The organism is Neolewinella persica DSM 23188, assembly GCF_000373105.1.
Classification (GTDB): Bacteria; Bacteroidota; Bacteroidia; order Chitinophagales; family Saprospiraceae; genus Neolewinella; species Neolewinella persica.
The window spans coordinates 1-57,671 of record NZ_KB890448.1 but is presented as its reverse complement, the minus strand read 5'-3'; the positions used below and the strand labels follow the sequence as shown (position 1 = coordinate 57,671).

The 57,671-nt window shown below is 50.6% G+C and carries 37 protein-coding genes and 1 tRNA gene (1 of these 38 running past the window's edge); 22 read left to right on the top strand and 16 right to left on the bottom strand.

Going from position 1 to position 57,671, the window contains the following annotated elements; translation table 11 throughout:
- Positions 1–192, bottom strand: partial view of a pseudouridine synthase gene (locus B036_RS0120370; protein WP_157472271.1) — the beginning only. It extends 402 nt beyond the left edge of the window; 192 of the gene's 594 nt are visible here — the first part of the coding sequence; it begins with the start codon at positions 190–192; its stop codon lies off the left edge, out of view.
- 213 nt (positions 193–405) lie between these two features.
- Here B036_RS0120370 and B036_RS0120365 point away from each other — a divergent pair, with 213 nt between their 5' ends.
- The 5 genes from B036_RS0120365 to B036_RS0120345 all read left to right on the top strand — a co-directional run bounded on the left by B036_RS0120365 (position 406) and on the right by B036_RS0120345 (position 4,317).
- A complete protein-coding gene (locus B036_RS0120365; protein WP_020570585.1) occupies positions 406–1,386 on the top strand; it encodes a mechanosensitive ion channel family protein in 981 nt (326 codons plus the stop codon).
- Between the two features lie 72 nt (positions 1,387–1,458).
- Positions 1,459–1,923, top strand: coding sequence for a hypothetical protein (locus tag B036_RS0120360; RefSeq protein ID WP_020570584.1), 465 nt, complete (start codon positions 1,459–1,461; stop codon positions 1,921–1,923).
- Positions 1,924–2,037: 114 nt separating this feature from the next.
- Positions 2,038–2,253, top strand: coding sequence for a hypervirulence associated TUDOR domain-containing protein (locus B036_RS0120355; protein ID WP_020570583.1), 216 nt, complete (start codon positions 2,038–2,040; stop codon positions 2,251–2,253).
- Positions 2,254–2,283: 30 nt separating this feature from the next.
- Entirely contained in the window at positions 2,284–2,982 is a 699-nt protein-coding gene (locus tag B036_RS0120350; protein ID WP_020570582.1) for a hypothetical protein, read from the top strand.
- 117 nt (positions 2,983–3,099) lie between these two features.
- The gene (locus tag B036_RS0120345) at positions 3,100–4,317 is read left to right on the top strand and encodes an AI-2E family transporter (RefSeq protein WP_020570581.1); all 1,218 of its coding nucleotides are present in this window, start codon (positions 3,100–3,102) and stop codon (positions 4,315–4,317) included.
- On the opposite strand, the gene B036_RS0120340 is transcribed toward B036_RS0120345, so the two are convergent.
- Both B036_RS0120340 and B036_RS30295 read right to left on the bottom strand, forming a co-directional pair.
- On the bottom strand, positions 4,240–5,370 hold the full coding sequence (locus B036_RS0120340) for a DUF819 family protein (RefSeq protein ID WP_020570580.1): 1,131 nt from the start codon (positions 5,368–5,370) through the stop codon (positions 4,240–4,242). The two genes, B036_RS0120345 and B036_RS0120340, sit on opposite strands and share 78 nt — an antisense overlap.
- Positions 5,370–5,903 carry a phosphoglycerate mutase family protein gene (locus B036_RS30295; protein ID WP_020570579.1) on the bottom strand — a complete coding sequence of 178 codons (534 nt, stop codon included), beginning with the start codon at positions 5,901–5,903 and terminating at the stop codon, positions 5,370–5,372. Before B036_RS30295 ends, B036_RS0120340 begins: the two co-directional genes overlap by 1 nt.
- A gap of 246 nt (positions 5,904–6,149) precedes the next feature.
- On the opposite strand from B036_RS30295, the gene B036_RS0120330 reads away from it, so the two are divergent.
- Both B036_RS0120330 and B036_RS0120325 read left to right on the top strand, forming a co-directional pair.
- The gene (locus B036_RS0120330; protein WP_020570578.1) at positions 6,150–6,857 is read left to right on the top strand and encodes an HAD family hydrolase; all 708 of its coding nucleotides are present in this window, start codon (positions 6,150–6,152) and stop codon (positions 6,855–6,857) included.
- A 341-nt stretch (positions 6,858–7,198) separates the two neighbouring features.
- Positions 7,199–8,683 (top strand): tyrosinase family protein, encoded by a 1,485-nt coding sequence (locus B036_RS0120325; RefSeq protein ID WP_020570577.1) that lies wholly within the window; start codon positions 7,199–7,201, stop codon positions 8,681–8,683.
- Between the two features lie 505 nt (positions 8,684–9,188).
- Here B036_RS0120325 and B036_RS34470 read toward each other — a convergent pair.
- Complete coding sequence (locus B036_RS34470) at positions 9,189–9,317, bottom strand: hypothetical protein (RefSeq protein ID WP_264758375.1); 129 nt, start codon at positions 9,315–9,317, stop codon at positions 9,189–9,191.
- Positions 9,318–9,378: 61 nt separating this feature from the next.
- Between B036_RS34470 and B036_RS0120315 the strand changes: the two genes are divergently transcribed.
- Positions 9,379–11,823, top strand: coding sequence for a helix-turn-helix domain-containing protein (locus tag B036_RS0120315; protein ID WP_020570574.1), 2,445 nt, complete (start codon positions 9,379–9,381; stop codon positions 11,821–11,823).
- 638 nt (positions 11,824–12,461) lie between these two features.
- Here the strand turns inward: B036_RS0120315 and B036_RS0120300 are convergent.
- The 7 genes from B036_RS0120300 to B036_RS0120270 all read right to left on the bottom strand — a co-directional run bounded on the left by B036_RS0120300 (position 12,462) and on the right by B036_RS0120270 (position 28,022).
- A complete protein-coding gene (locus B036_RS0120300) occupies positions 12,462–13,073 on the bottom strand; it encodes a hypothetical protein (RefSeq protein ID WP_157472269.1) in 612 nt (203 codons plus the stop codon).
- 518 nt (positions 13,074–13,591) lie between these two features.
- Positions 13,592–13,667, bottom strand: a tRNA-His gene (locus B036_RS0120295).
- Between the two features lie 84 nt (positions 13,668–13,751).
- On the bottom strand, positions 13,752–14,561 hold the full coding sequence (pyrF, locus tag B036_RS0120290; protein ID WP_020570571.1) for an orotidine-5'-phosphate decarboxylase: 810 nt from the start codon (positions 14,559–14,561) through the stop codon (positions 13,752–13,754).
- Complete coding sequence (locus tag B036_RS0120285; protein ID WP_020570570.1) at positions 14,558–15,175, bottom strand: hypothetical protein; 618 nt, start codon at positions 15,173–15,175, stop codon at positions 14,558–14,560. Before B036_RS0120285 ends, pyrF begins: the two co-directional genes overlap by 4 nt.
- A gap of 169 nt (positions 15,176–15,344) precedes the next feature.
- Positions 15,345–21,830 carry a choice-of-anchor L domain-containing protein gene (locus B036_RS0120280; protein WP_169435082.1) on the bottom strand — a complete coding sequence of 2,162 codons (6,486 nt, stop codon included), beginning with the start codon at positions 21,828–21,830 and terminating at the stop codon, positions 15,345–15,347.
- A 321-nt stretch (positions 21,831–22,151) separates the two neighbouring features.
- Positions 22,152–23,246: a PorP/SprF family type IX secretion system membrane protein gene (locus B036_RS0120275; RefSeq protein ID WP_044103323.1), complete on the bottom strand. Its 1,095-nt coding sequence runs from the start codon at positions 23,244–23,246 to the stop codon at positions 22,152–22,154.
- A 24-nt stretch (positions 23,247–23,270) separates the two neighbouring features.
- Complete coding sequence (locus tag B036_RS0120270) at positions 23,271–28,022, bottom strand: T9SS C-terminal target domain-containing protein (protein WP_044103320.1); 4,752 nt, start codon at positions 28,020–28,022, stop codon at positions 23,271–23,273.
- 418 nt (positions 28,023–28,440) lie between these two features.
- Here B036_RS0120270 and folD point away from each other — a divergent pair, with 418 nt between their 5' ends.
- The 8 genes from folD to B036_RS33715 all read left to right on the top strand — a co-directional run bounded on the left by folD (position 28,441) and on the right by B036_RS33715 (position 37,985).
- A complete protein-coding gene (folD, locus tag B036_RS0120265) occupies positions 28,441–29,322 on the top strand; it encodes a bifunctional methylenetetrahydrofolate dehydrogenase/methenyltetrahydrofolate cyclohydrolase FolD (RefSeq protein WP_020570566.1) in 882 nt (293 codons plus the stop codon).
- A 326-nt stretch (positions 29,323–29,648) separates the two neighbouring features.
- Positions 29,649–31,283, top strand: coding sequence for an ABC transporter permease (locus tag B036_RS0120260; RefSeq protein ID WP_020570565.1), 1,635 nt, complete (start codon positions 29,649–29,651; stop codon positions 31,281–31,283).
- Positions 31,284–31,792: 509 nt separating this feature from the next.
- Positions 31,793–33,304, top strand: coding sequence for a F0F1 ATP synthase subunit beta (atpD, locus tag B036_RS0120250; protein ID WP_020570563.1), 1,512 nt, complete (start codon positions 31,793–31,795; stop codon positions 33,302–33,304).
- Between the two features lie 82 nt (positions 33,305–33,386).
- Positions 33,387–33,695, top strand: coding sequence for a F0F1 ATP synthase subunit epsilon (locus B036_RS0120245; RefSeq protein ID WP_020570562.1), 309 nt, complete (start codon positions 33,387–33,389; stop codon positions 33,693–33,695).
- A gap of 315 nt (positions 33,696–34,010) precedes the next feature.
- Positions 34,011–34,481 (top strand): hypothetical protein, encoded by a 471-nt coding sequence (locus tag B036_RS0120240; protein WP_020570561.1) that lies wholly within the window; start codon positions 34,011–34,013, stop codon positions 34,479–34,481.
- Positions 34,482–34,558: 77 nt separating this feature from the next.
- Complete coding sequence (locus B036_RS0120235) at positions 34,559–36,877, top strand: TonB-dependent receptor (protein WP_020570560.1); 2,319 nt, start codon at positions 34,559–34,561, stop codon at positions 36,875–36,877.
- 209 nt (positions 36,878–37,086) lie between these two features.
- On the top strand, positions 37,087–37,458 hold the full coding sequence (locus tag B036_RS30290) for a heavy-metal-associated domain-containing protein (RefSeq protein WP_020570559.1): 372 nt from the start codon (positions 37,087–37,089) through the stop codon (positions 37,456–37,458).
- A gap of 230 nt (positions 37,459–37,688) precedes the next feature.
- Positions 37,689–37,985, top strand: coding sequence for a hypothetical protein (locus B036_RS33715; protein ID WP_020570558.1), 297 nt, complete (start codon positions 37,689–37,691; stop codon positions 37,983–37,985).
- Positions 37,986–38,420: 435 nt separating this feature from the next.
- Here B036_RS33715 and B036_RS0120220 read toward each other — a convergent pair whose 3' ends face one another.
- The gene (locus tag B036_RS0120220) at positions 38,421–40,625 is read right to left on the bottom strand and encodes a clostripain-related cysteine peptidase (RefSeq protein ID WP_020570557.1); all 2,205 of its coding nucleotides are present in this window, start codon (positions 40,623–40,625) and stop codon (positions 38,421–38,423) included.
- A gap of 301 nt (positions 40,626–40,926) precedes the next feature.
- On the opposite strand from B036_RS0120220, the gene B036_RS0120215 reads away from it, so the two are divergent.
- Together B036_RS0120215 and B036_RS0120210 are read left to right on the top strand one after the other, a co-directional pair.
- Positions 40,927–41,220, top strand: a complete 294-nt coding sequence (locus tag B036_RS0120215; protein WP_020570556.1) for a hypothetical protein — start codon at positions 40,927–40,929, stop codon at positions 41,218–41,220.
- Positions 41,217–42,215 (top strand): sugar phosphate nucleotidyltransferase, encoded by a 999-nt coding sequence (locus tag B036_RS0120210; protein ID WP_020570555.1) that lies wholly within the window; start codon positions 41,217–41,219, stop codon positions 42,213–42,215. Before B036_RS0120215 ends, B036_RS0120210 begins: the two co-directional genes overlap by 4 nt.
- A 31-nt stretch (positions 42,216–42,246) precedes the next feature.
- Here B036_RS0120210 and B036_RS0120205 read toward each other — a convergent pair whose 3' ends face one another.
- Positions 42,247–42,963: an SDR family oxidoreductase gene (locus tag B036_RS0120205; RefSeq protein WP_020570554.1), complete on the bottom strand. Its 717-nt coding sequence runs from the start codon at positions 42,961–42,963 to the stop codon at positions 42,247–42,249.
- Positions 42,964–43,337: 374 nt separating this feature from the next.
- On the opposite strand from B036_RS0120205, the gene B036_RS0120200 reads away from it, so the two are divergent.
- On the top strand, positions 43,338–48,950 hold the full coding sequence (locus B036_RS0120200; protein WP_026232163.1) for a T9SS type B sorting domain-containing protein: 5,613 nt from the start codon (positions 43,338–43,340) through the stop codon (positions 48,948–48,950).
- A 57-nt stretch (positions 48,951–49,007) separates the two neighbouring features.
- Here the strand turns inward: B036_RS0120200 and B036_RS0120195 are convergent, their stop codons facing one another.
- On the bottom strand, positions 49,008–50,333 hold the full coding sequence (locus B036_RS0120195; protein ID WP_020570552.1) for a DNA recombination protein RmuC: 1,326 nt from the start codon (positions 50,331–50,333) through the stop codon (positions 49,008–49,010).
- A gap of 564 nt (positions 50,334–50,897) precedes the next feature.
- Between B036_RS0120195 and B036_RS0120185 the strand changes: the two genes are divergently transcribed.
- Positions 50,898–52,859 carry a serine hydrolase domain-containing protein gene (locus B036_RS0120185; protein WP_020570550.1) on the top strand — a complete coding sequence of 654 codons (1,962 nt, stop codon included), beginning with the start codon at positions 50,898–50,900 and terminating at the stop codon, positions 52,857–52,859.
- 120 nt (positions 52,860–52,979) lie between these two features.
- Complete coding sequence (locus B036_RS0120180; protein ID WP_083926267.1) at positions 52,980–54,953, top strand: sensor histidine kinase; 1,974 nt, start codon at positions 52,980–52,982, stop codon at positions 54,951–54,953.
- Here B036_RS0120180 and B036_RS0120175 read toward each other — a convergent pair.
- The gene (locus B036_RS0120175) at positions 54,934–56,241 is read right to left on the bottom strand and encodes a DEAD/DEAH box helicase (RefSeq protein WP_020570548.1); all 1,308 of its coding nucleotides are present in this window, start codon (positions 56,239–56,241) and stop codon (positions 54,934–54,936) included. The genes B036_RS0120180 and B036_RS0120175 overlap by 20 nt on opposite strands.
- Before the next feature lie 223 nt (positions 56,242–56,464).
- Positions 56,465–56,644 (bottom strand): hypothetical protein, encoded by a 180-nt coding sequence (locus B036_RS0120170; protein WP_020570547.1) that lies wholly within the window; start codon positions 56,642–56,644, stop codon positions 56,465–56,467.
- 127 nt (positions 56,645–56,771) lie between these two features.
- On the opposite strand from B036_RS0120170, the gene B036_RS0120165 reads away from it, so the two are divergent.
- On the top strand, positions 56,772–57,440 hold the full coding sequence (locus tag B036_RS0120165; RefSeq protein WP_044103314.1) for a YggS family pyridoxal phosphate-dependent enzyme: 669 nt from the start codon (positions 56,772–56,774) through the stop codon (positions 57,438–57,440).
- Positions 57,441–57,671: the final 231 nt, after the last annotated feature.

Sequence of the window (57,671 nt, the reverse complement as noted above, 5' to 3'; positions counted from 1 at the left end):
CAAAAGTGCTTCGTTTAACCTTTTGTCATTTGTAAGAATAAGGAGACCCTCGCTGTCCCGATCAAGGCGACCAACGGGGTAAACGTCAGCTGGGAATTCATGCAAATCACCCAATACCCGATGTTCAGGTACCTCCCGGGTAAACTGACTGAGCATGTCGAAGGGCTTGTTGATCAGGAAGTAGCGTGTCAAATTTTTGGTGGTTGGGGCAGGCAAAGGTAAGAAGTCTCGCGACGGATAAGCACGTTTTGGCCTGGATCAGCAGGGCGATTTTTTTAGCATGAGCTAGCGGCTGGTCTTATCGAAAGCACTAATTAATAAGTAACTGTCATGCAGTTGCCCAACTTTCACCGAACACTATGATGGTTGTTCCGTTTTAATTGTACCAACAATTAAATCTTTTACATGCTATTATATTCGCTTTTCGGCCTGGAATTTGACCTGGACCCACTTTTCAAAGAACTCCAGGGCTGGTGGGTCGGCTTTTTGTCGATGCTTCCAAATTTACTGTTAGCTACCGTGGTGGCCTTAATTGGTTGGATGGTAACGCGCTTCCTGAAGAAGTACTTCAATAAGCTGAGCCATAAACTGGTCGGTGAACCGAAGTTGGCTGGCTTATTGAGCAGCACACTAACCATATTGGTGGTGGTGCTTTTCGGTTTGCTGGTACTTTCTGTGCTACAATTTGAGGGCGCCGTCGATAAAATTATGGCCGCCGGTGGCGTTATTGGTCTGGCGCTTGGTCTGGCTTTTCAAGATCCGATCCTCAACTTCTTCAGTGGTGTTTTACTGACCATCCGAAACCTGTTTCAGGTGGGGGATCTGATCGAGGTCGATGGCTACCTTGGGAAGGTGCGGCAAATTACTCTCCGGCATACGGCCATTGAGACGCTTCAAGGGCAGGACGTGATGATTCCTAACAAAATTGTTGCCCAGACACCACTAACCAATTACGATAAGCTGAAGCAGAGACGGGTAGACGTTGCTTGCGGCGTCAGTTACGGTGATGACCTGGCCAAAGTGAAAAACGTTACCATCAAGGCGATTAAAGAAAACGTAGCGCACGACGAGAAGAAGGGAATTCAACTTTTCTTCAATGAATTCGGAGGGAGTTCCGTCAACTATACCTTACGCTTCTGGCTGGCCGATAGAAGGACGGGGCAGGGGGATTTTTTATCCGCTCAAAGTGACGCCATCATGGCCATTATGAATGCCTACAACGCTAACGACATTATGATTCCGTTCCCCATCAGAACGTTGGACTTCGGCATCAAGGGTGGAGAAAAGCTTTCGGCAATGCTGGACGCCAAAAAGATGCAAAATAATTCTTCCGCAAGTGATTCAGAAAACGAACATGCGGTGAATGGAAACGGTTTTAGTGGTTGAAAGAAGCGTTGCACACGCATTAATTAACCAACAACTCCCTTGTGAAAGAGGGAGAATTCTTAAACTTTTATTATGAAATCCCGCATTCTGATATTATCACTGTTTCTTGCTATTTCTGGTGCTTTCTACAGCTGTGCCGAAGGCTCAGATGCTGACCGCGCAACTGACGAAATGGTAGCCGAAACCGAAAACGCGCTGTCCAATCTGGGAGCAGAAGTTACTGAAGAGAGTAACGAATTCGAGGCCGAATTTAAAGAAGCTAAGACAAACATCGGCAAGCGCATGAAAGCGCTTGAAGCTGAGATGGAGACTGCTTCTGATGAGGTCAAATTAGATCTCAAAGAAGAATGGAACGAACTTGAAGCCTGGAGTCGTGACATTGATAGCCGCATGGATCGTGTTGGTAGCAACATGGAAAGTGGTTGGAAGAACTTCAAAGGAGACGTAAAGATGGGCTGGAAAGATTTTTCTAGAGAGTCCAGCAAACTGCTCAAAGACATCGAGCGTAACCTGGATACTGAAGGTGATCTTGACTAAAAAGCCGATTCTGAGGTAGTCAACCTATAAGGTTTTACCGTCTGAAAAAGCCCAAACATAACCTGGCCCGATGATTGTCTTAGGCGGTCATCGGGCTATTTTAATTACAAAAAAATGATCAGAAAAGGAAGCAAAGTCTCCTGGAAATGGGGAAATGGAAAAGCAGAAGGCACCGTAACGGCGACCTACGCTAGAGAGATAACCAAGACCATCAAAGGAAATGAGGTAACCCGAAATGGTACTTCAGACAACAAGGCCCTTCTTATTGAACAGAAAGATGGTGATGAGGTGTTGAAATTAGCGTCTGAGGTTCAACACATTAAAAAATAATCATACCAAATTCTATTAAAACTATTTAACATGAAATACTTACTACTTCTAGCTTTTACTATTAGCAGCTTAGCAGGCTTTGCTCAGGTGACTTCTGCTTCAACCCAGTACAAAAAATTAAACTTCGAATCGCTGCGAATGACCGTAGACGCCGATTACGAAATTGTAGCGGAACAATGGGAGGAATTCTGGAAAGAACGCTACGATGTTGATTTTGACAATCTGGACAAGGAGAAGGCCTCAATTGCATTTTTGGCAGATCAGGCAGCTGTGCCGATCATCAGTGTGAAAAATGCCAACTTATATTCTAAGGTTGGAGGGACAGACATCTCTTCAACTGTAAGCCTCGCAGTAACCTATACCGAAAATGATGTGGTGACCCGAAACACCTACCCCCAGTCTTACGTGGCCGCTGAGGCAATAATGCTGGAATTCAGGACCTACTTCTACACAAAGTATTTTGATGAACAACTCGCTGAGGTGCGTGAGGCGCTCGATGACATACGTGACGACAGCTCTGACGCAAGCGATGATGCTGACAAAGCCCGGAAGAAGATCGAGAAATATGAAGCTAAAATCCGAAAGTTCCAGGACAAAATTGACAAAGAACGTGAGGACTTAGGGGATGAGCTGGAAACCGCTGAAGAAAAGGCAAACCGTGCTAAAGAATTGGAAAGAAAACTAAGAGAGCTCGAAAGAGATCGTGCCCGCTATCTCAAACGATCCTGATCAAAGATGATCCGCAGCAGTTTCACTACCTTCAATATGCTGTTTTTTGTGATGATCACTGGTTTTGTGATATTGCAGGCCCCTAAAGGCAAGGGTTCACCAGTAGACTAACCTAAAATGAGCGCAAATACCCTCAGCATTCATAAGCTGACTTCCGCCTTGATCTGTTTATGTATTGCCATTTCGATGCTGTACATAGGCAGTTCCTTCTTTATTCCACTCACTTATGGCATCTTCTTTGCCTTTATGCTCAAACCAATTTGTGATCGGTTTGAGCGTGTGGTAAAAAACCGGGTACTCGCGATTATTTTAACCCTGTTATCAGTAGGTCTGCTAATTGGCATGATCATCTACTTTTTCTTCTTCCAAATTTCCCAGGTGCTGGGAGAGGCCGGTAACATAGTTGCGAAGTTGGAGGAAGCCAGTAATGCGGTGATGGCCTACTTTGGAGAGTTACTGGGATATACCACCAGGGAAACCTCGGCAATAATTGAAGAAGAGGTAACCAGTGCCATCAACAAACCTTTTGGCATGCTTACCGTCGGCCTTTCCACCTCCGGTATTCTCTTGGCCAACTTTGCACTGGTGGTTATTTATATCTTCTTTTTTCTCCTTTACAGCACTGCCGTAAGACGGTTTGTTCAGGGACAGTTCAGCGACTCCGCCAAGAAAGAAGGAGAGGAGACCTTACGGGAAATACAACACGTTGCGGCTAATTACCTCGGGGGAATGCTGACCGTTATGTTGGTGCTTGGCGTGCTAAATAGCCTTGGTCTGTACCTGATCGGTATCAAATATGCACTGGTATGGGGTTTTCTGGGGGCTTTATTGGCCGTTGTTCCCTACGTTGGTACTACTGTTGGTGGACTGCTTCCCTTTATGTACGCCATTGCAACCACCGACACCGTTTGGCAACCAACGGCTGTGGTCATCCTCTATGTCACAGTACAGTTTGTGGAAGGTAACCTGATCACGCCAAAAGTCGTAGGAAACAGCGTCAAGATCAATGCCCTGGCGGCCGTGGTTTCCATCATTCTTGGTGCTTTGATCTGGGGTATCCCAGGAGTTATTCTTTCCATTCCACTGCTGGCAATGTTCAGAATTATTTTAGATCACATTCCTTCTTTTAAGCCGGTAGCGCTGTTGCTTAGCGACGAGTTGTATGCCGAATCCAACAGGTACCTCAACGAATACAACCATCCGCAATACCGCCTGAGTAGTTTGTTTCAGAAAAGGAAACAAAGGCAAATTGTTACATCAAAAAACGCCGCTCCACCATCGGATGAAGTAACCAAGGCCGATGCCAAGGTAATTTCCGATCCCAAAACCAAGTAAAGAAACGGCAATCCCTGCAGCTAATAACCGCTTATTTTTAAGCGCTGCTGCTACTTGCACTACAAAAATGGGGCCGTAAAAACCAGCTACGTAACTTAAAATAACCGTGTCCCGATCAATTTTAAACAGTTTGCATAGCAGTAGGTGTAACAAGGTCGTTGAGTACAATGCCAGCGCCGAAAAGTAAAGTAAGTCCATGCCGTCAGCGGCAAGGGCGCGGAAATCGGCCATCAGGCCAAGGGCGACACAAAAAATAAGGATGAAGTATTCTCCCAGGGGATAACTATTGCCGATTCGAGTCGGAATCCTGGTAACGGAAACCAGTAATGAAAAGGTGGTGAGCGTTAATATTAACGCCGTCAGGTTGCTGAGTCCACCGGTGAAAAGGTAAACGACGCCCACACTTGCCGCGGTAACCAGCAGGCCCACAACAAGTTGAGGCAGTTGCTGGCTAAACGGTACCTGATCAGTCAGTGATGACTTAATTTCCACGTCGTCTTTATCTGAGGCAGGGAAAAAGTACCCGTAAATGGCTGGTAGAAAAGTCACTAGTCCAAGCAAATAGCTTCCCCCAAGTAAAACGTCTGCGGCTTGTACCAGGACCAGGTACTCTGACGGAGCTTCCAGCGCCAGGCCGATGGCCTGAACATTGGGCGTCCCTCCCGTATACAAGCCGACCAACATACCGCCCACCTTCCAGGAATCGGGTATGGTCCCACTCATGTAGTATCCTACGATGGCTGTGCAGAAAAGTCCGGCAACACAGCACAAGGCGAAGGATAACAGCATCCGGCCGGCATACTGCAGGCTTTCCTTTATTCGTACGGCAAATAGTAACAACGGTAGCCCAATGAGCATACTTGCGCCGGCAACAGCCTCCATGGCGCCATTATCAACGTCCCACAAACGGAGATTACTTACCAGTATCCCGATCAGGTAACAGGCGATGATGGAACTGAGCCATGACGGGAAAAGGCCCGATCGCTCTCCATAACGGGCAAAAAACGGAAAGCCGATGCAGAGGGCAATACTAAGAATCAGCGCAGCCGACATTAAAACCTGAGCTTTAGCACTCTGGCTTTACCAACTGTGGGAATAGTAACCACGTAAAGATTTGTATAATCCAACTCGCTGAACCTCGGGTTTTTATCGGTATCAGCCAGGTAATTCGCCATGGCCGGTGTAGTGTTGCTGTGGCCAACGATAAGCACGGTTTTTCCCCGGAACTTACGTTTTAGTTCTTTGGCAAATAGCTGCAACTCAGCCGGACTATAGGAAATAACCTCAAGGTCAAGTTCCTTAGCCGTAGGTGCCGCAGTCAGTTGAGTACGTCTCGTATCAGTACTGTAAATAGCATCAAGTGAAGTGTTTTTGAGCATTTCCTTCAATCGCTCGGCCCGTTCAGTGCCTTTTTCAGTAAGAATTGGATCCCGGTCAAAATCCTTCTCTGCATGGCGAACAAGAATAAAGGTGGACACTTCGTCCTGACCGTATTTCTCTTCCAGGGTCTTTTTCCCGGTGGTGCAGGAAGTAAGGAAAAGTCCGGTAAACAGGAGCAGTAGGGTAAGCTTTTTAAGTAGTCTCATAGTTTCGCAAAACTAAGATAATTTAGAATGGGTGGCGTGCTTTCGTTTCTATAGGCTATCGAAAGTAGAGAATAGAATAGTTTTGACCAGCTCAAATATTGACGGGGAATCACCTGAAGATCGATTGCTAAGCCCGTTGAAGCAAGTTTACGATTACGCCGGTGCGACTATTGCTCAAGCTAATCCTGCCTGGAGCCCTTCTACCTCCAAGCTCGGAAATTATCAGATAGTGCTAGCTTTGCCCAAATGATCGACCTGAGTAATCTGACCCACATTGCCTTTGATGCCGATGACACCCTCTGGGCGCATGAAAATGTCTTCGTAGATGCCAAAGCGCGTTGCGTAGAATTGTTGCGCCCCTACCTGCAGCCCAAACACAACCTGGAGGAAGAACTCTACCGTTTTGAGCGTAAAAACCTGAAATTATTTGGCTACGGGGTGAAGGGCTTTACGTTATCCATGATTGAAACGGCCATTGAATTATCAAACGGAAAAATCACTGGCGCTGAGATTCAGCGCATCATCGACCTGGCCAAGGAAATGCTGGACCATCCGATCCATTTGTTGGATTACGTACCAGAAGCCATCGCTGCTTTAAAACCACATTTTACCCTGCTGGTGATCACTAAGGGGGACCTTTTTGCTCAGGAGAATAAGATCGCCCGGAGTGGATTGGCGAAAGAGTTTGACATCATCGAGATTGTCTCCGAAAAGGACGAGGCGACCTATCGCAGCCTTCTTCAACGGTATAGCATTGACCCCGCGCATTTTTTGATGCTGGGAAACAGCCTTCGAAGCGATGTGCTGCCGATCATCAATATCGGCGGGCGGGCCCTTCATTTACCTTTTGAGTTCACCTGGCACCACGAAGCAGTGATGGAAACGGCCGAAGAGTATTGGCAGCCAGATAGTCTATGGGTCGGGGTGGAGGCTATTTTGGCGGCTCGAGGGTAGTTTTTTGGGCGTGGCCGCAGGTGCAAGGGAAGCGGGGCAAGAGCAAGGTAGGGTAGGGCCCATGGCACCATTACCCCTCCACTGCACCTGCGGCCCCGCCTACTCATTATTATATACCCAAACCACTTCGTGAAGAGTATAGCGCTCTACTCCTTAAAGATGACCGTTTTGGCTGAGTACGTAGTAACCCCTACTCCGGTTAAAACGTAATTATACGCTTGTTAAAGCTACTGAGACTCGTCTACCTTGTATCAAAATCAAGTACTGTCCTTCAGGCCTGCTTTGAAGATGTTCAATCGAGCCGTGTGTACGGTTAATCCACCCAGTTCAAATCCATAACCATGCGTAACACCCATAATTTTATTCACCGATTCTATGGCCTTTTTCTACTGTTGGGGCTTTCCTTATTGGTGCTGACCATCGAATCCTGTGAAGATGACGACGATATCTGCCCAGCCATTGAATGTAATACGGGCACGCAAAATCCGGACACCTGTGATTGTGACTGCCCGACGGGCTTTTCCGGCGTCAACTGCCAAATTGAAGACTGCCCTACCATAAACTGCAATACCGGAACTCAGAACGCAGATACCTGCGATTGCGATTGCCCCAGTGGATTCATTGGGGTCAATTGCGAATGCCCAGTTATCGAGTGCAATACGGGCGTGCAAAACCCCGCAACCTGTTCTTGTGACTGCCCGGACGGATTCGCTGGTGTTAACTGTGAAATAGATGAGTCTACCCTTAAAGTCAGGAAGAACGCCAAGGACATGACGCCCCAGGAAATCATTGATTTCGTAAATGCGGTACTTATCCTGAAGGCTACGCCTTCTCCATACAGCGATACGCTATCTTACTACGACAGTTTTGTCCGCTTTCACCAAATGGCCGTGGAGAAATCCAAGTGTGACGGCTTCGGAGTCGCGCACACCAACCCCGCATTTCCCCCATGGCACCGCAAGCTGTTGATCCTGTTCGAAGATGCCCTGAGTGAGGTAAGTGGAAATGACATCGCCCTGCCTTACTGGGATTGGAGCGACCAGGCAAGTACCGATGCTTTGTTCTCTTCGGCGTTCCTGGGAGGAAACGGAGACCCGAACGATGAATACGCCCTGAACGACGGGCCGTTCCGTAAGGACAACTGGCAGATCAACCTGTTTACCATTCTCCCAAATTACGTTGGGCTGAACCCCCACCCGTGGATTGTCAGAAACTTCGGGGCAACCATTGCCGGATCCAATAACTACCCAGGCTATGCCGTCAGCCTTCCGACTATTTCCGAAATTGATAATTGTCTGAGTATTACTACCTACGATATGGCACCATGGGATTGCTCCAACGGCGCTATGCCAAATACCTCCTTCCGGTTTTGTCTGGAAGGGTTCCTCGATGGAGACTGCGCTGGCGCGCAGGCAATGCACAATATCGGGCATGATTGGATCGCCGGGTTCTTCGAAGTACCAGTATCAACCATCGAAATGTTACCTGTTTCGACATCAAATTCCTTTTGTGGTAACATCGCCCGGGATACCGTACCGAACAACGTACGGGTAGGTTCCATGGAACCGCTGGATGTATCCCCCAACGATCCGGCTTTCTTCATTCACCACGCTAACGTCGACCGCATCTGGGCGCAGTGGCAGGACATGCCGGGAAATGCTGAAAACTACGTACCGGTTTCCGGCCAGGCCGGTGGTTACAACCTGAACGACAATATGTACCCCTATGATATCCCGTCTTTCCAGATGGTGCCAGCCATGATGGTCCACGGGGATACGCCGGCCAGTATGCTCGATTACCGGGCTTTGGGGTATAAATATGAGTAATGGCGTAAACAGCATATTCATCGGGTCCGGATCTGTTGCCTGATTTTGTCGTTATGCTTTTCAGGCCCCCCGATAGCTGTCGGGGCAGGTGCAAAGTCGGGAACGGTAAGGATACTCCAGTGCCCGCTTTTTCGCAATTGACGGTCAATCGGGGCAGGTGCAAAGTCGGGAACGGTAAGGGCACTCCAGTGCCCGCTTTTTCGCAATTGACGGTCAATCGGGGCAGGTACAAAGTCGGGAACGGTAAGGATGCTCCAGTACCCGCTTTTTCGCAAGGGGCGGGCACTGGAGTGGCCTTACCAATGTAAGCCTACCTAATTACCAGGGCATTTCACGTTCGCTTAATACTCCGATACCCCGACAACGTGACAACCGGACTTCTTCTTATCAGGCGCGGCCGCAGGTGCAGAGAAAGGGTTTAAAGGAGCAAAGGAAGAAGGGGCAAACATTCCTTTTTCCTTGCTTCTTTTCCCTTTACCCCCTTACTCCATTGCCCCCTTGTCCTTTAACCTGGTACCTGCGCGCCGCCGCCCAGATCCAAGCGAAAAACACTTACCTTGCGGTCCCGGATGTCAAGCTGAAATTGCCTGATATACGCCACCAATGCTACACCCGTAGCCGTTTGTAAACGCATAAAAACGTTTATAAACGCATAAAAAACGACTAGCCGCAATCGGATACCGGTACTTGCGGCCATGACGAAAATGACCACGGACCTAATGGCCACCAACCCCGAACTGGAACTTGCCTATCGCTACATCAGCCAAACCAACCGCCACCTCTTCCTCACGGGAAAGGCCGGCACTGGTAAAACCACCTTCCTGCACCGGGTAAAGGCGGAGATTCCTAAGCGGATGGCCGTAGTTGCCCCAACCGGTGTGGCTGCGATCAATGCCAAGGGAGTCACCATTCATAGCCTTTTTCAGTTGCCCTTCGGCACCCTCATGCCCGAGCGGATGAAGCAGGAGTTGCACACCCGTCGGTTTAGTGACAAGAAAAAGAAGTTGATCCGTAGCCTGGATCTGCTGATCATCGATGAGATCAGTATGGTTCGCGCTGATATGCTGGACGCAATCGACGCGGTGTTGCGTCACGTACGGCGTAAAGAAGAGCCCTTCGGCGGCGTGCAATTACTGATGATCGGCGACCTCCACCAGCTACCGCCGGTAGTCAAGGACAGCGACTGGCGGGAGATGCGCGAACTGTACAAAACGAGTTATTTCTTTGCCAGCCAGGCCTTGCGGGAAGCCAGGTCTCAGGTCATCCAGCTGAAGCACATTTACCGGCAAAGCGACGAGGTGTTCATCGGTTTGCTCAATAAGGTTCGTAATAATCAAATGGACCAGGAGGTTTTCGATACCCTGAATTCACGGTACCGCAAGGACTTTCGTCCGGCAGACGATGAGGGCTACATTACCCTGTCTTCCCATAATCACACCTCGCGGAAGATCAACAAGGAAAAGCTGGATCAACTGGCTGGCAAAGCCTATAAATTTAAGGCGATGGTCACCGGGACTTTCCCCGAGTCCATGTACCCCAATGAGGAAGAACTGACCTTTAAAATCGGTGCACAAGTGATGTTCAATAAGAACGATTCCGGCGAAGTACGGGAGTATTTCAATGGCAAAATTGGTCGTATTACCGCGATTAGCGGGCCGGAAATTACGGTCAGTTGCCCGGATGGTGCCAGAATTACGGTAACGCCGGTAGAATGGGAAAACCGCCGGTACAGCCTTGGGAAAAACAAAGAAGTCGAAGAAGACATCATCGGTACCTACGAGCAACATCCGCTGAAACTTGCCTGGTCAATTACCATCCATAAAAGCCAGGGCCTCACCTTCGATAAGGTCGTGATCGATGCCGGATCCGCCTTCGCCCACGGGCAGGTTTATGTGGCCCTAAGCCGGTGTAGAACCTTTGAAGGCATCGTGCTACGTACGAAAATCGGCACGGACAGCGTGAAAACAGATACGGTGGTCCGGAGTTATTCCGAGCATGCGGAGGAGAACCAGCCGACGGAGGAGAGTCTGCGAAATGACCAACGGGCCTACGAAATCAAGTGCCTGAACGAGCTATTTACCTTCAAAGAGGTAGAATATGCGGCCAAACAGCTACAACGTGTCCTCTTCGAGCACGAGCGCGCCATCCAGGGAGATGCTCACGGAGAGTACCATAAAATGCACGAAACGCTGAAGGCTAAAGCGATCAAAATCGGCCACGGATTCCTTGGCCATATTGTCAACTACGGCAAGGCCGAAGCACTGCCGTCCGAAAACGAAGAACTCGGCGAACGCCTGACCAAAGCGGGCCAGTACTTTGCCAGATACCTGGGAGATGAGATCTTGCCGGAACTGGCCATGTTTGGCGTAATGACTGATAACCAAGCGGTAAAGACCGCGGTTGATGAGAGGTTGGAGACCCTGGTCCGTCTGTTGTTCGGCAAGCTGGTTGGCTTCAAAACGCTCGAAAATGGCTACGATCCAGCAGCCTACATTACTGCCCGGACCAACGCAGAACTTGATTTTAAGAAAAAGCAAGGCTCTCCGGCAACCCAAAAGCCCAAAACCATTTTACCAAAGGATCTGGCGCACCCCGAACTCTACCTCAAACTCACCGAATGGCGCGCTGCGCTCGCCCTGGAAACCAACAAGCCGGCTTACACCATTGCTCACAACTCGGCCCTGCTGGAAGTCGCCGCGCTGTTGCCGACCACCAAGCCCGGCATGCTTCGAATAAAGGGATTTGGTCCGAAATCCTTCGAAAAGCATGGCGCGGCGATCGTCGCGATCGTCGAAGACTACCTGAGCGACAAACAGGTTGAGAAGACCGACTTATGGTCTGCGGTCAAAGCTGATACTAAGCAAGTTTCCCTGGACCTCCACCGGGAAGGTAAATCCTTGGACGAAATCGCCGAGTTGCGTGAACTGAAACCTTCTACCATAGAAACACATCTGACGCACTGGGTTAAGGAAGGGGAGCTTAAGGTGGAGGAGGTTATCCCGCAGGAGACGATTGACGTGATCCTGCCTTACTTTCAGGAAAGCCCTGAAGCTGAGTTGAAGGATGCGGTCAACCATTTCGGGGGGAAGTACTCTTATGGGGTGGTTCGGTTGGTTAGGGAGATGGTTGGAGAGGGGTGAGTCCATTACGCAAATGAGTCATGGTAATTGTTAAGTGCCATTTATCTTGAACGAAATCTGACAGTCAAGTCAATACGCTATATGTTTTACTTCAATATATCCATACAAGTTCTCAGTGACTTGATTAGGTCAGGGACTTTCCCATTAGCTACAACAGCTTCCCCTCTATTTAAGAAATTATCAGCATCTAATATAACCCTCCAGCCATTGTTGGTGGAGTACACCGTAAGGTCAACTTTATTACCCAGAGATCCGATTACATCATCGTATTGGGTTAATACTGGCGGATTACCGGAGTTGATGATGACCAAAAACTTGTTTAGGCGTTCTTGTAAATAGTCAATATCTTCGTAATTAAGAACAGCGCTGTAAAGTTGGGCTCCGGCACTTCCATAATTTATTGTATTAAATAGGCACCGCTTAATGGTCTTTCCCGTCTTTTCTTCTGTAAATCTTACAAGTTGGATTTTTACGCCTCCAACCTATCCGATATCCTGAAATTCCTTTTTAATAGGATACTCAATATTGTAAAGGCTATCTATGTGAACGGTCCGTGATTGAGCAAAAATAAAGAAAGGAAGCAGTGTAGCAATGAGTGCAAAAAAAATATTTTTCATAGAAAGGAAGATTTAAGAGATTCAATTGCAAAGGCTTCTATCTACATATTGCTTTTTACCGCTGGCCGTAAGGTAGTAGCACCCTCCCCGTGGCCCCCGAATATATCTCCTCGAACTTGTACTTGTCCTAGGTGTGGTAGTAGTCCTTTTCTGTTTGGGTGAGGTTGTATATGCCGATGATCTACTTGAAGGCGAATAGCTGCTGCCGGGCTTTTTGTTCATAGATTTCCAGCAGCCCCATTCTTGGAATGTGTAATTTTCAGTTCGTTCTATCTTCAATGAATAATAATCTTCGGAGTATTTGCCATCCCCGTATTGGTCAATCTGACACCATAAGGTTACCAAACCATCCTTATACTCAACCTCTTTGGGCAACACTTCTATATATAATTTCGAAGCGTCACCATCAGACCCAGTAAGCTTAACCAGAGCTCTACCAGAAACGACCCACTTCTTATTCAGGAACTGTGTCCATCCAGAATATTTCTCGATTTCTTCTTTTTCAACTAAGCTTTTTTTATTCATGCTGAGATAAATGTCTTCACTTGTGTCATCATGAACACAGCTATAATACATCTGTGCCTTTACTGACATAGACAATACCAGAGTCATTAGAAGAAGGAATAATTTCACGGATTAATATTTAGGTTTAGAATCCATTCCAACAGGAAAGTACATTTGGTTTGTATATAGGTGATTGCAAATTACAATAAAAATGATGCGTTTTCTTTTTTTGCTTAAAAAGCAAACGAGGAGAAAAATGACTTCCATAGAAACTATCGCGATTATCGTCCTAAGGTCATGTCGACTTAAAGATAGACCTAGTACAGTATAAACTAAATTTTTAGAAATTTAGAGGGGCCCAAATTTCGCGTAGCGAATACACAATAGTTACCCTGGACGAAGTCCGGGGTAACGGACTTACCGCTAGCGGTACGACGCTAAGCGTCGTCAAATAAAAAGGGCACTTTCGTTACCTGGGACCGCGTCGTTCCTCCTTGTCCCAGGCAACTCAAGTGCAGTCGCTACGCGACAAGTAAAAAAACAGTGAAAATTTAGTTTACACTGGACTAGTCGAAATGAGAAGCTACCCCCAAAACAAAGAACCCCGGCAAGCCAAGGCTTACCGGGGTTAACAACTGAGTCAGTTAGGGTGAAAGACCGGTCTCGAACCGGCGACCTCCGGAATCACAATCCGGCGCTCTAACCAACTGAGCTACAATCACCATTTATCTGGGCTGGACTCAGTTGTATTCATACTTAGTATTAAAGCGCCGCAAAGATAAAAAGTTCCCCGCAACGATAAAACTTTTATGGCAGGTATTTTTTCAGGGCAGCCGCCATTTTTTGCTGCAGGGCCAGGGCGGAGGCGCGGGCAGCATCCATAAAGTCTTCACCTTCACCTGCGTAGAGGATTCCCCGACTGCTGTTCACCAGCAGACCACAATGATCATTCATGCCGTGCTTACAAACGCCTTCCAGGTCGCCTCCCTGCGCCCCGATGCCCGGAACGAGGAAAAAATGGTCGGGCGTAAGCGCCCGAAGCTCGGCAAATTTCTCCGCCTGAGTTGCGCCGCAGACGAACATAAGTTGGTCGGCGCTGCCCCATTCAGTGGCACGCTTCATCACTTTGGCGTACAATGGCTGACCACCATCCTGGCTGGCATGCTGGAAATCCTGGCTCCCTTTATTACTGGTAAGGGCCAGCAGAATGGCCCATTTACCGTCGTATTCCAGGAAGGGTTCTACTGAGTCCGCCCCCATATAGGGGGCGACGGTTACCGAATCGGCCCCCAGGGTATGAAAGGCAAAGCTGGCGTAGTACCGACTGGTGTTACCGATGTCTCCGCGTTTGGCATCCGCAATAACGAAGTGTTCCTCACCGATGTAATCAATGGTTTCTTTCAGGATGCGCATGCCGTCCAGTCCCAAGGCTTCGTAGAACGCCGTATTGGGCTTGTAGGCTACGCACAGATCCCTGGTAGCATCGATGATGGCGCGGTTGAAGGCCAAAACATCACCATTCAGGTGAGCGGGTATTTTTTTTGGGTCGGCGTCCAGTCCGACGCAAAGGAAGCTCTCTTTGCGCTTTATCTGTTCAAATAGTTGGGCACGGGTCATTGGGCAGGTATTATGTAGGGGTAGATGATCCGGGTTTCGAAATCGTTGGGATCCTCCGCCTGAAGTGGGCCAACGGTATATTCTTCGATGCTGGGTAAGGCATGTTCCAGGCCACGACGCTTCAGTTCCTGGTCAAGGCTCACGTGCATCGCACTCAGCGCCTCGTAGGTGCCTTTGAAGTCTAATGCAATGGCTTTGGTTGCGGGCAGCGTGATGGTGACGTACGGTGGTAGTTTAGTGCCGGCAGCTACCGGGAGCGCGACGGCTGCATCTCCCCAGCCACGATCGGTGTCCCAGACGTAAATCAGGGCGGTCATCGGGCCGGTGGCAACAATGCCTCCCTTGGTGGCGGCAACGGAAAGTGCTTCGCTTTCCATACCCAGGAAACCATTCATGTCCAGGAACGAAAGTTCCTGGCGAAAGACTAGGTAGTGACGTTCGGGAAGATCCAGGTCGATGTAATCCAGCTTCATTACCTGAACGGAGGTATCTCCACCCTCGAGGGTAGTAGAAAGGATCTCCTCTTCTTCAGCCGGAACCTTTGTGGCATCGCCACAGCTGTAAAAGCTGATCAGGCAAAAAAGGAGGACGGTAAACCGTAGTGCTTGGAACATGCTATTCAAATTTGGCGCAAAGGTATACTACGCCAGGTAGTTTGTCAATGTTGGACATTGGTATTGGACCTTAAGGTCCGGTAGTTGCAAACCGGACCAGGAGGTTCGGAACCCTGCTCCTAAAACCCCTCCCTTGCACCTGCGACCTCGCCTGAATCGCATCATGCCACTAGCGGACAAGTGTGAAAGAACCACTGCGAACCTCTGTTTCTCCGTCCCATCGTTCATAGGAGACGACGTACGAATACACGGCTGAGGGAGCATATTGTCCACCGGGGGAGACCCCGGCCCACCCCTCGTTTGGGTCATTTACCGGGAAGTCTATGTTGCCAAATACCTGGTTGCCCCAGCGATCAAAAATGCGGAGGAAGTTGATGTTAGACACAAATTCGGCGTTGCCGAATACAGTGTACACGTCGTTTATTCCATCCGCGTTGGCCGGGCTGAAAGCAGTAGGCATATAAATCAGGTCCTCTTCGTCAACAATTACGTTTTGCCGCATGGTGAGGACGCATCCGTTGGTGTCCGTTACCGTGACCGTGGCAATGAAGGTTTCTAAGGGGGAGGCGACTACGGGGTCAGGACAGGTCAGACACGTAAGCGTATCGCTGATGTTTCCCCAGGTCCAATTGGCTAATTCACCATCCGTACGGTTTGTGTTTATTCCTAATACAGCATCGTCACCTAGCCGGATAACGACGTCTTCAGCCGTTCCGGTAAATTCACCACCTTCAAATATCTGAAACGTGTCTCGTAGCTCACAACCGAACTGATCGGTAACGACCAGAACGTTTGTCCCGACCCGAAGACCACGCAGGCCAAAACCGAAGGGTTCGGTTTCTCCCGTTGGGCTGCTGTAGGTGAACGGACCATTCAGTCCAACTACATCCGTCACAAACAGGCGACCGCCTACTTCAGGGCAGGGTGGTTGCTGCAGCGAATAGCTGACGGAAGTCGCCGCTTCTGAGAATACCTGTACCGTATCAAAACTGCTGCAGCCTGACACCGGGTGGATCACTTCAAGAATATGTTGACCTTCTTCGAAGGTAAAGGTCTGAAGTCCCTCTCCGATTACATCGCCCGCTGGTCCGTACCAGCGTACCTCCGTTCCATTTAACCGGGGGGAGGCACTACCGTTCAGCACGGTACCGCTTCCATTACAGATCAGCGGTTGGTCCGTACCCGCATTTGGTGCAAGTGTTGAACCATTGAGAACGACGGAAATGGATTCGGTGGTCGTACAGCCATTCAGGGTGTCAGTGATCAGTACACTGTACGTACCGGCACCTCCTGCCAGGGCGGTTGCTTCATTAGTGGATCCGATGATCATCCCGTTTGGTGTAACCCATTCAAATCGATAGGGTCCATTGGCTACGACCCCAATCAAAACTTCCGGTTCTCTACAGGTAGAAGAGACTGAAGGTGCAGGAACGGATACAACTGGATCGGCCCGGTCAATGATTACCGAGGTTTGAACAGTTGTAGGACAGCCATTGTCCCTTCTGGTTACGGCCACCTCGTAATTACCGGTAGTTGAGGTGTTGGGCAGGGTTGCCGCAGTACCAACCACTGAGCCGTTAAGACGCCACTCGTAGTCGACGGGGTCAGTGTATCCCGGGTGGCTAACGGTAAGGTCTACAGTCGAATTCGTACAGTTAATCTCGTATTGTGTTGGTAACTCCAGGTTCAGGAGGTTGTCACTTCGGCCAATATCAATGGAATCAATGGCCGTACAGCCATTGGCTGGGTTAGTGACCCGGACAAAGTACCTGCCGGTCATAGAGACCATCAATTGACGGTTGGTCCCCAGATCATTACCCGCCGAGTCTTCCCATTGATAGTCGACTACGAAGGTATTTTGTTGGGCACTGAGGTTGATGGAGGTCAATCTGCAACTCAGCGAATCAGCCGAGGCTGAAATGGCGGCAAAAACAACGGTTCTACGGTCCTGGATGTTGAAGAGTTGCGTGACCTGGCACATATTCTCGTCGGTAACCGAAAGGGTATATGTGCCGGGGTCTGCTTCCCCAAGCTCACTCGTGGCAGTACCGTTGCTCCACCTGTAGGAAAGCTGACCGGTTCCGCCGGAATAAACGGCGGAAGCATACCCAGATAATTCACAGGTTAGATCTCTGATGCTGTCTGCTGATAAGGTGATTGCGGAGGCAGGTTCAAGAATGGTGAATGTAGTGTCCCACGTACAGGCGAAGGGGGTTGGGTCAGTGACCATTAGATTGTACGTCCCGGCTCGGAGCCCGGAGACGTCAGGACCGGATAAGCCGGGGGTGTCCCAGGTAAAACTGTACGCAGCGTTATTTCCATTTACCACTACGCTGATCGCGCCAGTTGCCTGGCCCTGACACAGGACGTCAGTCACTGTAGGCACTACGTTGAAATCCCCATCCGTTACGTTGGCAATACCTCCGGCAACGCCGGGGCAGCCGTCAGCACCCATCACCGAAATTAACTGGACAGTAGTTTCCGCCGTATAATTCAGGCTGGTATCTCCCGTCGCTACGATGGTCCTGTCCACCATGTTTTCCCGAACAACGAAGGTGAACGGACCGGTGCCGGTAAGGATAATGGGGACATTGGTGTTAAACGGTGCGTTACAAACGGAGAAATTACCTGCCGTGGTAGCTCGGGTGTCGCTGAGGACGATGCGAACTGTATCTCTTAACGAAACGCCACAGGCATCAGTAACCACAAGCGGATAGCTGGTAGAGCCACCAACGGTTGTAACCTGATATAAGCTGTCCGTTCCGGTAGCATTATCCCAGCTATAAGAATATGGTGGAGTACCACCACCTACCGTAGGAATCAGGGTCGATAGTTCGTTCTGGCAGGTTACTGGAGTGTTGTTGACACTAAGGGTTAGCAGTTCAGGTTCAGTGACGACAAAGAATGTATCGAAGAAACACGCACTGGGGGAATTATCCGTAATCCGGACCCGGAAAGTATCTGCTGAGAGGCCGGTAGGGTTAGGGCCGGAAAGCCCCGCGCGTTCCCAGGCATAGGTGTATGCAGAAGGATCACCGTTGACCGTCAGGTCCAGCGCTCCGTCGTTCCCACCACGGCAGTTTACGTTGTTCCCGGCATTGGTTACTACAAAATCTGCATCGATGACCCGTGCTGTCCCGCTTGCCCGTCCGGCACATCCATCAGCACCAAAGACTTCCAGTAGTTCAATGGTGGTTGCAGTGGTATAGCGTAACGTCGTATCTCCAGTAACCACCAGCGTACGCTCAATACCGTTTTCCCGGAGGGTAAAGGTGTAACCGGTGCTGCCGGAAAAGGTGACAGGTACATCAACAAAAAACGGTGCATTACATACTCCGAAGGTGCCGGATATAGATGCCTGCACATTTTCAAATGTGTAGGAGACGAAGGCAAAAGCCATTTCTCCGCAAGCATCCGTTATCTCTACCTGGTAGGTGTTTGTTCCTGGAAGGGTAACAATGGCCAATGAACTATCCGTCGCCATACTGTCGGGCCAGGAGTAGGAGTAAGGCGCTGTTCCGCCCATTACCAGAGGGCCGAGGGTGTCTGGTTCGAACGGACAAGTTGCCGTTCCTCGTATCAAGGAAACTGAAAGGGCCATGGGCTCCTCAATCAGAATGGTGGTGTCACGAAAACAGGTCCCATCAGCGGCATCCGTTATTGTTACAGTATAGCTGCCGGCTGAAAGTCCCGTTCTGATGGCTGTTGCCGGGCCAGCGTCGTCCCAGGTAAAGGTAACCGGGACATTTGCCGGGTCCGTTAGGGTAATCTGTCCGTCGTTTCCGGTATTGCAGGTAACGGAATCGACCTGTACATTAAACCTGATGTCAGGATCGGCAACACTTGCCGTACCCATGATCGTATCGCCAGCACAGCCATCTCCATTGGTAATTCCGATGATTGTAATGTCGGCGGGGTAGTCAAACGTCAACGAACTTACTCCCGGGGGGCGGGCTAGGATACGGGTACGACTTATGCCTGCGGAATCTATTTGGATTTCAACGGAATAGGTATCTGCCGGGCCGGAGATGGTGTACGGTATGGTTACTGCACCAGTGTTACAAAGAGAATAACGACCACTCATATCGACGTTAAATACAGGCAGGTTGAGCACTACGGAACCAGAAGCCTCTCTGCCGCAGGAATCCGTAACGATCACCGGGTAAATATTTAGCCCGGGCTGCGTGACGATGGTCAACAGGCTGTCGGTCGTCATACTATCCGGCCAGACAAAGGTGTAATCTCCCGTGCCACCCACAACAATTGGTGCCAGGGTGATGGTCTCACCCGCACAGGTAGGAATGGTATAGTTGAAAGTGTCTATCTCCAAAGCTGCAGGAGACCTCAGGTCATAGCGTACGATGCGTGCACAAGCCGGGTCAATGACCGGAGCAATGCTGACTTCATAAGTACCGGGAAGCAGCATAGTCCTGGTCCCCGTTGTTTCGCTGGGATCGTCCAGCCAGTCAAAGGTGAAATTATTGTTTCCGTCGTTGGTGTTGATCCTGATCGATCCTACGGGTTGATCACAAACTGCCAGTTCAACAACGTCAGTAAACAGAACGTCGGCGGAGCGAACTCGGGCGGTGTCCTGAGAAACGGCACCCCCACAACCACTAAGATCGGTGATGGAACTTACCGTCACATCTGCGTCGATTTCAAAGAGGAAGGTGGTGTCACCGGTCACCTGATAATCTGTAGAGGTGACTACGTTATTCGAGTCTACCCAAAGGGTAATGATGAATGGTCCGGTCCCTAGCCCGCCTACGTCAACAAGCACATCTGCAGTGGGGTTTGAACATAGGGAATAGTCGCCTACCGTGGTAGCTGAGAAATCAGGTGCCAGGATGTCGACCGAGCCAGTGCCCATCAGGCCACACTCGTCGGTGACGTTGACAATGATCGTGGTATCACGTCCAGTAGTCGTATAGGTCACCCGGTTGGTGTCGGCAAGGTTAGGCCACGAAAAGGTGTAGTTCCCGTTCCCTCCAGTAGGAGTTGCGGTTAGTTCAACGTCATTTCCGGCGCAAAGCGTTAGGTCCGGGCCAATGTCTACGGTGTAGTTGACCGCATCCTGAATCCAGAAGGTATCCGCGTTTTCAGAACAGTCGCAAGTACCATCGTAGCGAATAATGAAGGCTTCCAGGCCTTCTCCGAAATCAGCATCGGCAAGGATCGGGATACTAAGCACCGCTGAGGTATCGCCGCCAGGAATGACGAAGGGTGAAGCGGGAAGCAGGTAGTCCGCACCTGCAGTATTACCAGGATCTTCTGTCCGGGTTGCTTCCGTAGCACCTGCACCGAAGAAGGGGATTATGTTATACTTGACGAGTAGGGGACGGTTGATGAAAGGTTCGTCTAGCGTACGCCGGGTAAATTTGATGATGGCGGTATCGCAACCTTCCACGGGTTGAAGTACATCTACCTGAGCGGTGGTGTTGGGTTCTGGCTTGTTGACCAGGCCGGCCAGGAAGGAACCGGCTTCCAGCAAGACGCCGCTGTCGCTAAGGGCGTTGTCAGCGTCTAGTACCACGATTTTTAGCGTGTGCCGGGCACAGGGAGTTACTGCTCCGCGAGCGGTAAGAACCGTGCTGAAACCATCGTAGCCGATACCCGTAAGGCTGGCGGGGTCCGCAGGGGGGCCTGGACAGGGATTATCAAATGCAGGAGTAGTGTTGTTCCGAAAAGAAGCAGCGTCTACTGTTCCCGGATTGAGGGTTGCTGGTGATACGATGTCGTCACTAACCGGTAAACGGGCTATGTTCACAGTGACCCCATCAGGCCCGGTCAGCATAAACCCGAAGGCATCGTTGGCAACGTTGCCCTGCAGGACAGCACAATACTCCTCTGAGAAGAAGATATAATTGAAGCTGATGGTGTCTGTAGTGGGAATGAAGTCGAACTCGAGAATGGCCAGGTCATATATGTCAACTCCGGGGGGGAGGAGGCTGTCTGCGTCTTCATCTATGCCGTTCATGGTGGTGAAAAAGTCGACTGGGCCATTTTGAGAAGCAGCAGGGGTATTGGGACCAGGGGCATTTTGCACCCAGCCCGTTGTGATAATGATTCCCGAGTCGATGCCTATGGACGGCGCGCCATTTCTGAAAATACCGGTCTGACCAAGGAACGTACCGTCTGCTCTAATGCGCCTTCCTCCCCGGATGCTTCCAGGGAAAAGCGCAAAACAAGTATCCTTTCGGAATACGGTATTCAATAGAAAATCTATGTCGTTATTTTCCTCCACTTCCAGAGTGTCTCCCGCCAGCTTTTCCCGATTATTGAGCAGGGAAGGGGGGAGGTTTTTTCCAACTACGAGGGAAATACTATTGAGCTTCGGTGCAAGGGCGTCAAGACAGAAAGAGATGACACCCGCTCCGACGGTCCCCATGAGGTAAGTATTACTTTGTTGGGCAATATCGTTTGGCAGGCTGCTCAGGGCTACGGGAGGGTTGTACTTATCCTGCACCAGATAAACGTGGTAGGTGTCGCCAACGACCAGTCCTTTAAGATTTACAGTAATTTCATTGTTACCCTCAAAATAGATATCGTGCGGCACCAACTTGTTGGTGACGGGTAAATCAATGTTTTGTGCGGAAAGACTCAATCCAAAACTCACCAATACCAGGAGAATCGGAGTGAATAATAAATGCTTCATGTTCATGGCTTGTGCCGGCAGGTTGCTCAAACAACGGAAAGTACGCGTGAAAGCCAGGCTTTCAAAGGCAAAAAAAAGACCTGCTCGAAAAATGTGTCGTCCTTAATATAGTTGCCTGCAAATATAAGTCCAAAATAGAAGGCAGAGGGGGTCTTCCATAGGTTAATATTCCGTATTCGGTGGATGTCCCGAATTTTCTTTAAACTACTGGGGCATAGGGGATGGTCTCAGGTTGAGGCAAAAAATGTTGGGACCACTTTCCTCTCTTGAAGAAGGCGCGGCCGCAGGTGCAATTATGGTTGACGGAAGCAAGGGAGAGGCTTAGAACTTCGGACAAATGACTTTGTCACGGTATTTAGCTGGCTGAACGTAAATCATGCTTAATTCCCACCCTCCCCGACTATTGGAAATGGTGCCGATTTGCCCGGCGGAGATATCATAGTTGATACCGAATTGAATTCGCTCGGTCTCCAGGCCAACGGAAACGATCATGGCATTGAGACCTGGGCTATCCGTTAGCTGGTTGCTGATCTGGGCCCAAAGACCTGCGCGCAAAGCAACCTCCTTCCACTCCCGTTCAGTATAGCGGAGGTTAGTGCCGAACAATGCCTCGTAACCTGGTCCCTGATCCATAAACCTGAAGGCAGGCAACAAACTCATATCTCCACTACCCAGTGGTATTTCTCCACCGCCATGGATGACGATTCGCTGGTCGAGTTCATCGACGTTGCCGGCAATAGGAGAAACGTCAGGCTTGGTAAGGTGGTAAGCGGCTACACCGAGGTAAGCCCCCATTCGATCTCCAAAATTGGCAAACCATCCCAGTCCAACGTTAGTGTCAAGGTAAAGGCTACTCCCCGCTCCCGAAATACCTTCGCCCGTTGGAAGGTTCGTGTCAATATAAGAATCCCGCGTTGCGCCATTGACGAAATATTGGTTAGAGAACCAAAGCTTGTTTAAATCGAGTCCCCGGCTGGCTGCGCCAAACTGCCCGCCGCCTGCCAGGTAGTGACCGGTACCGCGCCTCCGGCTGCCACCGAGAAATTGTTGGTAGCTAAAGCTCAGCAGGACCTGGTTACGCTTAAAATCACTTGCTCCGGCTTCATCCTGCTGTAATTGAAGACCGAGGCCGAAGAAGTTGCCATTACCGGCCGGCCGGCGCAATTCCAGTCCCGCAGCAACACTTTTGAGCCCTTCCGAGCTCAATGTGCTGGAGTAGAGGTCACGGAAGTTGGCGGTGAATCGCAACTGACCGTTCATCAGCCCCGTCATCGCCGGGTTGATCAATTGAGGCGAGGCTGCCATCGAACTATACCTTGCATCCTGCGATCGCGCCAAAAAAGGAAGCAAAAGCAAGCAAGCAACGGGCAGAAATTTTGAGAAAGTATTCAACTGGAGGTAAGTTTTCAAAGGCATGAATTCGATGTCTGCCGGCTGCAGTTATCGGATTAGGGTGGTTTCTCCCGATAAGATTTCCCGGGAGTTGTCTTCATATTCAATGACCAGCTTATACAGGTATACGCCTGCATTAACGGGTTGGCCCTTACTGGTTCCGTCCCATCCCATTCCTACGTCGTTTACATCAAAATCATTGGCTTCATACAGCAGGTTCGCCCAACGATCATAGACGGCAAAGCTGACGACCTTCGTCCCGGGCCGACCATGTACGATCAACCGGTCATTCTGCAGGTCACCATTAGGCGTGAATCCGGTAGGAACTGCCACCTCGCGAATCTTACGAACGCTTACCCGGAACCGGTCGTCGGCAGAACATCCGTTGCCATCTGTGATGACCAGACTGTAATCGATTTCATATTCAGGCTTAGCCACTGGCTCCGGACAATCAAGGCAACTCAAAGTACCTTCATAGGATCCTCTCCAATTATAGATGATGGTATCAATTCCGCCGGTTACCACAGGTACCAGGTCAATGCTGTCCCCAAAAATAATGGTAGAGTCCGCCGGGAGAACAAGGCTGAATTCAGGGCCATCAACAACCGCTACGGTGGTAGATGCCTGGCAGCCGGAGCTGTCCCGGATAAATGCTGTATATGTGCCCGCTGACAAGCCAATGAAAGTCGAATTACGAGTAAAGCCCTGGTTTCCAAGACCGAAAAGGTAAGGCTGACGCCCACCTGTTCCAGAGGTGAAGATTGTGCCCGTAGCCTCGCCCTGGCAGATGACGGCCTCACTGGTGGCCATTACGCTTATTTCATCGGGTTGAAGTACCTCAATACTGTTGATGTCTTCACATTGGTTAGCATCAGTTATGGTCAGGGTATAAGTGCCGGCAGGAAGGCCAGCCAACTGATTCTGGTTACTTCCGGTACTCCACGCATATTGGTAGCCACCTACACCACCGGAGCCAAGTGCTGAAAGCCGTCCATCTAACTCTCCGAAGCAACTCACATCAATTTTATTGAAGACTGTTCCCAGTACCGGAGGCTCAGAAATCGTCAACATTGTGTCGACTGAACAGCCCTCTATATCAGTAATCACCAGACCGTAATTAGTCCCTGCTGGCAACCCACTAACGGTAGGAGACGTCCCGCCACCCGCTGCTGCATTCCACTGAAGGTCAAAATTGCCAACGTTCGGTCCTCCGATATTACGAATGGTCAGCCCGCCATTTGATTCACCAAAGCAGGTGACCGGCGTTTCGTCGATGGTGAAGGTGATGGGAGGAGGCGCTGGAAGGAAGCGCGATGCTTCTCCGGTACAACCACGAGGGCCGGTAACGGTAACGCTGTAAAGGACATTCCCAGGAAGGTTAATAATGGCAACTCCATTACCATTGTTAGACCACAGGTAAGAATAATCAGACTCCCGGGTGCCGGCACCACCAGTAGGGATGGCTCCAAGTCGGCCATCGGTGCGGTCGTTACAGCTAGGCACGGTTGCGATAATATTAATGGTTATTTCGGGCAGGTCCTGCAAAAGGACATTAAATACCTGCGCACAGCCACCGGCATCAGTAACCGTAACACTGTTTTGGCCAGACGGTAGCGCAATTGCTTCGGCTGTGATTTCACCATTACTCCATAAATAACCGTAACCTGGGCTACCGCCGGAGGGTATAACCTCCGCACGGTTTGCCGAAGCATTGAAACATCCCTGTTCCGTTTGGGCAATTGTGGCAGTAAGCGGAGTAGCTGGCTCCAGAAGGGTAACCCGGTTGACGGTCATACAGCCCAGTTGGTCGGTTACTGTGACTTCAAAGGTGCCCGCCGAAAGGTTGAAAATACTGTCTTGGTTTCCGGAATTGGACCAGGCGTAAGTATAACCGCCATTCCCACCCGCTGGTACAGCCACAGCGTAACCATCGTTGCCATTTCTACAGGCAACGTTCTGCGACCGGAAGGTCACAGCCAGGTCGTCCGGTTGATTTACTGTAGCGCTAAAGGTCGCGGTACACCCTACATCATCGGTGACCACAAGATTGTAAGTGCCAATGGTAAGTGCTCCTGCATCCTCATCGTCCTGTGCGTTAGGATCGTCCCAAAGGAAGGAATAAGGAGGTGTGCCACCGGTGGTGGTTACTCTTATCTGTCCCGTAGAACCACCGAAGCAGGAAACGTCAATAACTTCGTCGAGGGTAATGTTCAACAATGGTCTTTCCGTAAGTTCGTAAGTGAAAACTTCTTCACAGCCATCTGTATTTGAAACGGAAACCGTGTAAGACCCGGCAGCCAGGTTGTTCCGGTCTTCGGTAACAGCAGGGCCGTCACTCCAGGCATAAAAATAAGCTGCTTCGTTGCCGGTTACGGTCAGGTCAATGGATCCGGTATTGGTGCCTGGACAGGAAGGGTTGGTCAATGATTCTGCCACCGCTACGTCCAGTGTATTGATGGTAATGTTAACGTTTGCCTGGTCGGTGCAACCGTCTGCCGTCATCACATTCAAAGTGTAGGTAATTGGACTGGTTGGCGTAATGGTAGGATTAGGACAATCAGTACACGAAAGGTTACCATCATTGGGGGTCCAGGCGTACGTGAAACCACGGTCGTAATTGAAGGTTATTGACCATCGGATGAGCTCCCCGAGGTCATTGCCCCGATCATCCCAAGCAAGTAATTCCCAATTCCCGTTGATCTGGCTGGTGTTAAAGGCCGTCCAGCCGCCACCAGACGCCTGGAAGGAACCTGTATAAGGAGCCGTCCCGCTGCTGAGCGGCATTGAAGCAACCGGGCTGAAGCAGGTCTGATTAAGGTCCTCCCCGTTACCGCCAAAATTTTCGATCAGGGTGAGAACCCGTCCGTTGGGGGCTACTAACTGAATCGTTACGTCGCTGAGGTCTCCGGTGTTTTCCAGGTCGAGACAGACGCTTAGTAGGTCTGTATTCACGTTGGTGATGCGATCTGGCGTGAAGCCACTAATGGGAATGACATTGCTCAGTGCTTCTGCTGAACGAGGAAATAATGGTTCGCCGAAGGTAGCGTTGACATAAGACTCAAAAGTCTGTTCATAGGAGGTAGAAACAGCGCCCGCTACCTGGGGCGTAAAGCTTTCTCCCAGACAGATCGCCGTATCGAGCACACTTCGGTCTACCAATGGACCACAGGTACTACACGCTGGGTCGTATGGAGGGAGGATGTTTATGGTTATAAAGGTATCGTAGACACAGCTGTAGTCGTCCGTAGAAATGATGCGGATATTATTTGGTCCTGGGTTCTGGCCAGCAAATACCACTGAATCTGTTCCGTAAAAACTAAAGTTATCGAAATTCTCAAAGCGGAAATCGTTGACGGGGACAAAGAATGACTCCTGTTCCGGGTAGAGTGAGTTGGCAAATTCTATCGACCATTCGTAGATGTAGCCATTGTCCATGGTAATGTTGTCCCTTATGTTCAGGCTCCATTCCCCGTTGAGCGGACAGCCTACTAACGTACTAAAGGGGTCTTCGGCGGCATAATCAATCTCCGGCATGGTTTGGTTGGGACCGATGTTGTTTCTGGTTACTACCTGGGTCATGGTGCGGGGCGCACTGGCCGTCCAGCAATACAGACCGGGAGGGTCTGCCGTTGTGGTATTTCGATCGCCCCGTCCAAGTAATTGTCGTTCTACGGAGTTGCCTCGAAAATAGTTATGCAGGTCAAGTCGGCTACCGTCCGGACAGGTTATCCAGATGTCGAGATCGCCGAGGTAACTGTGTTCCATGCTCGCACAAATGCGTACGAGGTCACTAGCCTGACCGAGGGTCTGGCCAGGGTTAAAATTGGAGAAGACCAGCGGGCTGCTATATTCCGTACCGTTTCCATCGGGGAGTGGGGTTAATTCACTACGGGTCTGGCTGGTTGCAAAAGTAAATTCTACGGGTTCGGGATTGAAGTTGACGTCGTTCCCACCACCTTGCCGGCCAACGGTAAGGACTATCTCTTCACCTACACAAAGGTTATCAGGTAAATTAGTTGGTGCGGTAAAAAGCGGTGGCGGAGCTACACGGACTTTCTGCCGAATCCGATTGGTGTTGGAGCACCCATCTGCATCTTCAATGATCAGTTGGATAGAGTAGCCTCCAGGCTCGTCATAAGTATGGGATACGGTGGTCAGATTTTGGCCGGAAAGCACCGTTCCGTCCTGAAAGTTCCAGGTAAAAATAGAGGTAGCATCACTTTGTGAGTACCGGCGGCCGTTTTCAGGGTAAATGCCCTCGGCGGTTAGGGTAATCTGGTCACCAGGGCAGATGTCTATGTAGCCGTCGGGATCGGGGAGCGACGCCGGAACGGCAGTAATTAAACCTTCAATGGTTTGACAACTCCGGTTACAACTTATTGATGCAGCCCAGCCAGCTTCACTACCCGTACTGGTAAAAAGGAAAGTCAGGCAGCCCGTGTTATTGCTCTCCGTAGCGGCAACGCTGAAGCCCGGCCCATCAGCGCCGGTAATGGGGGGGAATTCCGGAGCGTTAATATCATTACCGTTAAATACCCGCAGTGTACCATCAATGTCCAAACTCTGAAAGGTCACCCGCATATGCGTCAGCGCACCCCCGTTGTTAGAGCAAAGTGTTATCTGTTGCGTCGATCCATCGGCTGAATGATTCCCCATAGCGCCACCGGCGTCATAAAATATACCAGTACAGGTTTCTACCTGACCTCCCTGGGAAATCCGGATGTTTTGTCCTTGCATGGCTCCGCCAAGCGTAAACAGAGAAAACAAAAGAAAAATAGATCGAGTGTAGATTTGAGGCATCTGTGGAAGGTTGGTAGAAATAATTCTTGGCACCTGCGTTCGCGCCTGACTAATAGCCTGGCAAGAAACGCTTTAGATATTCGAACACCATGCTTCTGCCAGAGGTCAGGGTTGCATGGGGAGGACGCAAAGGTAGCCGCCCACTAGGAAAAGTCACGGACAGTTGTGCGACAAAACCCGGAGGCGACTAAAGGCAGGACAGGAAGAAGAATCCCTGGCAAAAACTTAAGTCCTCATTGACCAATTGAAACGTTGAGTCATTTGTACCTGAGTAAGACCGTGCCAAACCAGAAAATGCTGCATCGGGTGTAACATAATCCAGATCAGAAACAATCCGGCCTCCTAAAATGGCTCATCTGACACTTTTCAATTTTAGTCAACGCGTGTATTATATCTTTGGCGCAAAACGTAATTAGTCATGAAAGTATTGGATGGGAAGGCCCTTGCAGGGACAATTAAGGAAGAATTGAAGCTAGAAGTAGATACGATCCGACTTGCCGGTGGAAAAATTCCGCATTTGGCCGCTGTTCTGGTGGGGGAAGACCCCGCTTCTCAGGTTTACGTTCGGAACAAGGTGCGGAGTTGCGAAAAGGTAGGTTTTAAGTCAACCCTGATCCGGCGGGGAGCCGACGTTACCCAGACTGAGCTTCTAGAGATTGTCGATCAGCTGAACAAAGACCCCGACGTGGATGGCTTCATCGTACAGTTGCCGTTGCCCAAACACCTGGATGAGGATGCCATCAACCTGGCCATTGACCCGAAAAAAGACGTCGATGGCTTTACCCCCGTAAACATCGGAATGATGACCCTGGGGCTACCGGCTTATCTGCCCGCTACGCCCAATGGTATCATGACGATGCTTGATCGCTACGGCATCGAAACCAGTGGGAAAGAAGTAGTGGTTCTGGGCCGCTCCAACATCGTTGGAACGCCAATGAGCATTCTCCTCAGCAGGAAGGGGAACCCTGGCAACGCCACCGTTACCATGTGCCACAGCCGGACAAAAGACATGGAATTCCATACCCGACGTGCCGATATTCTGGTGGCCGCGATTGGTATTCCGGAAATGGTGACCGCTGATATGGTCAAAGAAGGTGCCGTCATCATCGACGTTGGCATCAACCGGGTCGACGACGCCACCCGCGACCGTGGTTATCGCTTATGTGGCGACGTGGACTATAAAGGCCTGGAAAGTAAAGTCTCTGCCATGACTCCGGTACCGGGTGGGGTAGGGCCGATGACCGTGGTGTCTTTGTTGATGAATACTTTAAAGGCAAGCAAGCGTGCATCGCACGCTTAATAATAGACGGAAAGTCGCTTCGCTCTTTTTCTTGGTAGACGGGCTTCGCCCTTGGGAGTGGGTAGTAGGTAGGCTACCGCATAGGGCAGCTCGCTTCGCTACTGGGATATGCGATATGTGATTGGCTACCGCACAAGACAGTTTACTCCGTTCGTGATGAGGAGAATTTTTTAAAAAGATGCCAAGAAAAATTTTGCTGAATTGCCTCTGGCAATTTTGCAACCTGCAACCTGCAACCTGCAACCTACAACCTGAAACTTGCAACCTACAACCTGCAACCTGCAACCTGAAACCTGCAACCTGAAACCGTATCTTCGCCCAACCACATGTACACAGAGCAAAACATACGTGGCCTGGCCATTAATTTTCTGCGTCAGCATTACAAACTTCGTCCCCGTTCGGGAACGAGCGGAACGCGGGTGGTGCATAAGCCTCATTATTACGAAGGCGTCACGATTGATGCGCGCCTGGCCTACCAAAAACCGGACCTGAATTGGTTTACGGCAACCGTTGAGGCATCGGGAATTGATCAGGCTCACGAGGTGCTGTATCGGGTCAACTATTTTCGGATCGGAGTGCACGCGCTGGTGATTACCCTGGCGGTAATGGCGCTTTTTATGGCGGGGACGCAGGTGCAGGGGGTGAACCTTTGGCAGTCTTACGGACGGCCCGCTGTTTACTTTTTATTACTGAACATATTCCTGGTGCTGTGGGCCATAGCCGGGCTGGGGTTGAGCCAGCTGCGGTACTACCGCTACATCTATGCCATTGCTCAGTTCATGAGGTTTCATGCTGACGCACAATGGGTGGCGTACGACCAGAAGATATTTTCCAACATCGCTTCTGAGCGTCGCTCCAACCGTTTTTACCGCGAATTACAGCGACAATGCCTGCGCTTCGGATTCGGTTTAATGGAAATACAGCCTGATAATAAGGTACGGTGGCTCATCGAGCCGAGCCATGTGGACCAGTTTGAGGGCCGGCGATCACGTTTACCCGTGTGGGTGGCAGCGGCGGCTTCGCCGCCGAAGCTGATCGAAGGCCTGCGCAAACGCCTGCCCCTTGGTTCGAAAAATGCACCTGCGGCCGCGCCCGGAAAAACGCCCGCTCCGCCAGTACCGACGGACGGATACACGGACCCCCTTTCGGTGGAAAACTATACGCCCGTTCTGCTGCGTAACGACAACTATGCCGCAACGATCGTTCCCGCAAAAAAAGGAAAGACGCCATGGTTCAAGCAGCCCATGCGATTAATGAAAAGTCTGCGCTGGCGGATTCGCCACGCCATAAGGTCTTTATATCCCGATGAGATTCGGAAACGACCAGGGTACTATGAATTATCGTGGTGGGTATTCGTGATAGGAATTTCCTCCTTCCTGACCTTTGGAGGTTTAGCCTGGGTACAGTCAGACTGGTCGCAGGAACGTCGTCCCGGACAGGTTGCTGCCGCTCCGGACCTGGAACACCTGGAATCCGCAGAAACACCCGATGATTCTGACGAAGTACCAGAAGTGTTGGAAGGGGAATATGACCATTCGATCACTGCCGCTGAGGCTGGGTACCAGACCGAATTGGACTTGACGCCGGAGCTGATCGGTAAACCCATCGTTGCGCCAACCCGCCCCGCTGCTAATGCCATTCAATATTTTCGGTACGCCGCAGGCGGAACCATCGAGCGGAGTTATGGCTGCGGCCCGCTGGGCCGCGTCGACGCTTCCGGCCTGATCCTGCTGGAAGGGCTGTATCCCGTCTACGATATTGCCATTGAGCGAGCCAAAGAGCTGAATACCAACTTTTCCATCCCCGCCTCAGTGTTGCTGGCGGATTGCCTGGAAGAAGGAGCCCCCGGCTATTTGCTTTATCTGGGAGAACCGGTGCAGACCGAAGCGGAGGCCAACCTTTTACTGCGGCGTTATGCGCGGGACATGGATTTGGAGATGGAGGTTTTGGTCGTTAAGTAGTTTATCGATACCAGGAGAGTCTTTAATAATGAAGAACCATTTGCGGATTTAGATGAAGACCCGTTCGGGGAGCCTGCAGCCAGAGAATTCAATACTGTAGTGCGGATTGGTGCTGGAATCAATTTTCTCATTTTCCCAAAATTCGGGCTGTTTTGCGGAATGGGGTTCCAGCAATATCTCACTTCTTCTGTGGAGGATGTAACCGCCAAAATTTACCCTTGGCGCTTAGACACAGAGATTGGTGTGCGATACTTTTCCGGTCAATAATCATTGTGTCTAAGGCTGGTAGGGGGGGGTGAGACAAGCCACTAGTTTCCCGTAGAGAAAGCGAATGCCTGAGGGCAATTACCCCTGAAGTTGCCTGCTATTGAACTACTGAACTAGCGACTAAGAACTACCAACTGCCAACTACTTTTAACATCCCAACAATTTTCCTTTGTCACTTCCCTAATTCATCGTACTTTTGCGGCTCAATTAGCAACCCCCTCTATACCAACAAGCATAGCTACATGGCAAATATCGGTAAAGTAAAGCAGGTTATCGGCCCCGTGGTCGACGTAGATTTCAGTGGTGAAGGCAACGCCCTTCCCGCTATTCTGAACGCCCTTGAGATCACCCGCCCCAACGGCGAAATCATCGTTTTGGAAGTGCAGCAGCACCTTGGCGAAGATTCTGTCCGTACCATTTCTATGGAGGCCACTGACGGTCTTACCCGTGGTACTAAGGTAACGGATACCGGCCGTGCCATCGCCATGCCAATTGGTGACGCAATTAAAGGACGTCTCTTTAACGTAGTTGGTGAGCCGATTGACGGTATGGCTGCAGTGCCAAAAGGTGCTGATGCCCGCCCCATCCACAACACACCACCTAAGTTCGAAGACCTTTCCACGGAAAAAGAACCACTCTTCACGGGTATCAAAGTGATCGACCTGATCGAGCCTTACACCAAAGGTGGTAAGATTGGTCTGTTCGGTGGTGCTGGTGTAGGTAAGACCGTACTGATTCAGGAACTGATCAACAATATTGCTGTAGGTTACGAAGGTATCTCCGTATTTGCCGGTGTTGGTGAGCGTACCCGTGAGGGTAATGACCTGCTCCGTGAGATGTTGGAATCCAACATCATCCGGTACGGCGAGAAGTTCATGCACGACATGGAAAAAGGCGGTTGGGACCTCAGTCTGGTTGACATGAAGGAATTGGAAGAATCCAAAGCAACCTTCGTATTCGGCCAGATGAACGAGCCTCCCGGAGCACGTGCCCGGGTAGCCCTTTCTGGTCTGACCATCGCAGAGTACTACCGTGACGGTGACCTCAGTGACCCAACCGGTGGCCGTGATATCCTCTTCTTCGTAGACAACATCTTCCGCTTTACCCAAGCCGGTTCCGAAGTGTCAGCCCTTCTGGGCCGTATGCCTTCTGCCGTAGGTTACCAGCCAACACTGGCCACCGAAATGGGTGTCATGCAGGAACGGATTACTTCCACCAAGCGTGGTTCTATTACCTCCGTACAGGCGGTATACGTACCTGCGGATGACCTTACTGACCCCGCTCCCGCAACAACCTTTGCTCACCTTGACGCAACAACGGTACTTAACCGTAAGATTGCTTCGAAAGGTATCTACCCAGCCGTGGATCCGCTTGACTCTACGTCACGTATCCTTGATCCGGCCATCATTGGTGAAGAGCACTACAACACTGCCCAGCGGGTGATCAACATCCTGGCTCGCTACAACGAACTACAGGACATCATTGCCATCCTCGGCCTTGACGAACTCAGCGAAGAAGACAAGCTGATCGTTTCCCGCGCCCGCCGTGTGGAACGTTTCCTCAGCCAGCCTTTCCACGTTGCCGAGCAGTTTACCGGTCTTAAAGGCGTATTCGTAGACATTAAGGATACGATCAAAGGCTTCAACATGATCATGGACGGTGAGGTGGATAAGTACTCAGAGAACTCCTTCAACCTGGTCGGTACCATCGAAGATGCTATCGCTAAGGGCGAGGCTGAACTTGCTAAAGCGTAATTAGTCTATTGGTCTGTTGTTCTATTGGTCTATTAGGCCTTTGCACCAACAGACCAATAGTCCAACAGACTAATAGTCCAATATGACCATTTCCGTTCTAACCCCCGATTGCACCATCTTCTCCGGCTCCATCACGAGTGTGAGCTTGCCCGGCGTTGAAGGTTCTTTCCAACTGCTGAACAATCACGCACCGTTGGTTTCCGCATTGTCTGAAGGCAAAGTGACGCTTGAAACGGCAGGTGGTGCTTATATGCTCTACGACGAAGACGCTAATGAAGCGGCTGAAGGTTCCGGCGCACGGTCCCTCACTTTTACTATTGATCAGGGTTTCGTCGAAGTCCTCAATAATGAAGTAAACCTGCTGGTACAGGGCGCTCGCAACATACGATAGTATTTGCTCACTAAGTTGCACTCACGAAATATTGATCCCTGATCAGCTTGCGCTGGTCGGGGATTTTTGTTGTCATCAGCTTGGCGGTCCGATAGCTATCGGGGCAGGGCAGAGAAAATTTTAGGAAGCTTTGCTCTCTCATGCCGTCAGACGGGTTTTGCCGTTTCTGCCCCTTCTATACACCCGGAAAAGTATCCGTTGGTCGGTTTCGACCATTATGTAAGCCTGCTGTAGCCGGCGAACAACCTTGGGATTGTTCCATGCGTTAACTATTTATTGGGCGCATTTACCCTCCGATAATACTATCTTTGCCGAATGCCAATTCGTAATCTTGCAAGGCGGTTTTCTCCCTGGTTAACGATCTATTTATTGGTTGTTAGCATAGGTTTGCCGTTGCAACGGGTCTACTGCCTGTGTAAAGGCGAGCAGTGGTTGAGCATATCCATGCAGGACCATGAATGCGAGCATGAGGAAGCACCGAAGGCACTCGTGGCTGAGGTTAAGTCGGCCTGTTGCCTGGCTACGGATGCTTGCCAATCGATAGAGGATAAGCATGGTTGCGGAAATGAAGAAACCATTGTCGCTCAACTGGACGTGGACTTTGTCCACGAACTCTCTGATTGGAACGTAGATGGTACCACGTTAGTCGCTTTACCGGGCGCTCCCTATTGGCAGCAACTACCTGAGGTAGAGCGTGTAAGCATTATGCTCATCCGCGGGCCAGATCCTCCGCCCCGGTACGGCGGTCGCGAGCTGTTGGTGGCCCACCAAACCTTTTTGATTTAGCGGAACATTGATTTGCTTCGGCCCAGCTGGCCGAACGAACCGTCAATGTCATATTCAATGCTAAATCAACTTATCCAATGTTTGTTCTTCGACCCCTGCTCTTCAACGAGCTTTCACTGCACCTGCGGCCGCGCCCTAAGTTGCTGAATCTCTTCGCTTTTATTCTACTTTTTCCCTACTTCTTAACTGCTCAAATCCATGGTGATGTAGTTGACGAGGACGATTATTTCATGACCGGTGCCACCGTCAGTTGGCTCGAGGGTGGCGGTACAACTGTTGATGCCGAAGGCAAGTTTTACCTGGACAATGTAGCGGGTAAGGACCGCTTTCGCATTTCCTACCTCGGCTTTACCACCCGTGAATTCTGGCTTGATACGCTTACCTTCCCCCTCAACGTCGTCCTGACCGAAGCAGGCACTTCTCTCGATGCAGTTGAAGTTACTGCCCGTGATAACGGCCGCTCCGCTTCTCTGCTAAATAGCCGGAACATAGAATCCATCTCCAGTAAGGAACTTCGCAAGGCTCCCTGCTGCAGTCTGGCGGAGAGTTTTGAAAACAGCCCGGTGGTGGACCTTACTTACGGGGACCCACTGACCGGTCGTCGGGAAATTCAGGTCCTGGGGCTGAAGGGGAACTACACACAACTCACCCTGGAGAAAAGGCCAATGCTCGATGGATTGGCCAGCCCCTTTGCGCTTGACCTCATTCCTGGCCCCTGGGTAGAAGGCATTCAGATCGGGAAAGGAAGCGGCTCCCTCGAAAATGGTGCTCAGGGAATCACCGGGGAGATTAATACCGAACTCATCAAGCCTCCCCATGGGCCGAAGTTGTACGTAAACCTCTTTGCCGGGAGCCAGGGTAGGGGAGAAGCCAATGTGCTGATGAACCACCAAATCTCCCCTACATTGTGGTTGGGTGCTGCAGCCCATGCCAGCCTCACGGAAAATAAGCACGACTTCGACTTTGATCGTTTTAAGGACATGCCTGATCGGCGTACCGGTGTTGGTTTGCTGCGTCTGTTCCGCCGTGGGACGGACAATTGGGAAGGCCAGTGGAATATTCTGGGGGTAAAGGATCGGAGGAGTGGCGGCCAGCAGAATGTGCATGACCACGGCCAGCCGACCCTTAATCCATACATCATCGAACAAGACAATCAAAGCCTGGAAGTATGGGGTAAAACGGGGTACTACGGTTTTGCCAAGCCACACCAATCTATTGGACTAATTTACAGTGGCTCGTTTCACAAGCTGAACAACCAGTACGGAGGGGAATTCCATCGTGGCACGCAACGATCGGGTTATTTCAATGGTCTGTACCATACGCAAATCGGAAACGAAAATCACCAGCTGGCGCTGGGTGGTATCGCCCGTATGGATGATTTTACGGAGACGTTGGGTTCCCGCGACTTTAGCCGCGGGGAGTCTACCGTAGGCGTTTCCGGGGAGTACACTTTCCGTTGGGAGGAAGCTAAAGAAGGCGCTTCGTTCCGCGCATTTACGGCCATCCTTGGTTTGCGGGCCGACCGGCATAATCTTGGCGGAGATCAATTCAGCCCCCGGGTGAACTTGAAGTATAACCCCAACGAAGCTACGGCCATCCGGTTGAGCGCCGGGCGGGGCTGGCGTTCACCAAACCTGTTGGTTGATAACCTGAACTGGCTGCCCAGCAGCCGGGAGATTATTGTCGGTAACGAGTCGGATACTGGTCTTTCGGCAGAGAACCCAGGCTTCCTTGGCCTGGAAACTGCCTGGAATTACGGCATTAATCTTACCCGGGACTTTATCGTCAAAGGCCGGGAAATGCAGGTAGTGCTGGATGTGTTTCGCACAGAATTTCAAAACCAGGTAATCGTCGATGCTGAACAGGAGCTTGCTAACCTGAGGTTGTACCAGTTGGATGGTGCCAGCTATGCCAACAGCCTGCTTTTTAGCGTCAATTATGAGATATTACCGCTGATCGATGTGAAACTGGCATATAAGTACCAGGACGTAAAGCAGACTTACGCGACGAATGGCCTGCGGGATGTTCCACTGACGCCTCGTCATCGGGCCCTCGCAACGGTGGGTTACGACGGTGCACGTTTTAAAGCACACCTCAATTACCAGTGGGTAGGGGAGCAACGGCTGATCGACTTCGATCAGGTTCCTGAAGATATTTTCCTGCCGCACCCGCAAACGTCGCCGGCCTTCGGCCTGCTGAGTCTGAACCTGACCTACGTCGCTAATGCTAAAACCGAGTTTTACTTTGGTGGCGAAAACCTGACCAATCGCCGGCAGCGGGACGCCATCATCGGCGCCTGGGAACCGTTTGACGGCGGCTATTTCGATGCCACCCAGGTCTACCAACCGATCTTCGGTGCCCGGGCATATGCTGGGGTTCGGTGGACGTTGAAGTGAGTTGCAGGTTGCAGGTTGCAGGTTGCAAGTTGCAAGGGTTGCAGTGGTTGCAACCTGCAACCTGCAACCTGCAACCTGAGCGCAGCGAATCCTGCAACCTGCAACCTGCAACCTGAGCGCAGCGACCCGTTAAACTCCTCTTAATCAGTAAGCTTCTTTTACATTTTTTCTAAACTCTTCTTATCTTTAACCATAAATTTCAAATACCCATGCGTCAATTAATCCTTTTCGTTGCTCTTTTCGGCTTTATCGCCATGGCAGCACCAACAGAAAAAATCATCATTCAAACCAATGCTATTTGTGGCATGTGCAAGACCAGTATCGAGGCCAGCCTTACGGCTCTTGAAGGGGTGAAGTCGGCCGAACTTGACCTGGTCACCAAGAAGGTGAAAATCAAGTATGACGACAAGGTACTCGATGCTGCTACGCTGCGTCAGGCCATCGCCAACACGGGCTACAATGCTGACGACGTACCCGCCCGCCCAAAGGCACAGGAAGCGCTCGCCGCTTGTTGTAAGCCTAAGGAAGCCTGCGCTAAGGAAGCTGCAGGTGCCTGTTGTGCTAAAAAAGTAGTCGAGTAGATTTCCTACCGTTTTTAGCACAAAAAAATATCCCACCCCCGAACATTGATTTGGGGGTGGGATTTTTCTTTGCCACGAAAAGGTACTTGCTTTTTTGGGGTAACAAATTATCATTGGGGCAATTCAAAGGACATGCCCTGGAAAATATCCTTGCTTTCTCAAAGGTTATACCATCATCACCTAATTTTATCCTCCGGAATTTTTCTGACTGCTTATCCCCTTTTGCTGCCATGCTCAAATCAATTATTACCGCTTGTCTCTTCCTATTCACGCTGGCAACGGCTTCGGCACAGCTGGTCGTGAAAGAACGCCCAGAAGTGCCCGCTGCTTTTGCCAAGCGGGAATTACCCCAACCAGGTAATTGCTGTATGATGACGAAGGCTGGTTGGGCCATCAAAGACGGTGCTTATACTTACCTGCCGGCACGGGAAGTAAAAAAACGGCCTGGGTTTAAGTACGTTCCTGGCAAGTGGAAGAAAGTTAAGGGAGGTTGGACGTATCAGGGCGAGGAATGGGTGGCAAAATGATGCCCTGGTGCGCTGTCAGGTACCGATGCTTCCCGGCCGGCGAAGGCAGACGGGGAACTAACTAAAATTAGAGGATTCCGATTTCGATCAGCGGATCTTCCCCTGTATGGTTCCTGGTGTGGTATATATGGGCGGGGCCGCAGGTGCAGGGAAGGGATGTGGGTGCAAACAAACGCTTCCATCACCGTTGACAATTGGTTAACTGTGGACGACGGAATGTCCTCCTGAAAACTAATGCCACCTTCTGATGACCAGACAGCATGCTTGGAAACATTCAGTAATTTGAACCTGGCTTTATAAAAAAAATGGCTAGACGTGGTCCACTGCGTGAACCACATCTAGCCATACTTGTAAGTCATTAATGATCAGGTCCTTAATTTTAGCTATAAGCTAAAATGTGGGGCCTGAGATCAACAGAACTTAATAGCTCCTTTTCTAGTGGCGGAGAATAACCCGATCGCTGAAAACACGGTTGCCCACCGATAGCTTGACCGCATAGTATCCGCTCGCTATAGTTGAAGTCGTTATTTGCGCGACCGGTTGGTTAAAAGTACCCGCGTAAACCTGACGTCCCATCAGGTCGTACAAGCTAATTTGGTAAGGCTGACCGTTAAAGTTTGTGTTCTCGATAGTCAGCACTTGGTTCGCGGGGTTAGGGAACATTTCAATTCCGTTATCGATAAAATTCGGCTTGGTAGCTAAAGATTCGACTATGAAGGTGCGGCTGTCGAAAATAGTAGTATCATTCTGGGAATGGTCAGTCAGAATATAGCCCAGGAAATAGTCGCCCGCTTCCAATTGGTAGTATTCCAGTTCCAGGTCTTCGTCACCCGTCTCGATGGTGAAGACGGCATCGTCATTGATGACGAAGAACTCTTCATCCGTCACGTCGTTGAAACTTTCGTAGGTCAACTGAATGATATCTCCAGGTACTAGCGTAATCCGTTCTTTGGCGGTAATTAGGGCCGTGTCCGCTCCGGTACTGGTAGGAATGATACTCTGTAGCGTGATGTTGAAATCATCATCATACGCGTAGGTCATGATCACCTCCTGGCCAATTGAATCTTCGGTAGGGTTAAGGAGTGCTGGAATCTGAATTTGCGTAAAGGCCACCAGATCCCCGTTATCGTCCTCGTACTCGAAGTACTGCAGATCAGCGATATAGGCGGGGAATCCATTGATGCCCAACCATGCCTCGTCCCAGTGGTAACCATAGGTTTCCGAGCCATCCGTTTCCAGCGCGAAGGTATCGGGATAGGTGCTGCCAAGGATAATGTATTCATCGGGGTTACCCTCGAAGGCTTCCAGCAAAACAATTTGGATCTGCTCCAGGTCTTCAGGGTCGGTAATGCGGATACCACTGAATACATCCGCACTGCTGCGGCCCTGGCTGGTTCCCCCACCCGGTTCGAACAAACCGTTAACCACAGCTGCAGAAGGAGGGGTACGGTCCATTTTGGCGGTCGGAACGTAAGTATTGGTTAGGAACCCTTTTATGTCCGTTGAAAAATCAATTGGGTTGTACTGAGAGTTCAATGAATAATTTAGATATAAGTCGTTACCCAGTTTGTTATGCGGTAAATACATGGTCATACCAGTTGCATTCGGACGGGTGTTGTCGTGGCGCTCGTAATTGATCGTGGAAGATATACCGATCTGTGCAAAGAAAATTTCACCACCCAGGTCGGGTTCTTCGATCAGTAATTTATTCAATAGGTCACCAATGTCAACCATGTCCTCTGAGAATTCAGGTCTGGTAATATTTACGGAAAACTCCTGGGATTTTCCGCGAGCGCGTTGTAAGCCTCTGATCTTGTTTTCTTGTCCTATCCTCTGGAATAAGGCTTCTAGTTGGGTGACCAAAAAGTCTACTCCGCTCATATCAAGCACAGATAACGTAACCCCTTTGGTGTTGAAAAGAGCTGCTTGTGCATGAAATCCATCCACGATGACGCGGCCTAAAGAAGCGCCGTCGGTAACAGAACCATTTTGCATGGCCTGGACAATTGGCGTATAGTCCCAGCCGTGACCGGGTTCCGTCTCCTCCGAAACTACCATGTATTTGCCGAACGCCTGTAGCGACTGGGCTACCTCAATCGTCGCCATAAGGCAGGCATCGAAGCCGAGTACCTCAAATTTGCCGCCACCCTGAATAAAGGTGCTGGCTGCGAATGCTGATTTTAAGGTAGGAATAGTAAAATTATTTCCACTCAATTCGTCAAAACCGAAGCCGCGAATATCTGCACCGTGGTTCCAAAGCGAGATGCCGTATTTCTGGGCGGGGTAATTCTGGGTGGCCCAGTTGACGAAATTGGTGAGGTTCTGGGGGTTGGCCATATCGGTGCCTACTGGGGTGTAGGGAATGCGAGTCTGGACGCCATTGGCCATTTGGTAGGCGCGAATGTCCCGCCAATCATCTTTGTTGGCTCCACCAGTCAGGACAATCACATTAACGTTGCTGGTGTTGGTGACAGCAAGCATTTCATTGATGTCTCTTGTTGCAGCATTAGACCTGCTTTCCAGGTCAGCACCCACTAAGTAGACCAGGAAAGTCCAGGGCTTAGGAGCTTGCTGTGCAAATCCCTGTCGTGGCAGGACAAACGCAAACGCAAGCAATAAAGTAAAGTAAAACTGTTTCATACAAAAAGAATTTCTTGAGTTGATAAGAACGAATCCGACCTTGGACAGCAAGGCCCCAAAACCTCTATTAGAGGCTGTTGACTTAGGGAGAACAAAAGTAATTTTGAAGAGACCAAATTCGAGCATTGGTTAGGGTGACAAGTGCGACTTGGTAGGGGGACAAGTGCGGCCCAGTAGGATGACAATTTGGGGGGACAAACCAATCCAATACTATTCCGGACGAATGTCTATAATCCTCTACTTCCCCATTGGCGTTTCCTCCTGCTCCCACCTCATCCGATAAACCTTTGCCGCACGATAAATGAGCAGGCAAAACGTAGCTACCCCGACGGCCAGAATGGAGCACGAAGGACCTGGGGCGACTCGTTCGGTTTTTGATCATTTTGGCCAGTTCGAAGGTGAGCAGCATGGTTTTGAGCCAGATCAGCAGGATGGAGGAATATTCAGGGCGGGGCCGCAGGTGCAGGGAAGGGATGTGGGTGCAAACAAACGCTTCCATTGCCTTGCTCCTCCCACTTATCCCTCGGGGGAGGAGCCTGCTCCTGCGTCCGCGCCTGCTAAATATCCGCCCGGCACGCTTATCTTGCGGCTATGAAAGCAATTATTCCTGTTGCGGGTACCGGTATGCGTTTGCGTCCGTTGACCTACACCCAGCCAAAGCCGCTGATTCCGGTGGCGGGTAAGCCCATCATCAGCTTCATCATTGATGGACTCGTCGAATTGGGCATCACTGAATATGTCTTCATTATCGGATACCTCGGGGAAAAGATCCGGGAATATATTGAGCGGACCTACCCCAATTTACACACCGTCTTTGTCACTCAGGAGGAACGTCTGGGCTCCGCCCACGCGATCTGGCTGGCCCGCGACCACTACGCCGATGCTGATGAACTGATCATTTTTTTCGGAGATGCCATTATCGACGCCGACCTCGAAGCTTTCAAAACCAGTAAAACAAGCTGTATTGGCGTACAGTTAGTTGACGAACCCCGCCAATTCGGCATCGTGGAGCACGATATTGATGGGAACATCCGTGCCCTCGTGGAAAAGCCGAAAATTCCAAAATCGAATATGGCGATGGTCGGTTGCTATAAGGTACGCGAGGTCGAACAATTCATTGAAGCCTGTACCTATAATATCGAAAATGAGGTGCGGAGTATCGGTGAATACCCATTGACGGATGCGTTAGCCCGAATGCTCGAATGGGGTACCGAATTTTCCACCATTGCCGTGGACAACTGGTTCGATTGCGGCCGTCGTGATGTGCTCCTGAAAACCAATGCCACCTTCCTCGATCGGGACGGCTTCGCAACGGATGATCCACCGCCGTACGACAACAGCATCATCATCCACCCCGTCCACATTGGCCCCGATTGCGATATTTCCAACTCCATCGTCGGCCCCTACGTTACCCTTGGTGCCAACACCAAGCTAGAGCACGCCATTGTATCGGATTCCATCATTGGCGAATTTGCGACCATCCACGATATTGTCCTGCGTGATTCCGTCGTTGGTAACGACGCCAGTATCGGCGGTCTGCGACAAAGCCTGAACATTGGGGATAATACGGAAATCGACTTCGGAGGTTAGCGGTAGGCGCTCTGCATTGATTCCTCCGGGCTTACTTCGGGGTTGTTGGCCGAACTTCCACCTTGCTGGGCAGCGTACGTGCCGGCATTTTTAACAGGTCGACGACCATTTGTCCAATGTCTTCCGGTTGAATTTTCCAGGCATCTTTTTCCGACGGAGTATGCCCATTGAAGTGAGTTGAAACACTACCCGGCATAATGGTGGAGACCTTGACGCCCTGGCTGCGCACGTCGAGCATAACGGCCTGTGTAAAGCCCACCAACCCGAATTTACTCGCATTGTAGGCGGAGCCCGTTGCGAAAAAATTGGTGCCGGCCAGACTTGCAATGGTAAACAAATAGCCCTTATTCGCGATCAATTCGTCCAGCCCCGCCTTAACGGTGTTAAAAACTCCCGTAAGGTTAATGTCAATAGTTTCACTCCATTCCTCAGCGGTCAATTCCTGAATGGGGGCAAAGTGGCCTACACCGGCGTTGGCGATCACAATGTCAATGCTGCCGAAAGCAGCTTTACCTGCCGCCACCGCTTCCATCTGACTGGGTAAGGAGCGAACATCTGCTTCTACTCCAACTACTTTACCAGGGTATCCCATGGCATTTAGGGTACTGGCGGCTTTCTCCGCAGCAGTCTTCGTCCGGCTGGTAATAATGGCGTTACCACCTTCTTTAATGATCGATTCGGCAACGCTATAGCCGATTCCCTTTGTGCCTCCCGTAATGTAGGCTGTCTTAGATTTGATTGTGTTCATATCCCGTTAACGGAGATCAGGGTAGAGTAGTTGGATACTATTGGAAGTCTTTTCCCGTTTTTAGAGAACACAAAAGAGGGGGCGTTCTTATGCCTATACGAATAAAGTGCCGTAAGCTTTAAGGTGCGAGCTGTCCGCCTTTTCGTTAGTGCAGGTGCCGTATTTGTGTACTGATAAAATCTAAGTGTTGTTCAAGTGTTGTTTTGGCCAGTCATTCCGGATTACCGGAATGACTGGTTTTTATGTTTGCTGTGGGCGGTCATTCGTAGCTTCTCCTTATCTTGTGGGTGGTTCTGACTTTTTCCACCTACATTAGTAATTACTACTTGTTTTTTGCGTTTCAAGAACAACACACCCCGTAGCCTCCCAAAAACATGATTACCAATTTGTTTCGGTTCCTGACACAACCAGGGAGCCAACTACTTATTTTTACCTTGTTGTTCCTACTGCCGGAAGCACTCACCGGGCAGTGTCTCTCGCCGGAACTGGCAATGATTAACTCTTGTGTTGAGCATCCTAATCCGAATGGTGGTAGTCTCCTCGTTGAGTCAGAGTTTCTGGTGCTGCGAAGTGGCCTGGTAGAGATTCCAGTAACTGAAATTGGTTTTGATCTACCGTTTAATGGTTTTGGCCCGGACAATGCAGACCTCGGCCGGGACTTTAATGGTGCGTTTCTGGGGTGTGACTTCAAGGAGCCGACGGTTACGATGCTATCTGGTTGCCCCGGTGTTATCCCGCTCGGACCGGGAGGGGTGATTCCGCCAAACGCAATCATAGTCGTATTTATCACGGGAACAACCGTAACTGCTGACATGCTGGATACGGACTTTGCGAATATTTGTAATTCCGCACAACCAGTTTATATCCTTCAAAGTGCCTGTGAACGAACATCGGGTGCCTTTGCAAATGGCCCTGGAGCTGGGGACCCGTTACGTACGATCACTGCGTTTTCGCCCTGTGGTTTAAGGAGCTTTACGTACAACACCCAGGAGATCAATCCCAATGACGGTACTTATTTTCTGGTTGGGCCCAGTGAGTCCGGCAACCTGGATTGCGATTTACCTGTCCTCCCGGCGACCTGCCCACCACTGGATACAACCTTTAGCTTATGTGGTTATGGTGCGTTGGTTGATCCTCCCGTTTCTACAGACCTTTTTCGGCAAATTTACCCGAATTCGATCCTCAGTATATCTTTTCATCGCTCACCGGGAGAGGCAGAGGTGAATACGAATCAGTTGACGGAATATACGGGGCCAACGGACCGGATTGATACCCTGTACACCCGTATCATTTATTCGAATAATCTGTGCGTTACCGTAGGCAGGCTGTTCGTAAACTTTCCTTCTACCCCAAACCAGGCCGTGTTGCCAGCTGAACCTATTCGTGGCTGCGATCCTGAAGGGGATGGTACGGGTGTTTTTAACCTTAGTCTGTCCGACAATGAAGTGGGGGGCGGTGCGCCAGTCACCTGGTATTTGGACGCTGCAGCAACCTCACAAATTAACGATATAACCGCATTTTCTACTTCGGCCACCAGCGTCTTCGCCATCGCAGGACTGGGAAATTGTGCGGGGACAGCCGTTGAAATTCCGCTTGAACTTATCGTAGGCCCAACGGGCATGGCCACCATTACTGAAACGTCCTGTCCTGGTAACAATGATGGTGCAATTACACTAACCGCAGCGGGCTTTGGCCCTTTTTCTTACGATTGGGGAAACGAAGCCTTTAATGATCTGGATGTGCGTACTGGGCTGTCCCCCGTACAATATCGGGTTACCATTACCGACCGATACGGCTGCGAAGATCGCTTGCGTCCCAGAGTACCCGAAGGAGATCCACTCACCATTTCTTGTGCGGTTGAACAGGCCGTTACAACTCCAATGGCGGACGATGGAATTGCGCGTATTTCGTTTGCGGGGGGGAATCCTCCTTTCCAGTTGAGCTATTCGGGCGCGGCCGCAGGTACAGTGGTGGTTAACGGAGCAATGTTTGACCTTACGGGATTATCTGAGGGCAACTATACTTTTACGGCCATTGATGCAGACGGGTGTACGAGCGAGCCTTGTACCCTGGAGATACCGGCAAGTCCGCCCATCAGTTTGATCTGCCGGGTAAGAAACAACGCTGACGGAGCTGGTATTCTTGGGAGTATCAACGTCAATATTTCTGGCGGGATCAGCCCCTTCACGATTACTCTGACGGATGCTGGTGGAAGCACCGATTTTCCCGGCCGTCAGACAGGAGACCACGTCTTCCGTAATCTTGCCGCTGGCACCTACACTTTTACCGTCACCGGAGCAGATGGACGCTCCTCCTCCTGTATGAGTACTATTGTCAACACTCTCTGCCCGCTAACCATCGTAGACGTAACACAACTGGCAAATGACTGTTCAGGGACTGATAATACCGTCATCAGACTAACCATTGCCGGAAACGATGGACGCATAACTACCGTTTGGTCGGGACCGGGTGACATGACAATATATAATGACCAACAAGAGGCCGGACCGCTTATGCCGGGAGTATATTCCGTCTCCATCTCAGATCAGAGTGGTTGTCTAGCGGAATCTGGCCCCATCGTAGTCACGGACCCTGGAGATATTACCTTCAATATTGGTGGTAACTTTATGACATCGCCCTGCCAGGATGATGGCAGCGCTACGATAGAGCTACTGGGCGGAGGTTCCCCTCCGTATGAAGTTGTTTTGATCGATTTGGATACTGGAGCTGAAATCGAAAGTTTCGTTAATCAGCCGGTAGGGGCCATGGTCACTTTCGATGGACTTAGTGGCGCGTTCGGTGCGCCTAATTATGCCGTGTTTCTAGCCGATGCTATCTTATGCTACACTGATACCATTCCAGTTTCCATCACCTCTCCTCCTGATCCCGACCTGACCCTGCCAGCAGTGGATCAGCAAATGACACTCCCTACCTGTGATGGAGGTAATGATGGTTCCCTGACGGTTATGGCATCTGGTGGAACATCACCCTATAACTATCGCTGGATTGATTATCCGGAAGTAACCTCTGGCCGGATTCTGCCGGCAGGTAATGGTCAGGTTGATTTACCGTCGGGTGATTACGTAATTGAAATTATGGACACCAATGGTTGCCTTGACACGGCCATTGTTTTCCTACCCGATGGGAGTTCGCCGGCAATAAACTGCGGTCAAACTACCTCCGTAATGGGGGCTACTCCCGGAACGGCTGAATTTACCTTGTCAGGTGGTGCTCCGCCATACACCATGACCCTCACCTCCAACGGCTTGAACCAAACTTATCCTGGTTTGCTGGCTGGATTGACCACGATTATGGACATGGCCTTTGGGGACTACCTGGCGGTGGTCACGGATGCTAATGGCTGTCAGTCCCCTGGGTGCCTTACAAGTATCGAGCAAGAAACGTGTTCTATCTCATCGGTAGCAACAATAGACAGCATCTACTGTGGTGGAAGCGTGCCCGGACGAATAGCACTGGTTCCTGCAGGAGGAACATCTCCCTACATCATTGATTGGCAAGACCCTGCCTTGCCAGATCAGGCGATGGTCGACATTGCAATGCCCGGTAACTACCCAGTTCGGATAACTGATGGAATGGGGTGCGAATACGATACAAGCTTTACCGTTGCGGTCAGCTTTGTTGTACCAACCATATCGTTTGGTCCGGACCGTATGCTGACTGCTTGCCTCCCAGACAGCATTGGCATTCCTTTTTCAGTGTCCGGAGCCGGGGCAATAGTCGTGAGCTATGCAGTAAGTTATAATGGGCAACCTCCCGTACCCAGGACTATTGCGGGAGCGATGGCCAACGATACCGCCTGGGTCACTTTCAACGGTACTACCGGAGACAATGCTCGGGTTGTTTTCAGTACTGTGGCGGATGATAACTGTTCTACAGCTTCGTCAGAAACCTTCGACTTGGAGGTGTTAAGCCCGGATACCACCAGTCGGTTTGACGTTACGTGTGATCCGACTCCCATTGAAATCGGCGGTCGCTTTTTTGACCCCATGTCCCCCTCAGATACTTTCCTGGTAGCTGATGGAAGTCAGTGCGGTCGGCTTTTTGAAGTCGACATCACTTTTCAACCAATTGGCACCGACCCGGATATCGTCCAACGTTTTGACGTTACGTGTGATCCGGCTCCCATTGAAATCGGCGGTCGCTTTTTTGACCCCATGTCCCCCTCAGACACTTTCCTGGTCGTAAATGATGGAAGCAGGTGTGGAACCCTTTACGAGGTCGACATTACCTTTCAGCCAATCGGCACCGACCCGGACATCGTCCGACGTTTTGACGTTACCTGCGATCCCACACCCATCGAAATCGGTGGTCGCTTTTTTGATCCTATATCACCTTCAGACACCTTTCTGGTGGTTGATGATGGAAGCAGGTGTGGTACGCTCTACGAGGTAGACATTACTTTCCAGTCAGGAACTGCTCCTGATACCAGCATTGTTTTTACCTGCCCGGCAACACCCTACGAAGAGAATGGAGAGGTATTCGACGCTAATCGCCCCGAAGGAGAAGTACGGTACCCCCGCCCGGGCCAGTGTGACAGCGTAGTGTACGTAAGGCTTGATATTGCACCGAGCTTCTTAGGGCGTTATGGGGAATCTGCCTGTGTTGGGGATACCATTTTCTACGCTGATACCTTCTTTACTGCCGAACGGGCAGCAGGCGTAGCCCGCTTCCCAGGTATGGCGGCCAACGGCTGCGATTCCCTGGTCATCGTAAATAATACCTTCCGTCGTACCGGAGAATTACGCTTGTTTGGAGATTTTGACATTTGCCCCGGCGATTCGGTAGACCTGCGCTTTGCCTACGACGGGCCAGGAGGAATTAACGGCATCCTGCGAGATGCCAGCGGGAATACGACTGCCCTAAATAACGTCCGTAATGGCGACCGGATTCGATTCTTCCCTGATGAACCAACCACTTATACCCTGGTAAGTTCCGGCATTGGTGGCTGTCCGGGCGAGGTCAGCGGGTCTTCAACTGTTGAGATTAATGATCTGGCCATAACCACGGAAGTGCTGGTGGATCCGGGAGACTATTGTCGGGATACCCTTGGCAGGGCGGTAGTTAATTACACTGGTGGGGCTAGCCCCTACGGGATTTCCTGGAGCAACGGACCAAGCGATAGCCTGAACCGGAACCTCCTGGCCGGAACCTACGTAGTTACCGTCTCGGATGGAGAAGGCTGTGTCCTTGTTGATTCGGTTATGTTGAATCCGCGGCAACCCCTCACCGCCCGGGTAACCGGCCTGCCCGGCGAATGCCCCGGAGATGGTGGTCGCCTTCAGATTGATACCATCTTTGGAGGGGGAGGCTTTTATGAAGTCAGTCTCGACGGAGAGTTCTTTTTACCGGTGGAAAACGTAGCGGATTTCATTATCCCTCCAGGATTACGCCGAGCTACTTTCCAGGACGCCGATGATTGTTCCGTATCGGTGACTTTCTTCGTTCCAGGAACCTTGGATCCAGCTTTCAACCTGCCGCTGGATACCACCATTTTTATTGGAGACAGTGTATTCCTTGATCCCCGCGTTGAGTTGCCCCTTGATTCGGCCTGGTGGACGCCTTCCAACGGATTGAGCACCCCCAATCAACTGGCAACGGTAGCTGCACCTCTGAGCTCCACCAACTACGTCCTGCACCTGCGTACCACCGCCCAATGTGAATTTACGCAAACCGTCTCCATTGAAGTTGACGAACGCTTACCGGTTTACGCACCTACAGCCTTCAGCCCCGACGGGAACGGCGTAAACGATGTCTACCAACTTGAATTCAATGGCCGGGTGCGCGAAGTGCGCACCTTCCAGATCTTCAACCGATGGGGAACCATGCTACACGACGGTCCCGACGGATGGGATGGTTACCTGGATGGGCAACCAGCACAGGTTGGTGTCTACGTTTACCAGGCCATACTTGTACTCAATGATGGATCGGAACGTTTGGTGAAGGGAGATTTTGTGTTAATGCGATAGGGCATGGGGTTTTGTTACACCACTCTACATCTGATTGCTAACATTAAATACTGATCACTACTCTTCCTCCAACAACTCTGCAGGAAGGCGCTTCTTAGTCTTGGCACCCAGTGTTCGCAATTTCTCAGCCCTGCCGATCAGCGTCGAACCATAAGTGCCACCGGTGGAGAGTTTTTTGAGGGCGTTACCGTAGGCAGATTGTGCCCGGTCAAGCTGTTTTCCGACGGTTTTGAGCTCTTCGGTGAAACTGACAAAGCCATCATACAGCAGCCCACTTTGGCGGGCGATCTCCAGAACGTTCTTTTTTTGGCTGTCCTGCTTCCAGATGAAACTGACCGTCCGCAAGGTTGCCAGAAGGGTAGAAGGGGTAACGATCACAATGTTACGTTCCAGTGCTTCGAGGAAAATGCCCTGATCGGTGGCCAGGGCAAGTCCGAAGGCGGGTTCGATAGGTACGAAGAGCAAGAGGTAATCCGGGCTGCTGATTTGATAGAGACGGGTATAATTTTTGCCGGACAGGTCGGTGACGTGCTTTTTCAGACTACGCAGGTGCGCCTGCGCATGGAGGCGACGGTCGGGGTCTTCGGGTGCGAGGGCGCAGTATCGATCGTAGGCAGTCAGGGATACTTTGGAGTCAATGATGAGGTGCTTCCCTTCGGGCAGATTTATGACAAAATCTGGCCGTTTCACCCGGTCGTCGCTATCACGGTAGCTACTTTGAGCATCAAAATGTACGCCTTGCTGAAGGCCGCTGGCTTCCAGCAGGGTCAGCAGTTGCCATTCGCCCCAATCTCCCTGGGTCTTGGTATTGCCGCGTAAGGCGCCGGCAAGGTTATTGGCCTCCGTACTGATCTGCAAGTTCAGTTGTTGGAGGTGTTTAATCTCTTGTCGCAGGGATACCCGATCACGGGTTTCTTCCAAAAAGCGTCGTTCAACTTGTTGCTCAAATCCCTGAAGCTTCTCTTGAAGCGGTTTAAGGATATTGGTTAATTGGCTGGCATTTTGCGCCGTAAACCTTTGGCCTTTTTCCTGTAGCAACCGATCCGCTGTCTGTTCAAATTGTGCCAGGCTGGTGGCTTGCAATCGTTCCATTTCGGCCTGATGGCCAGACAGTTTTTCTTGCAGGTGCCGCAGCTCGGTACGGGCGGTTGCTAACTCGTTGCCCAGGAGGTTTTCTGCCGTGCTTTTTTCTTGCAGGTTCTCATAGTGCAGGTCTGCTTCTCTACGAAGTTGCTCGTGGAGCTCGCGACGGATGAAGCCTTTTTCAACCTCCTCCATGGGAAGGAACGTATTTCGTAATCGCAGTTGGACGACCAACCAGGTGATCAGCCCCCCGGTAAGGAAGGCGAGCAAGAAGAGCAAGGAAAGGCTGGTTGTTGTCATGGGCGCGGTCGCAGGTGCGGGGGATTGGGATTAAGCAACAGGGGGAGCTGTAAAAGTTCTCTTAGTTACAAATATAAACAAAAAGTTTTTTAAGCAATCGACCTTTCATGCACCTAATTAAGCTACGCATTGGGTTGAATACCTGTGGCGCGTTCATAACCTTCAATATTGCACCACAGGCGCTCAACCCAGCGTTCCCGTGCCTGGCTGCATTTTTTATCCAATAATCTTCACACTTTCGTCAACACAAATAGGTGAGGGTTAGAAACACCCTGTCCTGATGAATAGGGGATTTTCCAGTTTTAAGTGTCTTAACGCTGAAAGCCGTAACTTTGCGCCCGTTAAAAAAAAGCCATTGGTATGGCAACTGCCTCATTACCAATTGTTGCACCTGCGGCCCCGCCCACCTCCGAAGTAAGCCGCGAAGCTAAAAATACTTGTGAAAAATTGGCTGCTAAAGGTTTCATAAGACTACGTGAAGAACGCAATACCCTAATGAAAACTGCGTTTCGTTCCATACCCTATGGGATTAGCCCCAAGCCCGTCTCTTATACCCCAGACTAAATGAAATTTTCCCTTTTATCTTTGCTTACTGCACTGCTGTTATTGGTATCTGCTCCCGTTCAGGCGGCGAGTTGGACCGATCAAATAGTTGATTGGTTCGCGAGTTTCTTCGCTCCAGAACCGGAGGCTACCGTAGAGTGGTCCGACGAACAGCTGGACAGCCTGCGCACGAGCCCCACTGGTCTTCTGCTCAATGAGATCGCTGATGCGGATACACTGGCCATAAAATCAGCCTGGCCGTATGAGTCGTTCGATCCGGCAAGTGACCTGGAGCGGCATAACCGCCTGCTCCGTGAAACGGTATTGCTAACCCGCCCTGGAAACAAACTGCCCTTTCGTTTCGTTCCCGCCATCCGCATCGTTTACCGGCATGATCAACGTCCGGAAAAGATGATTGCCATGGCCCGCCGATTTGCGAACGTGCAGGAAGTCCCCTTCGATAAAATAATCGAAAATGCTTTCCCTATCGGACTCGATTTACCCACCGTAATCGTTACCGACGATCCGGTAGGTCAGTCGTCCTTTAATGCTGACTGGTACCACGCCCTTTTTGGCATTGATGGTGCTGATGTAACGCTGATTCACTTCGGCGATCCGGCATTGGTCGTTGGGGTCCCGCAGTCGTGGTCAGTAATTAACACGCCCCTGCGCAGCAAGGAGAGTGAAGCTTTCCTTGCTCAGGCAATATTTGGTGCAGAACTGATCGATGGCAGGTTGAAAACGACCACGCTGTCTTTCGCCGCTGGCGAAGGCTACCGCCTGGAACCTTACCGGGCTGGCTTCCGATTGCCCGAATTGCTGGGCGTAGACCGCTACAAACTGGAAAATGCAGATTACCACATTAACCGTGGCATCCGCTACCGCGCCATGCCGGGAGCGCAACTGCTGGTAATGAAAGATGGACAGGTCATTTATGAAAAAGCCTACGGACATCAGATGTACCGTAAGCAGCAAGTAACGCCGGCTGACCTCTACGACTTAGCGTCGATCACCAAAGCCGCCGCTACTACGCTCGCGGTGATGAAGCTTTATGAGGAAGGAAAGATCAAGCTGGATGCTCAGGTCAGGGATTACCTGCCTGAGCTTAAAGGAAAAATGATTGGCCGGTACAAAATAGAAAGGCTATTAGCACATCATACCGGTTTGCAATCTGAGATTCCTTTGACTGGTCTTATCGGTAAGCAGTTTGTTGCGGATGAGGTCAGAGATGACTTCACGGTGCCCGTGGGCCCCGATCGTTGGCTGGACAGTAAGGTGCCGGCAACGGTGCGCAAAAACCTGACGGGCAAGATCGGCCGAACTAAACGGCAGGTGTACAAGTACAGCGATTTGAATTTTTATCTGCTCCAGTTGATCGTTGAAGAAGTAGCCGGTGAAAGTATGGAAGATTTGCTTGTGCGGGAATTTTACGAACCACTTGGCTTAGGGAAGCTGGGCTTTCGCCCAGCCGGCAAATTCCCGATGGAACGCCTGGTACCTACGGTGGTTGACAAGTGGATGCGGGGTGGTTTACTACGGGGATACGTCCATGACGAAGGAGCTGCTCTCCTTGGCGGCGTAGCGGGCCACGCAGGCCTGTTCTCCAACGCTTACGACCTAGGCCGGCTGTTCCAATTATTTAATGATGAAGGTGAGTATGCAGGTAAGCAGCTGCTTCAGCCGGAAACAGTGGCCCTGTTTACCGGTAAAAACCGCTTCAACTACCGGGCGCTTGGGTTTGACCGGCTAGCCGGAGGTTGGCAGAATGTGGTTAATGCCGGTGCCTCAGCGCAAACCTTTGGTCACCTCGGCTTTTCCGGAACCTCGGTTTGGGCCGATCCGGAAAACGATTTGGTGTTCGTTTTGCTTACCAATCGTGTCCACCCCGATCCGGGAAACGAACGCTTTGGCAAGATGCAGATCAGGGGTAAAGTACACCGTTCAGTGTACCGTGCCTTGAATTCATGGGAGGTGACGTTATAGTTTTTTGTGCGTTTTCTTACCCTCTGAATATACCAGTTAATAAGTGAAGTCCGCCAATTAATCATCGGTTTCGTGGGGCTAAGGTTTTAGGTTGCATTTTGCAGGCCTAAGCTTAAGTATATGTGCTATAGACTAGTATTGGTTATCTTCTTCCTTCTTCCTTTTGATGATGTACAGGGGCAGCCTCAGGATTTTATGGACAGGTTGGACAGCATTCGGGCTAAGGTGGTAGCTACTACGGAAGATAGCCGGGTGAAGGCGTTGGATTTGATGGAACTTTCGTACCAGATGTCTTCTCTTGGGCGTTTTGATACTTCGGCCGTACTGAGTGCAGAAGCTTTACGGATTGCAAAAATATTGGAGAGTGATACCCTAATCTCTAAGGCTTACTCTCGCATCATGTTTGATAAACTGATAACGGGGTTTGATGAAAACCATAAGCTACTTTATGATACGGCGATGTTCTACGCCGAACGGGCCCAGGCCCGTCTTGGCATGATCAATCTGCATGTCGATTTTGGTTACTACCTGGGGAGGTACGGCAGCTGTCCTGATGCGATTGGACATTTTGCCGCAGCGGATTCACTGACTCGATTAGGGGAAACGCCCTCCAGCCTCCTTCTGAAAACCCGTATTAGGTACTGTGGATCTTTGCGCCAATGTGATGTTTTTGCCCTGATACCGGACATCGTCCGGGAAACAATTCCAGTGGCAGTCAAAGAGAAAGAATGGCGATTATTAGCTTCGCTTTATGATCTGAGCATGACTGCTTATAGTGCGATGGCACAACAGGACAGCGCACGCGTTTATCTGGAAAAATTCAAGGACATATTACCCGTAGTGAATCGACCTGCGACTTACGGAATGTTCTATAATAATGCGGCGGAATTTCATTACAACAATAAGGAATATCAGGAAGCCTACGATCTGTTACAGCTGGGGCTGGCGTTGGGAAAAAAACGAAACAGCCCGCCTACAAAATTGATGGCAGAATATTACGGTCTGGCTAAGTCTTCTTTAGGATTAGGTAAACTTGCTGAGGGGGAAAATAACCTGAAGGAGAGCAATAGCAAATTAGAGGAAAGTAAGCGCTACTTTGAAATAGTACTGCCCTTTTTCAGTGAAACGGAACAGGTGGAAGTGGTGGAAGAAATTTATACCGGTCTTGCCGAAATAAACGCCTCACTGGGAAATTATGAGCAATCCTATAAATATTGGAGGTCCGGCCAACTCATCAGGGATAGCCTCAAGGCCTCGCAGCATCACGAGCGGATAGAGGAACTGAGCGTAAAATTTGATACGGAGCGGATTAAACGGGAATTAGCGGAGTCCGAATTATCCCTCTACGAAGCCGAGCGCCGCGCCGACCGTAACCGGCTTGTTGCACTTGGTTTAGTAAGCCTGCTGGCGCTTAGTAGCTTGCTCTTATTGTACTTGCGCTCCCGCCGGCAAAGGAAGGAGTTAGAGTTTCGGCAACAGCAAGCAGAACTTCGTTACAGCCTCCTGCGTGCCCAGATGAATCCTCACTTCATCTTCAATTCTCTGAACGCCATCCAGAGCTTTTTCTCCGGGAAACGCTTCGAGTTGGGTAACGAGTACCTGGGCATGTTCAGCCAGTTGGTCCGCCGTATCCTGGAGCAAACCGGACAGGCTTCCATCAGCCTGCACGAAGAGTTGGAGACCCTACGGATCTATCTCGACCTGGAACAACTCCGGATGGGAGAAATGCTGAGCTACGCCATTCATGTTTCTCCGGAGGTTGAAATGGAACTTTTGGACGTTCCTCCTTTAGTTCTGCAGCCTTTCGTGGAGAATGCCATTTGGCATGGTATTGCACCAAAAAACGGGGCTGGAAGAATTGATATTTACCTTAATTACGATGAGCGCCTCGAGTCGCTGCACTGCATTATCGAGGATGATGGAATGGGCATGCATGCGGGTAATAAGCCAGACAACGGCCACCGATCCCAGGGGGTCGACATTACGCGCCGGCGCCTGGGGAAAGGCGGTCGTATCGATATCCGAAACCGTGCTGACCAGGAGGCCGGAGTGTCCGGTGTCCGTACAGAGTTGGTTATTCCCCTAAAAGGCTGACCCGGACCTTCCGTTTCTTGACCTTGGAATTGTTCAGCAAGGCAATTAAGGATTCCACTTTGACTTTAGGAACGCCGATAAAGGCACAATCGTCCAATAGCTCAATTACGCCCAGCTCCCCTTTTTCCAATCCGCCCTGTTTGAAAAACATGCCGGCCAGGTCACCTTTTGAGATTTTATCCTTTCTGCCGCCAGAAACGAATAGCGTAGCCCATTTACTGTTCTGTACGGGCCGTGGTTCTAACGGCATGACCATTTCTTCGGCGTCAGTTACGTAGTCGGGTAGGGGATACCCCGTCCACCGAAGGAGGTAGGAAGTACCATTGGCGTGCATTCGTGCAGTACGCCCGTTTCGGTGGGTAAATTCGGCTTCCTTATTGGGGAGTTGATAATGAATGATGAAATCCAGTTCCGGAACGTCGATACCCCGGGCGGCCAGGTCAGTGGATAAAAGGATCCGGTGCGTACCGTTGCGGAACTTGATCAACGCGCGCTCACGTTCAGTTTGTTCCAGCCCACCCATGAAAACGCCGTAATCAATCCCCCGGCTGTCCAGGAAGTCCCCTACAAAACGCAAGGTTCCCTTTACGTTGCAAAAGATGATGCCCCGCCCAATACCGGTTTCACCCAATACTTTTTCCAGCGCCTGGAGTTTATCTTTTTCTTCCGCGATCACTTCGACAAGCGTCAATTGGCTGCTCCGGGTACCGAGGTAGTTAATGGTTAGCGGATCCTGCAGGCCGACAAAATCGGGGACGGCAACTTCGTTGGTCGCCGAAGTCAGTACCTTCTTTCTGAGGAAAGGCAGTGAACGGATGATTTCCTTCATCTCCTTTTCAAAGCCGGTTTCCAACGATTTATCAAACTCGTCAAGAATCAGGGTTCTGATCTTTTTGACGCTGAAGGCCTCCCGCCGCAAATGATCCGCTACCCGGCCGGGCGTACCGATGAGTACCGCCGGAGGGTTTTTCAGACTGTCCCGTTCCTTGGAGCCAGGACGCCCGCCATAAACAGACGCAACCCGGTAACCGCTACCCATTTCCCGCATCACCTGTTCGATCTGCATCGCGAGTTCGCGGCTGGGCACCAAAATCATTACCTGTACCTCAGTTTCCTTCGGGCTCAACTCGTGAATGATCGGTAGTAGGAATGCCAGCGTCTTGCCGGTTCCGGTCGGAGAGAGGAGAACTACCTCCGGACCGTGAAGTATGGCTTTGCGGGCCTCCTGCTGCATTTGATTCAGCGCGGCTATTCCCAGCTTCGCCAGGATGTCGGATTGCGATTTCATGGCGCGAAGATACACCTTGAATTTTGCTGGCTATGGGCTATAGTGCTCGTCGCCTGTTGGAATCGTAAGAAACCACTCTCAACCCTCTTCACCGGGGAGCGTTGTTTAAAACGCTGCGCGTTTTTTTGGTAACGTCGGTGGCAGAATCAGTACTTATCCTTACCAAGGCAGAGTTGGCGTGACTGCAGTACTGACAATAACTATTGTGAAAAGAGGAGTAGACTTAGGCATTATTTACCGTGCCAGCAATCACTGGTTGCAGCGTGTCTGGAGCCAGCAGTTGGTCAAAAGCACCAAAAGAATAAGCTGCTGCCGCAATGAGCATCAGGGTAATGAGCGCGGTGATGAAGCGGGCTTTTTGACGACGGCGACGGTCATTTTTTGCGGTCTGGTAGTTGTACATCGTTTCAGGTTGTTTCAGCGAATGGGATAAAAAGTCTATATAAGGCATTGACTTAACGAAACAACAATGGGGTATCATACATTAGTTGCCAAAGAAATCTCAACAACCCGTTATTAAAATCATAAACATGTCCGTCAACGTTTCCGCCTATCACAGCCTTATGCAAAAGGTCGATGCCTGCAACGCCCGATTAGTCGCGGTGTCCAAGACTAAACCCAAGGAGGACATTATGACTTTGTATGAGCTGGGCCATCGCGATTTTGGAGAGAACCGGGTAGCAGAATTAGTGGAGAAACACAACGCTTTACCCAAGGATATCCGCTGGCACTTTATCGGGCATTTGCAACGCAATAAGGTTAGAGAGATTGCGCCGTTCATCCACCTGATCCACGCGGTGGATAGCCTGAGATTACTGCGCGAGATTAATAAGAGGGCGGCAGAAAATGATCGGATCATTCCCGCATTACTGCAGTTTCATATTGCGGAGGAGGAGAGTAAATACGGTTTCGATCCGCAGCAAGCCACAGCTTTTTTCAACGAGTTGGCCAATACGCCAGCGCCCTCCGTTGCGCTGGTGGGCGTAATGGGCATGGCTACTTATACCGATAATGAGGAGCAGGTAGTCGGTGAGTTCAAGCTGCTTTCGGATACTTTTTCAAGCTTAAAGTCGGCGCACTTTTCTCAGGAGGATAGCTTCCGGGAAATCAGCATGGGGATGTCTGGTGACTACCCGCTTGCGTTGGCGCAGGGCAGTACGCTGGTTCGGGTGGGAAGCTTACTCTTTGGGGACAGGTGATGGCTTTGGGGCGGGGCCGCAGGTGCAATGATCCTTGTCGCGCCGCAGGCGCGGTCCCCAACAGGGAAGGATAAAAACGCAAGAAAAAAGCACTGTATTTCGCCAGGTAGCTACGTTTCAATTCCGCAGGACCCAGCCCCGACCTGCCGACTGCCTTAATGGTCCCACCCGTTTTAGCCTGGTACTTAGTGTAGAACTTAATGCCTCTTAGTGCCTTAATGGTTATACTTT

Coding starts and splice junctions, on each gene's coding strand:
- B036_RS0120365 (WP_020570585.1), top strand. CDS start 406: ATGCTATTATATTCGCTTTTCGGCCTGGAATTTGACCTGGACCCACTT.
- B036_RS0120360 (WP_020570584.1), top strand. CDS start 1,459: ATGAAATCCCGCATTCTGATATTATCACTGTTTCTTGCTATTTCTGGT.
- B036_RS0120355 (WP_020570583.1), top strand. CDS start 2,038: ATGATCAGAAAAGGAAGCAAAGTCTCCTGGAAATGGGGAAATGGAAAA.
- B036_RS0120350 (WP_020570582.1), top strand. CDS start 2,284: ATGAAATACTTACTACTTCTAGCTTTTACTATTAGCAGCTTAGCAGGC.
- B036_RS0120345 (WP_020570581.1), top strand. CDS start 3,100: ATGAGCGCAAATACCCTCAGCATTCATAAGCTGACTTCCGCCTTGATC.
- B036_RS0120340 (WP_020570580.1), bottom strand. CDS start 5,370: ATGTCGGCTGCGCTGATTCTTAGTATTGCCCTCTGCATCGGCTTTCCG.
- B036_RS30295 (WP_020570579.1), bottom strand. CDS start 5,903: ATGAGACTACTTAAAAAGCTTACCCTACTGCTCCTGTTTACCGGACTT.
- B036_RS0120330 (WP_020570578.1), top strand. CDS start 6,150: ATGATCGACCTGAGTAATCTGACCCACATTGCCTTTGATGCCGATGAC.
- B036_RS0120325 (WP_020570577.1), top strand. CDS start 7,199: ATGCGTAACACCCATAATTTTATTCACCGATTCTATGGCCTTTTTCTA.
- B036_RS34470 (WP_264758375.1), bottom strand. CDS start 9,317: ATGCGTTTACAAACGGCTACGGGTGTAGCATTGGTGGCGTATATCAGG.
- B036_RS0120315 (WP_020570574.1), top strand. CDS start 9,379: ATGACGAAAATGACCACGGACCTAATGGCCACCAACCCCGAACTGGAA.
- pyrF (WP_020570571.1), bottom strand. CDS start 14,561: ATGACCCGTGCCCAACTATTTGAACAGATAAAGCGCAAAGAGAGCTTC.
- B036_RS0120285 (WP_020570570.1), bottom strand. CDS start 15,175: ATGTTCCAAGCACTACGGTTTACCGTCCTCCTTTTTTGCCTGATCAGC.
- B036_RS0120280 (WP_169435082.1), bottom strand. CDS start 21,830: ATGAAGCATTTATTATTCACTCCGATTCTCCTGGTATTGGTGAGTTTT.
- B036_RS0120275 (WP_044103323.1), bottom strand. CDS start 23,246: ATGCCTTTGAAAACTTACCTCCAGTTGAATACTTTCTCAAAATTTCTG.
- B036_RS0120270 (WP_044103320.1), bottom strand. CDS start 28,022: ATGCCTCAAATCTACACTCGATCTATTTTTCTTTTGTTTTCTCTGTTT.
- folD (WP_020570566.1), top strand. CDS start 28,441: ATGAAAGTATTGGATGGGAAGGCCCTTGCAGGGACAATTAAGGAAGAA.
- B036_RS0120260 (WP_020570565.1), top strand. CDS start 29,649: ATGTACACAGAGCAAAACATACGTGGCCTGGCCATTAATTTTCTGCGT.
- atpD (WP_020570563.1), top strand. CDS start 31,793: ATGGCAAATATCGGTAAAGTAAAGCAGGTTATCGGCCCCGTGGTCGAC.
- B036_RS0120245 (WP_020570562.1), top strand. CDS start 33,387: ATGACCATTTCCGTTCTAACCCCCGATTGCACCATCTTCTCCGGCTCC.
- B036_RS0120240 (WP_020570561.1), top strand. CDS start 34,011: ATGCCAATTCGTAATCTTGCAAGGCGGTTTTCTCCCTGGTTAACGATC.
- B036_RS0120235 (WP_020570560.1), top strand. CDS start 34,559: ATGTTTGTTCTTCGACCCCTGCTCTTCAACGAGCTTTCACTGCACCTG.
- B036_RS30290 (WP_020570559.1), top strand. CDS start 37,087: ATGCGTCAATTAATCCTTTTCGTTGCTCTTTTCGGCTTTATCGCCATG.
- B036_RS33715 (WP_020570558.1), top strand. CDS start 37,689: ATGCTCAAATCAATTATTACCGCTTGTCTCTTCCTATTCACGCTGGCA.
- B036_RS0120220 (WP_020570557.1), bottom strand. CDS start 40,625: ATGAAACAGTTTTACTTTACTTTATTGCTTGCGTTTGCGTTTGTCCTG.
- B036_RS0120215 (WP_020570556.1), top strand. CDS start 40,927: ATGAGCAGGCAAAACGTAGCTACCCCGACGGCCAGAATGGAGCACGAA.
- B036_RS0120210 (WP_020570555.1), top strand. CDS start 41,217: ATGAAAGCAATTATTCCTGTTGCGGGTACCGGTATGCGTTTGCGTCCG.
- B036_RS0120205 (WP_020570554.1), bottom strand. CDS start 42,963: ATGAACACAATCAAATCTAAGACAGCCTACATTACGGGAGGCACAAAG.
- B036_RS0120200 (WP_026232163.1), top strand. CDS start 43,338: ATGATTACCAATTTGTTTCGGTTCCTGACACAACCAGGGAGCCAACTA.
- B036_RS0120195 (WP_020570552.1), bottom strand. CDS start 50,333: ATGACAACAACCAGCCTTTCCTTGCTCTTCTTGCTCGCCTTCCTTACC.
- B036_RS0120185 (WP_020570550.1), top strand. CDS start 50,898: ATGAAATTTTCCCTTTTATCTTTGCTTACTGCACTGCTGTTATTGGTA.
- B036_RS0120180 (WP_083926267.1), top strand. CDS start 52,980: ATGTGCTATAGACTAGTATTGGTTATCTTCTTCCTTCTTCCTTTTGAT.
- B036_RS0120175 (WP_020570548.1), bottom strand. CDS start 56,241: ATGAAATCGCAATCCGACATCCTGGCGAAGCTGGGAATAGCCGCGCTG.
- B036_RS0120170 (WP_020570547.1), bottom strand. CDS start 56,644: ATGTACAACTACCAGACCGCAAAAAATGACCGTCGCCGTCGTCAAAAA.
- B036_RS0120165 (WP_044103314.1), top strand. CDS start 56,772: ATGTCCGTCAACGTTTCCGCCTATCACAGCCTTATGCAAAAGGTCGAT.